The following is a 57,671-nucleotide window of genomic DNA, read 5'->3' on the forward strand; positions in this document are numbered from 1 at the left end:
CTGTGGACGAGTTGACGAAGGTTAAGGGTATCGGCCCTGCGGTGTTGGCGAAGCTGAAGGACCAGGCTTCTGTCGGCGCGCCTGCGGCTAAGGCCCCTGCCAAACCGGCTATACCGGCTGCTAAAAAATAGGGCGGGAAGGAAATAAAAGGGTGTCAGATAAGATTCTGACGCCCTTTTTTCTGGGAATTTAGATTGATGTTTGAGGGATATTTGGGAATTTTCCTGTTTTTTAATATGGGAATTTGAAGTTTCATATTATTTTCATAAGGAAATGATTTATGTTTTCTTTTAGGAGTTATCCTAAATAACTAGGGATATTTACATCTGAGTCAGAATTATCCCATGAGAGAAAGTTGCTAAGCCGATATAAGCAAAACAGGTCCATTGGACTATTTGTTACAGGCATCACAACCATAACAGCTATTCTGAATGGATTGGCGTAAACAAAAATGCCTCCACCCATTATTTTCACTGGTTACGTCTACCTATCTATCAGAATAGTCCGTATTTGGAGATCTTCAACGGAGAAGTGGTAGCCGACGAAAGCTATTTTGATAGACACTGTAAAGGCAAATGCAGTCGCGGATCAGTCGGGAAAGTCGCCGTAATCGTAATCGGGTTTTAAAGCGCGATGGTAAGGTTTTCAGTGTTTCGGTACCGAATATCTAGATAGCTGCTTATTGTTGCCGATTATCCTTTAACAGGTTAAGCCTGACAGCGTTATTTATATCGGCTGCTACCACAGTTATGACATATTGGATGTAAACGGATTTACCCGCTTCCACATCAATCACAGTATACATTTCCACAACGATAAAACCTTATTAACGGAATTTAGAATTTTTAGAAACCAAAATGTAAATTACGTAAGTTTAACGGCATTCCTCAAGATCATTTTGAGCTGTATTTGAAGGTATGTACAAATATCGTATGATGACCGTTTACCGGTTTTATATCAGCTAAATGAGCTTGTTTTTTGCCTCTTCCTTTTTTAACGGCCAGATAGGTTGGGGTGGGATACAAATTTTGTCTTTTTAATTATTGGGTAGGTAAAGACGTCGATATCTGATACATCTTCAACATAGTAGAAGGAGAAATGCCGTCTGAAAGACGGTTTTTGTTTGGGAAACCTTGTGTTTTATCCTGTTGCCCTTATTTTACTGGTAATTTTATTTTGAATTAGATGAAAAGATGAGTAATCAAGATTTTTACGCGACGTTGGGTGTAGCAAGAACAGCTACCGATGAAGAAATTAAAAAAGCCTACCGTAAATTGGCAATGAAGTATCATCCTGACCGTAATCCTGATAATAAAGAAGCGGAAGAGAAGTTTAAAGAAGTACAAAAGGCATATGAAACTTTGTCCGATAAAGAAAAGCGTGCTATGTATGACCAATATGGCCATGCGGCATTTGAAGGAGGAGGTCAAGGAGGATTTGGAGGGTTTGGCGGATTTGGTGGTGCTCAAGGTTTTGACTTTGGGGATATTTTCAGCCAAATGTTTGGAGGCGGTTCAGGGCGTGCCCAGCCTGATTATCAGGGTGAGGATGTTCAAGTCGGTATCGAAATCACGCTTGAAGAAGCAGCAAAAGGTGTGAAGAAACGCATCAATATTCCGACTTATGAAGCGTGCGATGTCTGCAACGGCAGCGGCGCGAAACCCGGGACATCCCCTGAAACCTGTCCGACTTGTAAAGGCTCGGGTACGGTGCACATCCAGCAGGCGATTTTCCGTATGCAACAGACTTGTCCGACTTGTCATGGTGCAGGTAAGCATATTAAAGACCCTTGTATTAAATGTCATGGGGAAGGACGGAATAAAACCGGCAAGGCTGTAGAAGTCAATATTCCTGCAGGCATAGATGACGGACAACGTATCCGTTTGAGCGGGGAAGGCGAGCCGGGAAGGCATGGTGCGCCTGCAGGCGATTTGTATGTAACGGTGCGTATCAGGGCTCATAAGATTTTCCAACGCGATGGTTTGGATTTGCATTGCGAACTGCCGATCAGTTTTGCCACGGCTGCTCTGGGCGGTGAGTTGGAAGTGCCGACTTTGGACGGCAAGGTTAAGCTTATTGTTCCAAAAGAAACCCAAACTGGCAGAAGGATGCGCGTGAAGGGTAAGGGTGTCAAATCTTTACGCAGCAGCGCGACCGGCGATTTGTACTGCCATATTGTTGTCGAAACGCCTGTCAATTTGACCGACCGTCAAAAAGAGCTTTTGGAAGAATTTGAGCGGATTTCTACCGGCTTGGAAAACCAAACGCCGCGCAAGAAATCGTTTTTAGACAAGCTGCGCGATTTGTTTGATTGATTTTAAGGTTCGGAAACAAGCAGCCGTATCTGGGAACCTCCCTGATACGGCTGTTTTTGTTCGTTTGGAAATAGTTTTTATTTTCAATGGGGTATGGGGCAGGGTGGGATAACTGTTTTTAACCGTTCTTTTTAAAACTTGACATCATGGCGTGATGCCAACAATATGTGAAAGTCTGTTTTTAAAGGAAGAATAATGAATAAATCTTTATCCGGTTCGGTAGAAGAATACCGCGAACTGACGCTCCGAGGCATGATACTCGGTGCATTGATCACTGTAATTTTTACTGCGTCCAACGTTTACCTCGGCTTGAAAGTAGGGCTGACCTTTGCCTCGTCGATTCCCGCAGCAGTGATTTCGATGGCGGTTTTAAAGTTTTTCAAAGGCAGCAATATTTTGGAAAACAACATGGTGCAGACCCAAGCCTCGGCTGCGGGTACGCTTTCGACCATCATTTTTGTCCTGCCCGGTTTGCTGATGGCGGGCTACTGGAGCGGTTTCCCGTTTTGGCAGACGACGCTTTTATGTATTGCCGGCGGGATTTTGGGGGTGATTTTTACCATTCCGCTGCGTTACGCGATGGTGGTGAAAAGTGATTTGCCTTATCCGGAAGGTGTGGCGGCTGCTGAAATTTTGAAAGTGGGCGGTCATGAAGAAGGGGATGACCGTCAGGGCGGCAGCGGCATCAAAGAGCTGGCGGCAGGCGGCGCGTTGGCAGGATTGATGAGCTTTTGCGCCGGAGGTCTGCGCGTGATTGCCGACAGCGCGAGTTATTGGTTTAAAAGCGGTACGGCGATTTTCCAGCTGCCGATGGGCTTTTCACTGGCATTGTTGGGCGCGGGCTATTTGGTCGGACTGACGGGCGGCATCGCTATCCTGTTGGGCATTTCGATTGCTTGGGGCATTGCCGTGCCGTATTTCTCCTCACACATTCCGCAACCTTCCGATATGGAAATGGCGGCGTTTGCGATGAAGCTGTGGAAGGAAAAAGTGCGTTTTATCGGTGCGGGAACCATAGGTATCGCGGCGGTTTGGACGCTTTTGATGCTGCTTAAGCCAATGGTGGAAGGCATGAAGATGTCGTTCAAGAGTTTTGGCGGCGGTGCGCCCGCTACAGAACGCGCTGAACAGGATTTGTCGCCTAAAGCCATGATTTTCTGGGTGTTGTCTATGATGTTTATTCTAGGCGTGTCGTTTTACCACTTTATTGGCGATTCGCACATTACGGGCGGCATGGCATGGCTTTTAGTGGTCGTTTGCACGCTTTTGGCTTCCGTCATCGGCTTTTTGGTCGCCGCCGCCTGCGGTTATATGGCGGGGTTGGTCGGCTCGTCTTCCAGCCCGATTTCCGGCGTAGGCATCGTTTCCATTGTTATCATTTCGCTGGTTTTATTGGTTGTGGGCGAATCAGGCGGTTTGATGGCGGATGAAGCCAACCGTAAATTCTTACTGGCGTTGACGCTTTTCTGCGGTTCGGCAGTAATCTGCGTGGCTTCGATTTCCAATGACAACCTGCAAGACTTGAAAACCGGCTACCTGCTCAAAGCAACGCCTTGGCGGCAGCAAGTCGCCCTGATTATCGGCTGCATCGTCGGTGCGCTGGTTATTTCGCCTGTGTTGGAACTGCTTTACGAAGCCTACGGCTTTACCGGCGCAATGCCGCGCGAAGGCATGGATGCGGCGCAGGCTTTGGCAGCCCCTCAAGCGACTTTGATGACGACCATCGCGTCGGGCATTTTCGCCCACAACCTTGAATGGGTCTACATCTTTACCGGCATCGCGATTGGCGCGGTATTAATCGTCGTCGATTTGGTGTTGAAAAAATCATCAGGCGGTAAACTTGCCCTGCCCGTCCTTGCGGTCGGTATGGGTATTTATCTGCCACCGTCCGTCAATATGCCCATCGTGGCAGGTGCAGTGTTGGCGGCGGTTCTGAAACACATCATCGGCAAAAAAGCGGAAAACCGTGAAGGCCGTCTGAAAAACGCCGAGCGCATCGGAACCTTGTTCTCCGCCGGCCTGATTGTCGGTGAAAGCCTGATTGGTGTGATTATGGCGTTTATTATTGCCTTCTCCGTGACCAACGGCGGCTCGGACGCGCCGCTTGCGTTGAATCTGAAAAACTGGGATGCCGCCGCCTCATGGTTGGGTTTGGCGTTCTTCGTTACTGGGATGTTTTTCTTTGCACAGCGCGTACTGAAGGCGGGTAGGTAGGCTGTTAGAAAAAATGCCGTCTGAAACGTTCAGACGGCATTTTTTATCGGGAAAGCGTAAGGCGGAGCTTTTCGGCTTGTGCCCACGTTTTGCCGGCAAGGTCTTTGGGCGAAAGCAGCGGCGCGGTTTGAAGCGGCCAGTCTATGCCNATTGCCGGGTCGTTCCATATTAAAACCTGTTCGGCTTCCGGCTTGTAATAGTCCGTGCATTTGTAGGTAAGTTCGGCCGTGTCGCTCAAAACGTAAAAACCGTGTGCGAAGCCTTCGGGCATCCAAAGCTGGTATTGGTTTTGTGCCGACAGGGTTGCGCCCGTCCATTTGCCGAAAGTCGGCGAACCTTCTCGCATATCGACGGCCACGTCGAACACTTCTCCGGCAATTGCGCGCACGAGTTTGCCTTGTGTGTTTTCGGTTTGGTAGTGCAGGCCGCGCAATACGCCTTTGCGTGATTGGGAATGGTTTTCCTGAACAAAAGTTCGATCGGCAATATTTTCTTTGAACCACCCATCGCGGAAGGTTTCCATAAAAAAGCCGCGTCCGTCTTTGAATACTTGCGGTTTTAAAAGTTTTACGTCGGGGAGGGCGGTGTCGATGATGTTCATGATTTTCTCTGTATGCCGTCTGAAGAAAGTGGTTCAGACGGCATTTATTTGCCGATCAGGTGCAGCAGGTATTGCCCGTAGGCGGTTTTTTCCAAATGCTTTGCGCGTGTTTCTACATCTTTTTTCGTCAGCCAGCCGTTGCGCCAAGCGATTTCTTCGAGGCAGGCGATGTGCAGGTTTTGGATATTTTGCACGGTTTGGACGAAGGAAGCCGCCTCGTGTAGGCTCTCGTGGGTGCCGGTGTCCAACCATGCGAAACCGCGTCCTAAGATTTGGACGGATAATGAACCGTCTTCCAAATACATTTGGTTGAGGTCGGAAATTTCCAATTCGCCGCGTGCGGACGGTTTGAGCTGTTTGGCGAACTCGACGGCGCGGTTGTCGTAGAAGTACAAGCCGGTTACTGCCCAATCGGATTTGGGCTGTTGCGGTTTCTCTTCGATAGACAGGGCGTTGAAGTTTTCGTCAAATTCAACCACGCCGAAACGTTCGGGGTCTTTGACCTGATAACCGAATACGGTTGCGCCGTGGGTCTTGGCGGCGGCCTGTTTCAATGTTTGCGTAAACGATTGGCCGTAGAAAATATTGTCGCCCAAAACCAAGCAAACATTGTCGTTGCCGATAAATTCTTCGCCGATGATAAATGCCTGTGCCAAGCCGTTCGGGCTGGGTTGAACGGCATAGCTGATAGAAATGCCGAAATCGCTGCCGTCGCCGAGCAGGCGTTTAAAAGAGGCGTTGTCTTCGGGCGCGGTAATCACCAAAATATCGCGGATTCCCGCCAGCATCAAAACCGACAAGGGGTAATAAATCATCGGTTTGTCGTACACGGGCAGCAGTTGTTTGGATACGCCGCGCGTGACGGGGTAGAGGCGCGTGCCGCTGCCGCCTGCCAGTATGATGCCTTTCATCTTTGTTTTCTTCCTTTGCGATGGGTTTTCAGACGGCATTGCGTCGGGATGTCGTCTGAAAACTATTTGTCCGTACCTAAACGTTCCAAACGATAGCTGCCGTTCAATACGTTTTGCCACCAGGTTTTGTTGTCCAGATACCATTGCACGGTTTTGCGGAGGCCGGATTCAAAAGTTTCCAAAGGCAGCCAGCCCAAATCCCGCCTGATTTTCGCCGCATCGACGGCGTAGCGCACATCGTGGCCGGGGCGGTCCGGGACAAAGGTAATCAAATCTTCATAACGTGCCACACCCGCCGGTTTTTCAGGAACAAGCTCTTCCAGCAGGGCGCAGATGGTTTTGACGACTTCAATATTGGCTTTTTCATTGTGGCCGCTGATATTGTAGGTTTCGCCGACAACACCTTTGCTAACAAGCTGATACAGCGCGCGCGCGTGGTCTTCGACAAACAGCCAGTCGCGGATTTGCATCCCGTCGCCGTAAACGGGCAGCGGTTTGCCGTCGAGCGCGTTCAGAATCATCAGCGGAATGAGTTTTTCCGGGAAATGGTAAGGGCCGTAGTTGTTGGAGCAGTTGCTTACAATGGTCGGCAAACCGTAAGTACGCAACCATGCGCGGACGAGATGGTCGCTGGACGCTTTAGAGGCAGAGTAGGGGTTGGACGGCGAGTAGGGCGTGGTTTCGGCAGACAAATCGTCTGTGCCGCTTAAATCGCCATAAACTTCATCGGTAGAAATATGGTGGAAACGGAAGGCTTCGTACTGTTCAGACGGCATTTGCTGCCAATAGGCGCGCGCAGCTTCAAGCAGATTGAATGTGCCGACGATATTGGTTTTGATAAACTCGCCTGCCGAATCGATAGAGCGGTCGACATGGCTTTCCGCTGCCAAGTGCATCACGGCATCAGGCCGGTATTGCGCGAACACGCGGTCGAGTTCGGCGCGGTCGCAAATATCCACTTGCTCAAAAGCGTAGCGGGGATTATCGGCTACCTCGGTCAAAGATTTCAAATTGCCGGCATAAGTCAGCTTATCGACATTGACGACAGCGTCCCGGGTGTTTTGGATAATATGACGGACAACGGCAGAGCCGATAAAGCCCGCGCCGCCGGTAACAAGGATGGTTTTTTTGTTTGCGGTTTGCATTTAATCCCCATATCCGTCGGGATTTTGACTGACCCAACGCCACGAATCTTCCATCATTTGTGCAAGGCTGCGTTTGGTTTCCCAGCCGGTTTGTTGTTTGGTATGGGACGGGTCGGCAAAGGAACACGCCAAGTCGCCGGCGCGGCGGGGTTGGATTCGGTAAGGAATGCGCAAACCGGATGCGGCCTCAAAGGCACGGATGATTTCCAAAACCGAATAGGCGCGCCCCGAACCCAAGTTGAACAAATGTACGCCGGCAACGCCGCCTTTCGCCTTCATTGCCGCGATATGCCCTTCTGCCAAATCCATCACATGAATGTAGTCGCGCATTCCCGTACCGTCGGGGGTCGGATAATCGCCGCCGAATACCGACAGTTGCGGCAGCCTGCCCGAAGCCACTTGGCAGATATAGGGCAAAAGGTTGTTGGGAATACCGTTGGGCTGTTCGCCGATCAAACCGCTTTCGTGCGCGCCGATCGGATTGAAATAGCGCAACAAAATCACGCTCCAACGCGGATCGGCTTTTTGGATGTCGGTTAACATCCGTTCCACCATCGCTTTGGACGCACCGTAAGGATTAGCGGTATCGCCTGGGCGCATATCTTCCGTATAGGGGACTTTTTCCGCATTGCCGTAAACGGTTGCCGACGAGCTGAATACGATTTTGAACACGCCCGCGCGCGCCATTTCTTCCGCCAGCACCAGGCTGCCGTAAACATTGTTGCCGTAATATTTCATCGGCTCGGCAACGCTTTCCCCCACCGCCTTCAAACCGGCAAAATGGATGACGGATTCGATTTCGTGTTCCGAAAAAATCTGCCTCAAAATCTGACGGTCGCGGATGTCGCCCTGATAAAACGGTATGTTTCTGCCGGTAATTTGCCGAAGGCGCGGGAGGACGGCGGCAGACGAGTTGCACAGATTATCCAGAATCACGGCATCGTAACCGGATTGGACGAGCGAGACGGCGGTGTGCGAACCGATAAAGCCGGTGCCGCCGGTAATCAGGACGGTCATAAACATTCCTTTCAGATTGTATCGGGCAAAGTATATCAGTATTATCTTCATCTTTTCCAAACGATTACCCACATTGCGCCGTCGGCTGTTCAGACGGTATCACGGAGGCAATTTATGAACATCACCCGAATCCTCTCCCAAGAACTCTCCGCCACCGCCGCGCAAATCACTGCCGCCGTCGAGCTTTTGGACGACGGCGCGACCGTCCCCTTTATTGCGCGTTACCGTAAAGAAGCCACGGGCGGGCTGGACGACACGCAGTTGCGCCAGCTTGCCGAGCGGCTGCAATACCTGCGCGAATTGGAAGAGCGCAAAGCCGTTGTGTTAAAAAGCATTGAAGAGCAAGGCAAGCTTTCAGACGACCTCAGGGCGCAAATCGAAGCCGCCGACAACAAAACCGCGCTGGAAGACCTGTACCTGCCCTACAAGCCCAAACGCCGCACCAAGGCGCAAATCGCGCGCGAACACGGTTTGCAGCCGCTGGCGGACGTGTTGCTTGCCGAGCAGCCGCAGGACGCGGAAGCCGCCGCACAAGGCTACCTGAACGAAAACGTTCCCGACACCAAGGCCGCGCTGGACGGCGCGCGCGCGATTCTGATGGAGCAGTTTGCCGAAGACGCGGAACTCATCGGTACGCTGCGCGATAAGTTGTGGAACGAAGCCGAAATCCATGCGCAAGTCGTTGAAGGCAAAGAAACCGAAGGCGAAAAATTCAGCGATTATTTCGACCACCGCGAACCCGTGCGCGCCATGCCCAGCCACCGCGCGCTGGCGGTTTTGCGCGGCCGCAACGAAGGCGTGTTGAACATCGCGCTCAAATACCAGCCCGACGACACGCCGATTACCCAGCAAAGCGAATACGAGCAAATCATCGCCCGCCGTTTCAAGGTTTCAGACAACCACAAATGGCTGCGCGACGCCGTGCGCCTGACTTGGCGCGCGAAAATCTTTTTGTCGTTGGAACTCGAAGCCCTAAATCGTCTGAAAGAAGCCGCCGATACCGATGCGATTACCGTGTTCGCCCGCAATCTCAAAGACTTGCTGCTCGCCGCGCCCGCCGGACGGCTGACCACGCTGGGCCTCGACCCCGGCTACCGCAACGGCGTGAAATGCGCTGTGGTGGACGACACGGGCAAGCTGCTGGATACGGTCATTGTCTATTTACACCAAGAAAACAATATGTTGGCAACGCTATCGCAGCTGATTAAGCAGCACGGCGTGAAGCTCATCGCCATCGGCAACGGCACCGCCAGCCGAGAAACCGACAAAATCGCGGGCGAACTGGTGCGTGAAATGTCGAAAATGGGGCTGCACAAAATCGTCGTTTCCGAAGCCGGTGCGTCGATTTATTCCGCGTCCGAACTGGCGGCGCGCGAGTTCCCCGACTTGGACGTTTCCCTGCGCGGCGCGGTGTCCATCGCCCGCAGGCTGCAAGACCCGCTTGCCGAGTTGGTCAAAATTGACCCCAAATCCATCGGCGTGGGCCAGTATCAGCACGACGTGAACCAAAGTCAGCTTGCCAAATCGCTGGACGCGGTGGTCGAAGACTGCGTGAACGCCGTCGGCGTGGACGTGAACACTGCTTCCGCCCCACTCTTGGCGCGGATTTCCGGTTTGAATCAAACTCTTGCCCAAAACATCGTTGCCTACCGCGATGAAAACGGCGCGTTCGACAGCCGAAAAAAATTGTTGAAAGTGCCGCGTTTGGGCGAAAAAACCTTCGAGCAAGCAGCAGGCTTTTTGCGGATTAACGGCGGCAAAGAGCCGCTGGACGCGAGCGCCGTCCACCCCGAAGCCTATCCCGTCGTCGCCAAAATGCTGGCGCAACAAGGCATTACCGCCGCCGAACTCATCGGCAACCGCGAGCGCGTGAAGCAAATCAAAGCATCCGATTTTACCGACGAACGCTTCGGTCTGCCGACCATTTTGGACATCTTGTCCGAGCTGGAAAAACCCGGCCGCGACCCGCGCGGCGAATTTCAGACGGCATCGTTTGCCGAAGGCATCCATGAAATCAGCGACTTGAAGGTTGGCATGATACTCGAGGGCGTGGTCTCCAACGTCGCCAACTTCGGCGCGTTCGTGGACATCGGCGTCCATCAGGACGGCTTGGTGCACATCTCCGCCCTGTCTAATAAGTTCGTCCAAGACCCGCGCGAAGTGGTGAAAGCCGGCGACGTGGTGAAAGTGAAAGTGCTGGAAGTCGATGCCGCACGCAAACGCATCGCGCTGACCATGCGCTTGGATGACGAACCGGGCGGCGCAAAACATAAAATGCCGTCTGAAAACCGCAGCCGCGAACGGACAGCCGGCCGCAAACCCCAACGCAACGACCGCGCCCCGACCAATTCGGCGATGGCGGATGCGTTGGCCAAGTTGAAGCGGTAGGGGTTGCCTGAAGTGTGATTAAAAATATTTGTTAAAACAATATATTAAAATTAACTTGTAAAAAAAATCCTGTTTTTTTATCATATCGGGGCGATATAGCAAAAAAACGGGATTTTTTTATCATTTAACCGAAACCTTAAAATGTACTCAATCGAACAATTCCCTCCCGAAATAGATTTTGAAACGGTCGCCGTCTTGAAAAAACTGGCTTCCGCCCATCGTTATCTGGCCGAATTAAAAGGCATCTGCCGCAGTATCCCCAACCAAGGCATTCTGATTAACACGCTGTCTTTGCAGGAAGCCAAAGACAGTTCCGAAATCGAAAATATCATCACCACCCATGACGAGCTGTTCCGTGCAGGAATATCGGCAAGCCCGTCCAGTCCTGCCATTAAAGAAGTGCAGAATTATGCTTCGGCACTGCATTGCGGCTTCGGCCTTATCCAAAAACACGGAATACTGACCAACAATCATATTTTGACGATACAGGCCGAGTTGGAAAAGAACCGCGCCGGATTCCGCAAACAGTCGGGGACGATGCTGAAAAACGACCGTACTGGCGAAACCGTCTATACGCCGCCGCAACATACGGACGACATCATCCGCCTGATGGGCAGGCTGGAGGCATTTGTCAATGACGGCAGCACGGCAAAACCCATCGATCCGCTGATCCGTATGGCACTGATCCACCATCAGTTTGAAAGTATCCNCCCGTTTTACGACGGCAACGGCAGGACAGGCAGGATTATCAATGTGCTGTATCTGGTTTTAACCGGATTGCTGGATATTCCCGTCTTATACCTCAGCCGCTATCTGGTACGGAATAAAAGCGAATATTACCGCCTGCTGCAACACGTACGCGATACGGGCGAATGGGAAGATTGGCTGCTCTATATGCTGGAAGCCGTGGAACAAACCGCCAAAGACGGCATCGATACCGTGCAGCACATCCATCAGAAGATGTTGGACTACAAACACCGCATCAGGAAAAACTTCAGTTTCTACAGCCNAGACCTGATTAACCACCTGTTCAATCATCCCTACACAAAAATCGATTTCCTGATGAAAACGCTGAACGTTTCCCGCCCCAGTGCCGCCAAATACCTGGATGAACTAACAGAAGGCGGATTCTTGCACAAAGAAAAGATGGGCAGAAGCAACTACTATATCAATATCGCGCTGATGAATATCTTATTGCCGACTAATTGATAATATAGTGGATTAACAAAAATCAGGACAAGGCGAGGCAACGCTGTACTGGTTTAAATTTAATCCACTATATTTGAAATTTATCCAATATCAAATCAATATGATGTTTTACGCCATACCCTCCGGACTGACGGTGCAGACAGGCGTATAGTTTCGGTATGATTAAACCGTTATATAAAGAAGGAGTCCGAACCATGAAGAAATTGATGTTTGCCGCGCTGTTGTCCTGTTTTTCGGTTTCTGCGTTTGCGGCGTGTGCCGACAGCCAGCAGCAGTGCGTGATTTATAAAAACGGCAATGTCTCGGCGGAGGGCGGCTGCGCGGTCAGCAAGTGCCAAAGTGCCGATGCGCAAGTGTTGAAATGGAAGATGAAAAACGGCAAAGGCGTAACCGTTGAAATCGGCAAAGACGGCAAGGTTTCGGTGAACAAAAAACCGGGTGCGAAGGCGGCCAACAGCAATGCGGCAGGTATGGGTTTGACGTGTTATGCCGCCGATGCGGACAAGCGCGAGCAGTTCTGTTCGACCAATTATTGAACAGGTGCGAATGCCCGATGCCGTCTGAACGGAGTTTCAGGCGGCATTTGTTTGTAAAAAATAGTTGTATAGTGGATTAACAAAAACCAGTACGGCGTTGCCTCGCCTCAGCTCAAAGAGAACGATTCTCTAAGGTGCAGAAGCACCAAGTGAATCGGTTCCGTACTATTTGTACTGTCTGCGGCTTCGTCGCCTTGTCCTGATTTTTGTTAATCCACTATAAAAAACGGCGATTCTTTGACAAGCTTTAACTATTCCCCTAATATCTTCGCGCCTGCGTCCCCTTCGGGCGGACATGAAGAAAAACATTTTAGGAGGTCAAACGATATGGAATGGGCGTTTAACAGCTATTACACGCTGATTGCTGCTACCCTGGTCTTGTTGGTGGGTAAATTTTTAGTTAAAAAAATCAAGTTGTTGAGGGATTTTAATATTCCTGAGCCTGTGGCAGGCGGCCTGATTGCCGCGATTATTCTGTTTGCGCTGCACGAAGTGTACGGCGTGAGCTTCAAATTTGAAAAACCGCTGCAAGATGCGTTTATGCTGATTTTCTTCACGTCCATCGGCTTGAGCGCGGATTTTTCCCGTTTGAAGGCGGGCGGTTTGCCGCTGGTGGTTTTTACCGCCGTGGTAGGCGCGTTCATTGTTNTGCAAAACTTTGTCGGGGTCGGACTGGCTACGGCTTTGGGTTTGGATCCGCTGATCGGCCTGATTACCGGCTCGATTACGTTGACGGGCGGACACGGCACGGCGGGTGCCTGGGGGCCGGATTTTGAAACCAAATACGGCTTGGTCGGTGCAACCGGCTTGGGTATGGCTTCTGCAACTTTCGGCCTGGTGTTCGGCGGTCTGATCGGCGGACCGGTTGCCCGCCGCCTGATTAATAAAATGGGCCGCAAACCGGTTGAAAACACAAAACAGGATCAGGACGACAACGCGGACGACGTGTTCGAGCAGGCAAAACGCACCCGCCTGATTACGGCGGAATCTGCCGTTGAAACGCTGGCGATGTTTGCCGCGTGTCTGGCGTTTGCTGAGATTATGGACGGTTTCGACAAAGAATACCTGTTCGACCTGCCCAAATTCGTGTGGTGTCTGTTTGGCGGCGTGGTCATCCGTAACATCCTTACCGCCGCATTCAAGGTCAATATGTTCGACCGCGCCATCGATGTGTTCGGCAATGCTTCGCTTTCGCTTTTCTTGGCAATGGCGTTGCTGAATTTGAAACTGTGGGAGCTGACCGGTTTGGCGGGGCCTGTAACCGTCATCCTTGCCGTACAAACCGTGGTGATGGTTTTGTACGCGACTTTTGTTACCTATGTCTTTATGGGGCGCGACTATGATGCGGCGGTGTTGGCTGCCGGCCATTGCGGTTTCGGCTTGGGTGCAACGCCGACGGCGGTGGCAAATATGCAGTCCATCACGCATACTTTCGGCGCGTCGCATAAGGCGTTTTTGATTGTGCCTATGGTTGGTGCGTTCTTTGTCGATTTGATTAATGCCGCGGTTCTCACCGGCTTTGTGAATTTCTTTAAAGGCTGATTTTTACGCCTTTCCGACAAAGCACCTGCAAGGTTTACCGCCTGCAGGTGCTTTTGCTATGATAGCCGCCATCGGTCTGCACCGTTTGGAAGGAACATCATGTATCGGAAACTCATTGCGCTGCCGTTTGCCCTGCTGCTTGCCGCATGCGGCAGGGAAGAACCGCCCAAGGCGTTGGAATGCGCCAATCCCGCCGTGTTGCAGGATATACGCGGCAGTATTCAGGAAACGCTCACGCAGGAAGCGCGTTCTTTCGCGCGCGAAGACGGCAGGCAGTTTGTCGATGCCGACAAAATTATCGCCGCCGCCTACGGTTTGGCGTTTTCTTTGGAACACGCTTCGGAAACGCAGGAAGGCGGGCGCACGTTCTGTATCGCCGATTTGAACATTACCGTGCCGTCTGAAACGCTTGCCGATGCCGAGGCAAACAGCCCCCTGCTGTATGGGGAAACGTCTTTGGCAGACATCGTGCAGCAGAAGACGGGCGGCAATGTCGAGTTTAAAGACGGCGTATTGACGGCATCCGTCCGCTTCCTGCCCGCCAAAGACGCTCTGACGGCATTTATCGACAACACGGTCGGTATGGCGGCGCAAACGCTGTCTGCCGCGCTGCTGCCTTACGGCGTGAAGAGCATCGTGATGATAGACGGCAAGGCGGTGAAAAAAGAAGACGCGGTCAGGNTTTTGAGCGGCAAAGCCCGTGAAGAAGAACCGTCCAAACCCACGCCCGAAGACATTTTGGAACACAATGCCGCCGGCGGCGATGCGGGCGTACCCCAAGCCGCAGAAGGCGCGCCCGAACCCGAAATCCTGCATCCCGACGACGTCGAGCGTGCCGATACCGTTACCGTATCACAGGGCGAAGTGGAAGAGGCGCGCGTACAAAACCAACGTGCGGAATCCGAAATTACCAAACTTTGGGGCGGACTCGATACCGACGTGCAAAAAGAGTTGGTCGGCGAACAACGCAAGTGGGCGCAGGAAAAAATCAGCAACTGCCGACAAGCCGCCGCGCAGGCAGACGGGAAAGAATACGCCGAATATCTCAAATTGCAGTGCGACACGCGGATGACGCGCGAACGGATACAGTATCTTCGCGGCTATTCCATCGATTAGGGGCAAACCGATGAATACCGTCCCCAAAAGCAGGATTCCCATCAAACCGCTGCCCGAAAAAACCACAGCCGAAGCCAAAGTCGAAAAATGGCGGCAGCTCGGTGCGGAACACGGTTTGTCGGGCGAATGGGCAGTTGCCGCCAGATTGGACCAATTCGAGCGGCTGTTGGGCGACACCGTCCTCGATCCGTTCTACTATTGCCTGACGCGTATGGCGAAGGGCGAAGAAGATTTGAAATATATTTATATCGCCTTCCGCCAGTCTTTCGGCGGCATCTTCAATTCGTTTGAAAACTTCCGCCTGTTGCCCGCGCTGTGGATGAGCAGGGATGCGGAAAATATGTCTGACCGCATGAACGCCTATATTTCCGCAATGGAAGACCGCCGCCGCGAGATATTGTCCATTCGGCAGGGAAAGCCTGAAGAAGAATTTTCCCGCAAGATGGCCAGCTGCCTAACCGACTTGGAAAACTGTTTGGAAAAATACCTCGAACAGTTCGGGCCGGTATCGGAAAGTATCGAAGCCTGTACCGCCAAACTGCAGGAGCAACCGTCGTTCTTCAACAGGCTGATGAAAACCAACGACAAGCTCAACAGGCAGATTGACGTGTTGCAGAAACAGTCGGCAGCCATCCACAACGAAGCTTATATTGAGATGAACACGCTGCTTTACCGCCATCGCGAAGTGGTTTCCGTCCACAACCGCAAGGCGGATTATGCGGAAAAGGGCAAAGAGCGGATTGCGCTGTTCCCGCGCGGCTTGAACGGCATCACCAAGCTGCCTGCTGCCGTTTTGCTGCCCGAGCGTTCCGATTGTTTTGATATGAAGGCAGTTTGGCAAATGTTTAATAGAATACCGAGGTAGGCGTATCGGCTGCCGGATAAAAATGCCGTCTGAAACGGAAGCGTTCAGACGGCATTGTTGCAGTGGAACAAATCAAAATGCACCCCGTCATTCCTGTCTGTACGGGGATAGCGGCAGTGTTTTCCTGCTTCGATTTATAGTGGATTAACAAAAACCAGTACGGCGTTGCCTCGCCTTAGCTCAAAGAGAACGATTCTCTAAGGTGCTCAAGCACCAAGTGAATCGGTTCCGTACTATTTGTACTGTTTGCGGCTTCGTCGCCTTGTCCTGATTTTTGTTAATCCACTATAAATCGAGCCTAAAACAATGCCGTCTGAAACGGAAATCTGTTTCAGACGGCATTTCTACAATCAAACGGCGGGACGTTTATTTGAATTTGTAGGTGTATTGCAGGCCGATGATGTCGGCGTGGTTTTTGAAACGTGCGGAAGACGCGCCTTTGCTGTCCACATCGCTGCCGCTTGCCTTCGCCGTGCGGTAGCTGGTGTCGTTGATGTGGATGTGGGTGTAGGCGGCATCGACGACGTGGTTTTTGCCGATATTGTATTTCATACCGGCGGAGAACCAGATGCGGTTGCCGTCGGGCAGGCTGTTCATGCGGTAGTCGGCGTTGCGGACGGGCGATTTGTCAAAAGCGATGCCGGAGCGCAGTTGCAGCGGTTCGCTGATTTGATAAGAACCGCCGAAGCCGACTTTGTAGGTGTTGCGCCAGTTGGGGGTGATGGTGGTGCGGTCAGATTTGCCTTTGACGACGGTTTTTTCTTTTTCAAAAACCAGTTCCGCCTTATTGAAGCGGCTGTGGCGCGTCCAGGTTACGTCGCTGAACAGGTCGGCTTTGTCGGACACTTTGTACATTCCGTGTACGGACAAAGACTCAGGCGTTACGATTTTGACGCGGGCTTTTTCGCTTGGCGTGTAGCCGAGCGGTGTGAGCATATTGTCATTCCACTGTTGTTTCGCCGCCGCGCCGTCTGCCGCCCATTCGGCATCGCCTTTGAGCGTGTGTGAAACTTTGGAACGGTAGTTCACGCCCACGCGCGCGCGGTCGTTGATGTCCCACATCCACGCCAGTTGGTAGCCGACGCCCCAATCGCTGCCTTTGACATCGGCGTGTCCGTCGGCCTTGATTTGAGCGGCTTTAGTTGGATTGGGGGGTGTTTCTTTTAGTGCTCTCGCTTTTTCCATAATCCCCCCGTCGGCATATTTACGCAGTTCGGCGGAAGTATGTTGGGCGATGATGCCTGCGCCGAAGGAATGGTGGTCGTTGAGTTTCCATGCGGCGACAGGTTCGACGGCGATGCTGGTCAGACCGAGTTTGTTGATGTTGTGGCGCAACACGGAATCTTTTTCGTATTCGGTGGCAGAGCCGAAGGGGACGTACACGCCCAAACCCAAAGTTACGTCGTCATTGACTTTGTATGCGCCGTAGATGTGGGGCGCAACCGTGGTTTTGGTGATTTTGCCGCTTTTCGAACCTTGGACGGGAATGCCGGTAAAGTCGGTGGCGGAATCCGCCTCATAATGAATGCTGGGCAACACGATATTGGCGTTGACGGAAATCTGGCTGCTGTCGAGTTTGGTCAGGCCGGCGGGGTTGTAGAAGATGGTCGATGCGTCGGCGGCTTCTGCGGCGGCGGCATTTGCCGTGCTTTGCGCGTTGACCGACTGTGTGCCGAAGTGGTAGCCGGATGCGTGGACAGATGCGGCGGCAAAGGCAGTGCCGAGCAGCAGGACGGTTTTTTTCAGTGTGAAAGGGGTCATTTCGGTTTCCGTAAAAAGGCAGACAAATAAACAAGGCAGTTGACTGCCTTGTTTCGCTTTAGTATAGACACTCAATTTTATACCACGTTGCCGAATTTGCACAATTCTTTCGGCTTCGCCGAAGCGTGCCGATTAGGTTGGTTTGCTGCGGAGGGCAAATAAGATGCCGTCTGAAACCCGGCGGCATCGGTTTCAGACGGCATGGTGTACGGCTCGGATTATCGGGTGCGCAATGTTTCGGCGGCGAGTCGGGTTCGGTCGGTTTGCGTTGTCCGTATGGAATTTCCCTCGGCTCGGAATCTTATGGTTTGATTTTAAAAATGGTTTAAATAGGCGGACTGATGTTTTACCTGTATCGGTGTCGGTGGGGTGCGGCATGATGTTCAAGCTGAATTTATTTTTGTTCGGCGGCCTGCACGGTCGGGTAAAATAAAGTTTTGAACAGCTTGACGGATGAAAAGATGTGGCGGCTTTTGAGTGCTTTGCCGATAGGCGTGGTATTGGCGGATTTGGTGTACGGTTTTGTATTGAATGTGTTGCAGGGTTTGGATTTGCAGCGTGCCGTGCCGGATTCTGAAGGCGTATTGGCCGTTACCCCCGATATTGCGTTCAACAGTTTGCAGATTGTTGCAAACGGAGGTATGTCGGCGGTAGTCGGCTTCGGGTTGGTGGTTTTGTTTTTGCTCAACCGTTCGGTGTTGCGGCGGCAGGTTTTGGAAATCGGAATATTCCGGACGTTGGGTTTGGTGGCGGTTTTGGCGTTTAGCGTGCCTTCGGTGTGGGAGTGGGCAAACGCGCTGTTGTCGCTGATGCGTGGCGTTGATGTGGTCAATACGGGTAATGCGCGTTATGTCCTGACGGCTTTGTGTATGCCGTGGCTGGCGGTGTTGTGCGTGGTCAGGCTGTTTGGCTGGTATAGGCTGCAGACGGTTTCGGTCAGGGCTGCAAAGACCGGCAACGTTGAAAAATAGAACGCATATTGTGAAATGCCGTCTGAAGCAACGGGGTTCAGACGGCATTTTTTAACGGCTGTGCCGGGTTTCGATACCGGTTTTGATTTCGCCGTAAATCCGGCTGCCGCCTTGTCCGGAAAAGGTGGTGCAGGCGGCAAGGGGCAACAGGGTGCAGATGAGGAGGAGTATTTTCATTTGGGGTCGCAACGGAAGTGGTAGGCGCAGATATCAAAACCGTTTTTGAAATACAGGCGGTGCGCGTCGGCACGGTCGTGGTTGACGTGGACGTTAAGGTGGATTTTGGTAACCCCTGTTTCTGCACCGATTTTCCGGACTTCTTCCAGCAGGTGCGAAGCATAACCTTTGCGGCGGCTTTGCGGCAGGGTAACGATGTCGTCGATATGGATATGTCGGCCGCTGGCGAGGTTGCAGGCTTCGTGGAAACCGCAGACGGCGACGGCATTGTATTTACCTTCTTCAAAAATACCCAGCAGGCGGTAGCCTTGGGGGCGTTGGATTTTGTTGATCTGTTCGGTAAAGCGGTTGATGTCGGTCAGGGCGGAACGCAAAACGCTCAAGGCTGCAAAGGCGGTGGCGGTGTCGTCCGCGCCGATTTCGCGCAAAATGTAGGATGCGCCCGAGGCGGTCTGTTCCTGTGCTTTCTCGGCGGCGTGTTTTTCTTCGATTGCCTGTGCCAGCAGGACACGTTCGTCGGCAGGGTCGTTTTGTCCGCCCTGTTCGCGTTCTTCAAGCAGGGCTTTGCAGTCGATGACGCGCAGGTCGTTGTCGGCGGCAAAGTCCATCAGGAAGCGGAACATCTGCGGATTGTCGGTTTCCAGTTTTTTATCGACGGCGACGCAGCGGATGTTGTCCACCAGCATGGGGCGCACCCATTTCGAGTAGGAAAGCCTGTTGTCTTTGGTAAACGAGGACAGGATGCCGCACAGGCGTTCCGCCCAGTCGCTGGGACGGAAAATCTTGCCGGAACTCGTTGTGCCGTGGATGACGACTTCGTAAGGGTTGCAGACTAACATGGCGGCTTCCTGAAAAGAAATGTCTGGCGCGATTATACCTTATGCTTATGCGGGCGTGTTTGGATATGCCGTCTGAAAAGTACAGGATTCGTGCGGTAAAACTTTGCGGCGGCAAATGTGCGATAATACGCGGCGTATTGCCGCTTTTTGAAACACTCGGGCGGTGTGGATGCATAACCGGATGCCTGCTTGGCGCGGGTCTTTTACGGAGGAGGGGTGAAATGCCTAATCCGCTATATAAACAGCATGTTATTTCTATTTCTGATTTGACGCGGGAACAGCTCGAGCTGCTGCTTCAGACGGCATTGAAACTGAAGTCGGAGCCGCGCGGCGACCTGCTGGAAGGGAAACTTATCGGTTCGTGCTTCTTTGAACCGTCCACGCGCACGAGGCTGTCGTTTGAAACGGCGGTGCAGCGGCTGGGCGGCAAAGTTATCGGTTTCTCGGACGGCGCGAATACCAGTGCCAAAAAAGGCGAAACGCTTGCCGATACCGCCCGCATCATTTCCGGCTACACCGACGCAATCATCCAACGCCACCCCAAAGACGGCGCGGCGCGCGTGGCAGCGGAGTTTTCGCGCGTCCCCGTTATCAACGCCGGCGACGGCACGAACCAGCACCCCAGTCAGACGCTGCTCGACCTGGTTACCATTTATGAAACGCAGGGACGTTTGGACAAGCTAAAAATCGCCATGGCAGGCGACTTGAAATACGGGCGCACCGTGCATTCGCTTTGTCAGGCGTTGAAACGCTGGAATTGTGAATTTGCCTTTGTTTCGCCGCCCAGCCTCGCGATGCCCGACTACATTACCGAAGAGTTGGAAGAAGCTGGCTGCCGATACCGTATCCTCGGCAGTTTGGAAGAGGCGACGGAATGGGCAGACATCCTGTATATGACCCGTGTTCAGCGCGAGCGTTTCGACGAACAGGAATTTGCCAAAATCCAAGGCAAATTCAACCTCGAAGCGTCTATGCTCGCCCACGCCAAACCGAACCTGCGCGTGCTGCACCCTTTGCCGCGCGTGGATGAAATCCATCCCGATGTCGATGCTACGCCGCATGCCTATTATTTCGAGCAGGCAACCAACGGCGTTTATGCGCGTATGGCGATATTGTCGCTGGTGTTGAACGAAGAAGTGTGAGGAACCGATATGGAAACCCCGAAACTCAGTGTCGAAGCCATTGAAAAAGGTACGGTTATCGACCATATTCCCGCCGGCAGGGGGCTGACCATCCTGCGCCAGTTCAAACTTTTGCACTACGGCAACGCGGTAACCGTGGGCTTCAACCTGCCCAGCAAAACCCAAGGCAGCAAAGACATCATCAAAATCAACGGAGTATGGTTGGACGACAGTGCCGCCGACCGCCTTGCCCTGTTCGCCCCCGAAGCGGTGGTCAATACTATCGACAATTTCAAGGTCGTGCAGAAGCGGCATTTGAACCTGCCCGATGAAATCGCCGAAGTGTTCCGCTGCCCGAACCCCAATTGCGCCAGCCACGGCGAGCCGGTCAAAAGCCGGTTTTATGTTAAAAAACACAACGGGCAGACGCGGCTGAAATGCCACTACTGCGAAAAAACCTACAGCCGGGATTCGGTGGCGGAAGCCTGACGGATTCCCGCAGCCCGGCGGCGGAATTTTGCCTGCCGCCATTTTGCCAACTTGAAATGGAATAATGATGCACGCTTCTATCCAAAGCCGCTTTGCACCGATACTTTACGTTTTGATTTTCTTTGCCGGTTTTTTGACTGCGCAAATCTGGTTCAATCAGAAAGCCTATACTGAAGAGCTGCCCCCACTTCTGTCCGCATTGTCCGCCGTCGCGCTGGTGTGGCTGGCGTGGGCTGCCGTATCCGCCCGTTCAAAGGTTAAGGCGGAAAAGTTCTACCGCGAAAAAATGATACAGAACGAAAGCATCCATCCGGTTCTCCACGCTTCTTTGCAACACTTGGAACACAAGCCGCAAATGCTCGCCCTGCTGGTCAAAAACCACGGCAAAGGCATGGCGGAACAGGTCAGGTTCAAGGCGGAAGTGCTGCCCGACGACGAAGACGCGCGCACGATTGCCGCCGAGTTGGCAAAAATGGATATGTTCGCATTGGGGACGGACGCGGTTGCTTCGGGTGAAACCTATGGACGCGTGTTCGCCGATATTTTCGAGTTGTCGGCGGCTTTGGAAGGGCGCGCGTTCAAAGGGATACTGAAACTGACGGCGGAATATAAAAACATCTTCGGCGATGCCTGCCGTTCGGAAACGGCGTTGGATTTGGACGCGCTCAATCAGGCGTTGCAGGAGATTTCAAAAACATCGGAAAAGCCTAAGCGGATATTTTATTGAAGATGGAAAAATGCCGTCTGAAACGGAAGGTGTTTCAGACGGCATTTTTGTCGGATGATGAATTATTCGGAGCGGTCGAAGCCAAACTTCACGCGGCTGCGGTTCGAATCCGGCATATTGTCCAAATCCTGTCCCGGATTGGCGGCGGTGTCGCCTATGGAAATATCGGAGATGTTTTCCAGAATGATGGCGGACGACAGGTGTTCGGAGGTGCGGTAAACCATTGCCAGGGCCACTTCTTCCGCAGGAGTGGAAATCAGCTCGACCGTGTCTTTACTCTTGGGTGCTTGTGCCAAGTTGTTGGAGAGGTCGACTTTCATAACCTTATTGCGTTTGTACAGGCTCAATACCGTGCCTTTGTCCAAACCATCTGCTTCGCCTTTGTCTATCGTAATGGTTTGGAACTGACCGGCAACCCCCGTGCCTTCAAATACGGAAACGATTTTTGCCTGAACCGGACGGGACGGTTCATGCGGTATCATGTTGAAGCGGTCGGTGTCTTCCGGCATTTTCATCAGGTAGTCGCCCTGCTGTATTTCGGAAATGGCGGTTTCGACCACCAGCGGCTGTATCGAATGGGTGCGCAGCGGGGTAATCAGAGGATGGGCGCGGGTATAGTATTCGTTGTCTTTCAACTGCTCTGCCGCCTGTTCGGAGCGTTGCTCGAGTGCCGAATCGGTATAGGGGAGAGCGCGCACGATGCCGCTGAATGCGACTTCTTGTCCGAGGAATTTACCCGTATCCGGATCAGTGATATTTTTATTGATACGGTAGGTCAGGTAGCGGCCCGGTTCTTGCAGCCCTTTAGTGTAAACACGGTCTCCTTTGGTATACAGCATCCTGCTGTCGGGTCCCGCCACCAGGCGCGGCGCGGCAGCGGTTTCTTTGAGGGAAACGATTTGCGGGTGCTGCATAAAGACGCGGTAGAAGTTGACATCGATAGCGGGAATACCGTATCCGGACACTTCTTTATTCGGACTCATTTTGACAACCGGGATGTTGTCTGTTTGTTCCAGGCTGAGGCGCGGTTCGCCGTTAACGTAGCGCAACACCAAAACTTGACCCGGATAAATCAGGTTGGGATTGTGGATTTGGCTGCGGTTTGCACCCCACAGGCGGCCCCATTGCCACGGGCTGTACAGGTATTTGCCCGAAATGCCCCACAGGGTGTCGCCCTGTTTGACTGTGTACCGTTGCGGCGCATTCGGACGTACCTTCAGATTTGCCGCCAAAGTTTGTGTCGAGAATACCATGCCTGCCATGCAGAGCAGGGTTATAATACGATGTTGCATAACCGTTCCCCTTATAACTGAATTTCGGTTTGTTTGTTTGATTGGGTTGGAAAAAGCGGCGACGGTCTTTTCGGGACGTGCCGCATTACAATAAATTATTCGTATTTTAACATCGAATTAACCATACCATCACGGTAATTGTGAAAAACAGGCAGCGTATCTGCCGACGGAAAGAGAAAATTATGGCTTTACTGAATATCCTCCAATATCCCGACGAGCGTCTGCACACGGTGGCAAAGCCTGTCGAACAAGTTGACGAGCGCATCCAAAAGCTGGTTGCCGATATGTTTGAAACGATGTACGAGGCGCGCGGCATCGGGCTGGCGGCGACGCAGGTCGATGTGCACGAGCGCGTGGTCGTGATGGATTTGTCCGAAGACCGCAGCGAACCGCGCGTGTTCATCAACCCCGTTATTGTCGAAAAAGACGGCGAAACCACTTACGAAGAGGGCTGCCTGTCGGTACCGGGCATTTACGACACCGTAACCCGAGCCGAACGCGTCAAGGTCGAGGCTTTGAACGAAAAAGGCGAAAAGTTCACGTTGGAAGCGGACGGCTTGCTGGCGATTTGCGTGCAGCACGAGTTGGACCACCTGATGGGCATTGTGTTTGTCGAACGCCTGTCGCAGCTCAAGCAGAGCCGGATTAAGACCAAGTTGAAAAAACGTCAGAAACATACGATTTGACCCTTTTGCCATGCCGTCTGAACGCTGCGGCGTTTTCAGACGGCATCGCGACACACCCCGCGCACATTAGGACACGATATGAAAGTCATCTTCGCCGGAACGCCCGATTTTGCCGCCGCCGCTTTAAAAGCCGTTGCCGCTGCCGGTTTTGAAATCCCGCTGGTGTTGACCCAGCCCGACCGCCCTAAAGGACGCGGTATGCAACTGACCGCCCCGCCCGTCAAACAAGCCGCGCTGGAACTCGGTTTGCGCGTGGCACAGCCCGAAAAACTGCGCAACAACGCCGAAGCCCTGCAAATGCTCAAAGAGGTCGAGGCAGACGTAATGGTGGTGGCCGCCTACGGGTTGATTCTGCCGCAAGACGTGTTGGATGCGCCGAAACACGGCTGCCTCAACATCCACGCTTCGCTGCTGCCCCGTTGGCGCGGAGCGGCACCGATTCAACGTGCGATTGANGCCGGCGATGCCGAAACCGGCGTGTGCATTATGCAGATGGACATCGGTTTGGACACCGGCGATGTGGTCAGCGAACACCGCTACGCCATCCAACCTACCGATACCGCCAACGAAGTCCACGACGCGCTGATGGAAATCGGTGCGGCGGCGGTTGTTGCCGATTTGCAACAGCTTCAAAGCAAAGGCCGTCTGAACGCGGTCAAACAGCCCGAAGAAGGTGTTACTTACGCCCAAAAATTGAGCAAAGAAGAAGCGCGTATCGATTGGAGCGAAAGCGCGGCGGTTATCGAACGCAAAATCCGCGCCTTCAACCCCGTGCCTGCCGCGTGGGTTGAGTATCAGGGCAAGCCGATGAAAATCCGGCGCGCCGAAGTGGTGGCGCAACAAGGCACGGCAGGCGAAGTGTTGTCCTGTTTGGCGGACGGTTTGGTCGTTGCCTGCGGCGAAAACGCGCTGAAGATTACCGAATTGCAGCCTGCCGGCGGCAGGCGTATGAATATCGCGGCGTTTGCAGCAGGACGGCATATCGAAGCAGGAACGAAGCTGTAAATCCCTTCAGACGGCATTCCGATCCGCAAACGGGAATGCCGTCTGAAACCATCAGTTGAAGAAAGCGAATCACATAATATGAGTATGGCACTTGCCCAAAAACTTGCCGCCGACAGCATTGCGGCGGTTGCCGAAGGGCGCAACCTTCAGGACGTGTTGGCGCACATCCGCGCGGCGCATCCCGAGCTTACGGCGCAGGAAAACGGCGCGTTGCAGGATATCGCCTACGGCTGCCAGCGTTATTTGGGCAGTTTGAAACATATGCTCGCGCAGATGCTGAAAAAACCGATTGGCAATCCGCAGCTCGAAAGCCTGCTTTTGGCGGCGTTGTACCAACTGCATTACACGCGCAACGCGCCGCACGCCGTGGTCAATGAGGCGGTGGAAAGCATAGCCAAAATCGGGCGCGGGCAGTACCGTTCGTTTGCCAACGCGGTTTTGCGCCGCTTTTTGCGCGAACGCGACAAGCTTGTGGCTTCCTGTAAAGAAGACGATGTGGCGAAACACAACCTGCCGCTGTGGTGGGTTGCCTACCTGAAAAACCATTATCCGAAACACTGGCACAACATCACTGCCGCGCTGCAATCCCATCCGCCGATGACTTTGCGCGTCAACCGCCGACACGGCAATGCCGAAAGCTATTTGGAAAAACTGGTGGCGGAAGGTATCGCGGCTAAGGCGTTGGACGAATATGCGGTTACGTTGGAAGAAGCCGTGCCGGTAAACCGCCTGCCCGGCTTTTCAGACGGCATTGTTTCGGTACAGGACTTCGGCGCGCAGCAGGCGGCGTATCTCCTTAACCCGAAAGACGGCGAACGGATTTTGGACGCGTGCGCCGCGCCGGGCGGCAAGACGGGGCATATCTTGGAATTGGCGGATTGCCGTGTTACCGCCTTGGACATTGATGCAGGCCGTCTGAAACGGGTGGAAGACAATATCGCGCGTCTGGGCTTTCAGACGGCATCGACGGCGTGTGCCGATGCACAGGACCTGTCGGCATGGTATGATGGGAAACCGTTTGACGCCGTCCTTGCCGACGTGCCGTGCACCGCCTCGGGCGTGGCGCGGCGCAATCCCGACGTGAAATGGCTGCGCCGTCCGACCGACGCGCTCAAAACCGCCCGTCAGCAGAAAGCCCTGCTGGACGCATTGTGGCAGGTGCTGAAAAGGGGGGGAAGGATGTTGATCGCCACCTGTTCCGTGTTCGTCGAGGAAAACGACGGNCAATTGTAAAAATTCCTCAACCGCCATGCCGATGCAGAACTGATCGAATCGCGGGTACTCTTACCGAACAAACACCAAGATGGCTTTTATTACGCGCTTATTCAAAAGCAGTAAATGGCTGATTGTGCCGCTGATGCTCCCCGCCTTTCAGAATGTGGCGGCGGAGGGGATAGATGTGAGCCGTGCCGAAGCGAGGATAACCGACGGCGGGCAGCTCTCAGTCAGCAGCCGCTTCCAAACTGAGCTGCCCGACCAGCTCCAACAGGCGTTGCGCCGGGGCGTGCCGCTCAATTTCACCTTAAGCTGGCAGCTTTCTGCCCCGACAATCGCTTCTTATCGGTTTAAATTGGGGCAACTGATTGGCGATGACGACAATATTGACTACAAACTGAGTTTCCATCCGCTGACCAACCGCTACCGCGTTACCGTCGGCGCGTTTTCGACAGACTACGACACTTTGGGTGCGGCATTGCGTGCGACCGGCGCGGTTGCCAACTGGAAAGTCTTGAACAAAGGCGCGTTGTCCGGTGCGGAAGCAGGGGAAACCAAGGCGGAAATCCGCCTGCTGCTGTCCACTTCAAAACTGCCCAAGCCTTTTCAAATCAACGCATTGACTTCTCAAAACTGGCATTTGGATTCGGGTTGGAAACCTTTAAACATTATCGGGAACAAATAATGCGCCGTTTTCTACTGATAGCAGCCATATGCGCCGTCGTCCTGTTGTACGGACTGACGGCGGCAACCGGCAGCACCAGTTCGCTGGCGGATTATTTCTGGTGGATAGTCGCATTCAGCGCAATGTTGCTGCTGGTACTGTCCGCCGTTTTGGCACGTTATGTCATATTGCTGTTGAAAGACAGGCGCGACGGCGTATTCGGTTCGCAGATTGCCAAACGCCTTTCCGGGATGTTCACGCTGGTCGCCGTATTGCCCGGCGTGTTTCTGTTCGGCGTTTCCGCACAGTTCATCAACGGTACGATTAATTCGTGGTTCGGCAACGACACCCACGAAGCCCTCGAACGCAGTCTCAATTTGAGCAAGTCCGCATTGAATCTGGCGGCAGACAATGCCCTCAGCAATGCCGTCCCCGTCCAGATAGACCTCATCAGCACCGCCTCCCTATCCGGCAATATGGGTAGGGTGCTGGAACATTATGCCGGCGGGTTTACACAGTTGTCCCTTTACAATGCGGCAAGCGGTAAAATTGAAAAAAGCATCAATCCGTATAAGCTTGACCAGCCGTTTCCGGATAAGGAACATTGGGAGAAAATCCAGCAGGCCGGCTCGGTCAGGAGCTTGGAAAGTATAGGCGGCGTATTGTACGCGCAGGGCTGGCTGCTGGTGGGTACATACAACGGACGCGATTACGCGCTGTTTTTTCGTCAGCCCATTCCCAAAGGCGTGGCAGAGGATGCCGTCTTAATCGAAAAGGCAAGGGCGAAATATGCTGAGTTGAGTTACAGCAAAAAGGGTTTACAGACCTTCTTTCTGGCGACGCTGCTTGCCGCCTCGCTGCTGTCGATTTCCCTTGCCCTGGTGATGGCACTGTATTTTGCCCGTCGTTTCGTCGAGCCCATTTTGTCGCTTGCCGAAGGGGCGAAGGCGGTCGCACAGGGCGATTTCAGCCAGATGCGCCCTGTACTGCGCAACGATGAGTTCGGGCGTTTGAGCAAGTTGTTCAACCATATGACCGAGCAGCTTTCCATTGCCAAGAAAGCGGACGAGCGCAACAGGAAGCGCGAAGAAGCCGCCAGGCATTATCTCGAATGCGTGTTGGAGAGCCTGACCACGGGTGTGGTGGTATTTGACGAAACAGGCCGTCTGAAAACCTTCAACAAAGCTGCGGAACATATCTTGGGTATGTCGCTTGTGCCGCTGTGGGGCAGCAACCGGCACGGTTGGCACGGCGTTTCGGTGCAGCATAATCTGCTTGCCGAAGTGTTTGACGCNATCGATGCGACAGCGGGTACGGACAAACCGGTTCAGGTGGGATATGCCGCTCCGGACGATGCCAAAATCCTGCTGGGTAAGGCAACGGTCCTGCCTGAAGACAACGACAACGGTGTGGTCATGGTCATAGACGACATCACCGTATTGATACACGCGCAAAAAGAAGCGGCGTGGGGCGAAGTGGCCAAACGGCTGGCACACGAAATTCGCAATCCGCTCACGCCCATCCAGCTTTCTGCCGAACGGTTGGCGTGGAAATTGGACGGGAAACTGGATGAGCAGGATGCGCAAATCCTGGCACGTTCGACCGAAACCATCGTCAAACAGGTGGCGGCATTGAAGGAAATGGTCGAAGCATTCCGCAATTATGCGCGTTCCCCTTCGCTCAAATTGGAAAAACAGGATTTGAACGTATTGGTCGGCGATGTTTTGGCGTTGTATGAAGCCGGTCCGTGCCGGTTTGCGGCGGAGCTTGTGGGAGAACCGCTGATGGTGGCGGCTGATACGACCGCCATGCGGCAGGTGCTGCACAATATTTTCAAAAATGCCGCCGAAGCGGCAGAGGAAGCCGATATGCCCGAAGTCAGGGTAAAATCGGAGGCGGGGAGGGACGGACAGATTGTCCTGACGGTTTGCGACAACGGCAAGGGATTCGGCAAGGAAATGCTGCACAATGCTTTCGAGCCGTATGTGACGGACAAGCCGGCGGGAACGGGACTGGGTCTGCCCGTAGTGAAAAAAATCATTGAAGAACACGGCGGCCGCATCAGTTTGAGCAATCAGGATGCGGGTGGGGCGTGTGTCAGAATAATCTTGCCAAAAACGGTATAAATTTATGCGTAGCAGCGATATTTTAATTGTAGATGACGAAATCGGCATCCGTGACCTGCTGTCAGAAATCCTGCAGGACGAAGGTTATTCGGTCGCATTGGCTGAAAATGCCGAAGAGGCGCGCAAGCTGCGCCATCAGGTACGCCCAGCGATGGTGTTGCTGGATATTTGGATGCCGGATTGCGACGGCATTACCCTTTTGAAGGAATGGTCGAAAAACGGGCAGCTTAATATGCCGGTCGTCATGATGAGCGGGCATGCCAGCATCGACACAGCAGTGGAAGCCACCAAAATCGGTGCGCTCGACTTTTTGGAAAAACCGATTTCCCTGCAAAAGCTGCTGTCCACGGTCGAAAACGCGTTGAAGTACGGTGCGGCGCAAACCGAAACGGGGCCTGTATTCGACAAGCTGGGCAACAGTGCGGCGATTCAGGAAATGAACCGTGAGGTAGGTGTGGCGGTGAAACGTGCCTCTCCCGTACTTTTGACGGGCGAGGCGGGTTCGCCGTTTGAAACGGTGGCACGCTATTTCCATAAAAACGGTACGCCGTGGGTGAGTCCGGCAAGGGTCGAATATCTGATTGATATGCCGACGGAATTGTTGCAGAAAGCTGAAGGCGGTGTTTTATATGTGGGCGATATTGCCCAGTACAGCCGCAACATCCAAGCCGGTATTACCTTTATTGTCGGCAAGGCGGAACACAGCCGCGTCAGGGTGATTGCTTCGTGCAGCCACGCGGCAGGTTCAGACGGCATTTCATGTGAAGAAAAATTGGCCGGGCTTTTTTCGGAATCGGTCGTCCGTATTCCGCCCCTGCGTATGCAGCATGAAGACATTCCCTTCCTGATACAGGGGATTGCCTGCAATGTGGCGGAAAGCCAAAAGATTGCGCCCGCCTCATTCAGTGAAGATGCGCTTGCCGCATTGACCCGTTATGAATGGCCGGGAAATTTCGACCAGTTGAGCAGTGTCGTTGCAACGCTGTTGCTGGAGGCGGACGGGCAGGAAATCGGTGCGTCGGCGGTTTCTTCCCTTTTGGGGCAGAATGTGCCTGCCGAGGGGGCGGAAAATATGGTGGGCGGGTTCAATTTCAACCTGCCGCTGCGCGAATTGAGGGAAGAATTGGAGCGGCGTTATTTCGAGTACCACATTGCCCAAGAAGGTCAGAATATGAGCAAAGTGGCGCAGAAGGTCGGGTTGGAACGTACCCACCTCTACCGCAAGCTCAAGCAGCTCGGCATCGGCATTTCCCGCCGTGCGGGTGAAAAAGCCGAAGAGTAGGTGCAAACCGCCGGTTTTCAGATTGCAGGGCTTCCGTTTTCAGACGGCATTTGGAGCAAATGCCGTCTGAAATCATAAGGGGACGGATTTTATGACAGAGAACGAACGTTTCGCATGGTTGCAGCTGGCTTTTACGCCCTATATCGGTGCGGAAAGTTTCTTGCTGCTGCTGCACCATTTCGGCAGTGCGCAAAATGCCCTGTCCGCACCGGCGGAACAGGTGGCGGCACTGATACGGCACAAACAGGCACTTGAGGCTTGGCGCGGCGGCGACAAACGTACTGCGGCACGGCAGGCCGCCGAAGCGGCATTGGAATGGGAAATGAGGGACGGATGCCGTCTGATGCTGCTGCGGGATGATGATTTTCCTGAAATGCTGACTCAGGGTATAACCGCGCCGCCGGTTTTGTTTTTGCGCGGCAACGTGCAACTGCTGCATAAACCTTCCGCCGCCATTGTTGGCAGCCGTCATGCCACGCCGCAGGCCATGCGGATTGCCAAAGATTTCGGCAAGTCGTTGGGCGGGCAAAATATCCCCGTTGTGTCAGGTATGGCTTCCGGNATCGATACTGCCGCCCATCAGGGCGCACTGGAAGCAGAAGGCGGCACCATCGCCGTGTGGGGGACGGGTATAGACCGCATTTACCCGCCGTCCAATAAAAACCTTGCCTATGAAATCGCCGAAAAAGGATTGATTGTCAGCGAGTTCCCCATCGGTACGCGGCCGTATGCCGGCAATTTTCCGCGCCGCAACCGCCTGATTGCCGCCCTGTCGCAAGTAACGCTGGTGGTTGAAGCCGCGTTGGAATCCGGTTCGCTGATTACTGCCAGATTGGCGGCGGAGATGGGGCGCGAAGTGATGGCGGTACCCGGCTCGATAGACAATCCACACAGTAAAGGCTGCCACAAATTAATTAAAGACGGCGCAAAATTGGTGGAATGCCTGGACGACATCCTTCATGAGTGTCCGCGGCTCTTGCAAAATGAGGGTGCTTCATCATATTCTATAAATAAGGGAATACCTGAAAAGCGCATCACTGCCGTTCAGACGGCATCCGACCAGCCGTTTTCGTCTGAAGGCAAAATGCCGTCTGAAAAGACGGAGAAACGACCCGTCGGCGGCGGTATCTTGGACAGGATGGGTTTTGACCCGGTTCATCCGGATGTGCTTGCCGAGCAGTTGGATATGCCTGCCGCAGACTTATACGCCGAACTGTTGGAATTGGAACTGGACGGCAGCATTGCCGCCATGCCCGGCGGAAGATACCAGCGTATCCGAACCTGAACGCATAATTTAAGGAACATGAATGACCGAAGTCATTGCCTATCTCATTGAACATTTCCAAGATTTCGATACCTGCCCGCCGCCCGAAGACTTGGGTATGCTGCTCGAAGAAGCGGGTTTCGATACCATGGAAATCGGCAACACCTTGATGATGATGGAAGTACTGCTCAACAGCTCGGAATTTTCAGTCGAACCTGCCGACAGCAGCGCATTACGCGTGTACAGCAAAGATGAAACCGACAACCTGCCGCAGGAAGTGATGGGGCTGATGCAGTATCTGATTGAAGAAAAAGCCGTAAGCTGCGAACAGCGGGAAATCATCATTCACGCGCTCATGCACATCCCCGGCGACGAAATTACCGTAGATACCGCCAAAGTGCTGACCCTGCTGCTTTTATGGGCAAACAAGAGCGAGCTGCCCGTGTTGGTCGGCGACGAGCTGATGAGCGCACTCTTGCTCGATAACAAACCTACTATGAACTGAAACAGGTTCAGACGGCATTATCCTGATAATATGCCGTCTGAAATACCGGAACCGAGACATTTATTACCAGAGGAAACACATGGCGAAAAACCTATTAATCGTCGAATCCCCATCCAAAGCCAAAACCCTGAAAAAATATTTGGGCGGCGATTTTGAAATCCTCGCGTCCTACGGACATGTCCGCGACCTTGTTCCCAAAAGCGGCGCGGTCAATCCGGATCAGGATTTCGCCATGAAATACGAGCTGATAAAACGCAACGCCAAACACGTCGATGCCATCGTCGCCGGAGCCAAAGAAGCCGAAAACATCTACCTCGCAACCGACCCGGATAGGGAAGGCGAAGCCATTTCCTGGCATCTTTTGGAAATCCTCAAATCCAAACGCGGCCTGAAAAACATCAAGCCGCAGCGTGTCGTGTTCCACGAAATCACCAAAAACGCCGTGCTCGATGCCGTCGCCCATCCGCGCGAAATCGAAATGGATTTGGTCGATGCGCAACAAGCCCGTCGCGCTTTGGATTATTTGGTCGGCTTTAACCTTTCGCCATTGTTATGGAAAAAAATCCGTCGCGGTTTGAGCGCAGGTCGTGTGCAAAGTCCCGCCCTGCGCCTGATTTGCGAGCGCGAAAACGAAATCCGCGCGTTTGAAGCGCAGGAATATTGGACGGTGCATCTCGACAGCCACAAAGGCCGCAGCAAGTTCACCGCCAAACTCGCCCAATACAACGGCGCGAAACTCGAACAATTCGACCTGCCGAACGAGACCGCGCAAGCCGACGTGTTGAAAGAACTCGAAGGCAAAGAGGCCGTCGTTACCGCCATCGAAAAGAAAAAGCGCAGCCGCAATCCCGCCGCGCCGTTTACCACTTCTACCATGCAGCAGGATGCCGTGCGCAAACTCGGTTTTACCACCGACCGCACCATGCGTACCGCCCAGCAGCTTTATGAAGGTATAGACGTAGGGCAGGGTGCCATCGGTCTGATTACCTATATGCGTACTGACAGCGTGAATTTGGCCGATGAAGCGTTAACCGAAATCCGCCATTACATCGAAAACAAAATCGGCAAAGAATATCTGCCGAGTGCCGCCAAACAATACAAAACCAAATCCAAAAACGCCCAAGAAGCGCACGAAGCCATCCGCCCGACTTCCGTGTACCGCACGCCCGAAAGCGTCAAACCCTTCTTGAGCGCAGACCAGTTCAAACTCTATCAGATGATTTGGCAGCGCACCGTCGCCTGTCAGATGACGCCCGCCAAATTCGACCAAACCACCGTCGATATTACCGTCGGCAAAGGCGTATTCCGCGTAACCGGACAAGTGCAAACCTTCGCAGGCTTTTTGAGCGTGTATGAAGAAAGCAGCGACGACGAAGAGAGTGAAGACAGCAAAAAACTGCCCGAAATGAGCGAAGGCGACAAATTGCCCGTGGATAAACTTTACGGCGAACAACACTTTACCACTCCGCCGCCGCGCTACAACGAAGCGACGCTGGTTAAAGCCCTCGAAGAATACGGCATCGGCCGCCCCTCAACCTATGCCAGCATTATTTCCACGCTCAAAGACCGCGAATACGTTACCCTGGAGCAGAAACGCTTCATGCCCACCGACACAGGCGACATCGTCAACAAATTCCTGACCGAACACTTCGCCCAATACGTCGATTACCACTTCACCGCCAAACTCGAAGACCAGCTTGACGAAATTGCCAACGGCAAACGCCAATGGATTCCCGTGATGGACAAATTCTGGAAGCCGTTTATCAAGCAAGTAGAAGAAAAAGAGGGCATCGAACGCGCCAAATTTACCACGCAGGAACTTGATGAAACCTGCCCGAAATGCGGTGAACACAAACTGCAAATCAAGTTCGGCAAAATGGGCCGCTTCGTCGCCTGCGCCGGTTATCCCGAGTGCAGCTACACCCGCAACGTTAACGAAACCGCCGAAGAAGCCGCCGAACGTATTGCCAAAGCGGAAGCAGAGCAAGCCGAACTCGACGGACGCGAATGCCCTAAATGCGGCGGTCGTCTGGTGTACAAATATAGCCGCACGGGCAGCAAATTCATCGGCTGCGCCAACTATCCGAAATGCAAACACGTCGAGCCGCTGGAAAAACCGAAAGATACCGGCGTCCAGTGTCCGCAATGCAAAAAAGGCAACCTCGTTGAGCGTAAATCCCGCTACGGCAAACTGTTTTACAGCTGCAGCACCTATCCCGACTGTAACTACGCCACTTGGAATCCGCCCGTTGCCGAAGAATGCCCGAACTGCCATTGGCCGGTCTTGACCATCAAAACCACCAAACGCTGGGGCGTCGAAAAAGTCTGCCCGCAAAAAGAATGCGGCTGGAAAGAACAGATTGAACCACCTGCACCGAAAGAGTGAGATTAGGTTGGTTTGAAAGAGAAAAGGTCGTCTGAAAAATTTTCAGACGACCTTTGCTTTTCTGTGATTAGTTTATTTGAATCCGCGTGTTGTTTTAAAGTCCGATAAAATCCGGTTCATTTCAGGCGCAAACAAGGCGATGTAATCGTAAGATAGACCGCGACTGGCACTGGGATGGGGAAAGCAGACGACTTCGCAATCTTCAAACGATTGGAATTTGACATTGAAACGTGTACCGTCAAATTCTTTTTGCACCGTCTCCAGCGGTTTGGTCTGCTTACCGACCAACTGCTCGAAGCGTGGCAGTACATTTTGGTTGTTCAGAAAATCCGCCAACCTGCTGCCCATGAAGAGGATGACTTTCGGACGCAGTTTTTCGATGTGGTAGAGAAAATTATCGATGTGCTCGGGTTGTGTGAACTTGTCGGGATTATCGATAGTGTTGCCCTGTGTAGCAGCCCAGTTGGTTTGAACCAGGGATTTTTCAAATGCACCGCCCAATCCATTTTCGTCTAAGGGGTGTCCCCACATTTCAAACCAATTTTTTATCGTATTGTCGTAACGCCACTTTTTTGCCTGTTCTCCGAAATAGAGGGATTTGTTTGCAAATGTATGGTCGATTTTGTTTTCAGGGAGTTTGTATTCACCTGCTACATAAGCAGCCTCATCGGCTTTACTCCAACCCCATTCATACCCACAAATCATTAAACCATGTTTGTCGTTGTAGCCTTTGAACAGACTGTTGCCTAAGTTCAAATCTGACATTATTGTTCCTTACCATAAATGTAAAATCAGTTGGCCGAATACCACTAAAATAGGTTCTTCGCCCATGTCGTAAGTGTTGTTGAAACGCGCGCCGGATTTAGGTTTGATTTTATTGCCGTCAACTACCCAAGTATTGTTTAAACGCGCACCAGATTTAGGTTTTAATTCCTTTCCATCAAAAATCCAAGTATTGTCTAAACGCGCACCAGATTTAGGTTTTAATTCCTTTCCATCGAAAATCCAAGTATTGTCTAAACGCGCACCGGATTTGGGTTTTAATGTACTGCCGTCGCAAACCCAATCACGTGGTAAAGAAATTGTATTCATGTTGAAACTCCTGTTTAAGTTGCTTTTGGTTCAAGGGAATTAAATAGATTTTTCTTTGGCACTTTTTACAAACAAATTAACTGCCTGCACAATTTCATTTGCCATTTCATCTACCATTTGCTGCATGCTTTGCGGATGGTTAAAATGCACAAAATCGCCCGTCAATTCGGCCGTATCGTCCAAATTCCAAAAATCCAAGCGGTAGCGCGAAGGATATTTCCAACCAAACCAATGCTGGTTTGCCCCTTGAAAATATTGTTCTCTAACGACGGCAATCAAATTATTTTCAGACGGATAAACCATATCCGGTTGACGTTTAAAACCAAAATAAACGTCATTTTCCAGTTCCACTTTAAAATCTACCTGCTCTCCATGCTGTGTATGGTAAATCGGGAATTGGATGCCGAAATAACGATGACGATTGCGTGAGCGGGCATAATATTCGCGCACATCATTGGTAAAATCATGCTGTTCGATTTGCATGTTAGGCAGTTTTTCACGCAGACGTTTTTGCAATTCATGCCAAAACATCGTTTGTATTTGGTATTTGTCCAGCTTCTGACCTTCTACATACAAATCGCATTGCTGCAACAATAACTGCACTGACTCTTTGCTGATGGATTTACTATTGGTGTTGTATAAATCGCTTTTTAAAATTGCTACGACCGCAAACAGCTCTTCTGAGAAATCGGCATAAAACTGGGCAATTAATTCATTCCTGTTACTGTACGCTGTTTTCAAACGTACCGTAAAATCATTCATTTTTCTGATTAAATTGGTTACGCCCTCAAACACTGCTTGGGTATTTTCATCATTGCTGTGCATTTGAATATAGGCAAGTTGGAACAGCAAATCTTTCAACTCATCTGTATCGTCATTACCGTTTTCCATGCGGGAAATGGTAATTTTGCCGTCTTGCACGATTTCTTTCAGTTTATCTAAAAATCCGTGATAAATTTCCTGTTTTTTCTCAAACACTTTCAAGCTTTTATCACGTTGTTCCTCTTGGGCGGTCTGACCTTGAAGCAGAAAAACAGTAACAATTGCAGTTAAAATTGCTCCAATGGCACTGTTATTGATGTTTTCAACGATTTTAGGTAGAGTGTTTTCGTAAATCATTGAAAAAACAAAAAGACTTAAAGTTATTGAAAGGCAGGTTCCCAAAAAGGAAAGCAGCTTTTTAGACATAAGATAAAGTTCCCTTGTTGTTAGATGGTATTAAATGGCATATTCTATTTGTCATGTGTTTGCCGAGCCAGTCAGAAAAAGTTTAAAATCTATCTCTATAATTCAACCATCTATACAGAAAGTTTAGCCTATGGAAACCCACGAAAAAATCCGCCTGATGCGCGAATTGAATAAATGGTCCCAGGAGGATATGGCGGAAAAGCTGGCGATGTCGGCAGGCGGGTATGCCAAAATCGAACGGGGCGAAACGCAGTTAAATATCCCGCGTTTGGAGCAGTTGGCTCAGATTTTCAAAATCGATATGTGGGACTTGCTCAAATCGGGCGGTGGTGGGATGGTGTTTCAGATTAATGAAGGTGATAGTGGTGGCGATATTGCGTTGTATGCGTCGGGTGATGTTTCGATGAAAATAGAATTTTTAAAAATGGAGTTGAAACACTGCAAAGAAATGTTGGAACAAAAAGACAAAGAAATCGAGCTGCTCCGCAAGCTGACCGAAACCGTTTAAACAGATATGCCGTCTGAAAAAAGTTTTCAGACGGCATATTCTTTGACAGGTCTTGTATAATACCGTTTGAACTTACAGGTTTTTGATTATGGCGGCAGGCAAACATACCAAACACAGCAACCGGGTACGCATTATCGGCGGGCAATGCCGGGGCAGGAAATTAAGTTTCACATCCGCCGACGGACTGCGTCCGACACCCGACAGCGTGCGTGAAAAGCTGTTTAACTGGCTGGGACAGGATTTGACGGGTAAAACGGTTTTGGATCTCTTCGGAGGCAGCGGCGCACTCGGTATGGAGGCGGCATCGCGTAATGCAAAACGGGTCGTGATTGCAGACAACAACCGTCAAACGGTACAAACCCTTGAGAAAAACAGTCACGAACTGGGTTTGGGTCAGGTGCAAATCGTCTGTTCAGACGGCATTGCCTATTTGAAGACCGCATCCGAACAGTTTGATGTCGTCTTTCTCGACCCGCCGTTTGCGTGGCAAAGTTGGGAAAGCCTTTTCAATGCATTGGGCACACGCCTGAATGACGGTGCATATGTCTATATCGAGGCAGGCAGGCAGCCGGACAAACCTGCTTGGCTGACGGGATATAGGGAGGGGAAGTCAGGGCAGGGTACATTTGAATTAAGGGTTTTCCAAGTAGCTGAATAATATGTGCTTGATTATCATTTTTGGTTTGTAAACATTCGTTTGCGTCAGCATGGTTTAAAAAAGCTTTGTGCTATAATCCGCGCCCGAACGGTTTTGATAATTTAGTGGAAAAGGAAAAGAAATGTCGCTCTTTATTACCGATGAGTGCATCAACTGCGACGTGTGCGAACCAGAATGCCCGAATGATGCAATCTCTCAAGGTGAGGAAATTTACGAAATCAACCCCAGCCTCTGCACGCAGTGCGTCGGACACTACGATGAGCCGCAGTGCCAGCAGGTTTGCCCGGTGGACTGCATCCTGATTGACGAAGAACATCCCGAAACCCATGATGAACTGATGGCGAAATACGAGAAGATAATTCAGTTTAAATAAATTAATTACTTTTAAAAACATAATATTATTTTTGTTTTAAGATAAAGTGAAAAAAAAACTTGACGGGGAAACGAGCCACTAATAAACTAGCGCTCTCTTTTGGAGGGATTCCCGAGCGGTCAAAGGGGGCAGACTGTAAATCTGTTGCGAAAGCTTCGAAGGTTCGAATCCTTCTCCCTCCACCAAAATTCTTACTTGGGGCAGTAGCGAGTAATGCGGGTGTAGCTCAATGGTAGAGCAGAAGCCTTCCAAGCTTACGGTGAGGGTTCGATTCCCTTCACCCGCTCCAAACAATTAGGCCCATGTAGCTCAGGGGTAGAGCACTCCCTTGGTAAGGGAGAGGTCGGCAGTTCAAATCTGCCCATGGGCACCATCTTACTCGATTATTCATTTCTTTAAGGCTTAGATATAGGATATTGCCATGGCTAAGGAAAAATTCGAACGTAGCAAACCGCACGTAAACGTTGGCACCATCGGTCACGTTGACCATGGTAAAACCACTCTGACTGCTGCTTTGACTACTATTTTGGCTAAAAAATTCGGTGGTTCTGCAAAAGCTTACGACCAAATCGATAACGCTCCCGAAGAAAAAGCCCGCGGTATTACCATTAATACTTCACACGTAGAATACGAAACCGAAACCCGCCACTATGCGCACGTAGACTGCCCGGGCCACGCCGACTACGTTAAAAACATGATTACCGGCGCAGCCCAAATGGACGGCGCAATCCTGGTATGTTCCGCAGCTGACGGTCCTATGCCGCAAACTCGCGAACACATCCTGTTGGCCCGCCAAGTAGGCGTACCTTACATCATCGTGTTCATGAACAAATGCGACATGGTTGACGATGCCGAGCTGTTGGAACTGGTTGAAATGGAAATCCGTGACTTGTTGTCAAGCTACGACTTCCCAGGCGACGACTGCCCGATCGTACAAGGCTCTGCACTGAAAGCCTTGGAAGGCGACGCCGCTTACGAAGAAAAAATCTTCGAATTGGCTGCTGCATTGGACAGCTACATCCCGACTCCTGAGCGTGCCGTGGACAAACCGTTCCTGTTGCCTATCGAAGACGTATTCTCTATCTCTGGTCGCGGTACCGTAGTAACCGGTCGTGTAGAGCGCGGTATCATCCACGTTGGTGACGAGATCGAAATCGTAGGTCTGAAAGAAACCCAAAAAACCACTTGTACCGGCGTTGAAATGTTCCGCAAACNGCTGGCCGAAGGTCAAGCCGGTGACAACGTAGGCGTATTGCTGCGTGGTACCAAACGTGAAGCCGTAGCGCGTGGTCAAGTATTGGCCAAACCCGGCACCATCACTCCTCACACCAAATTCAAAGCAGAGGTATACGTACTGAGCAAAGAAGAGGGTGGTCGTCACACTCCGTTCTTCGCTAACTACCGTCCACAATTCTACTTCCGTACTACCGACGTAACTGGCGCGGTTACTTTGGAAGAAGGTGTAGAAATGGTAATGCCGGGTGAGAACGTAACCATTACTGTAGAACTGATTGCGCCTATCGCTATGGAAGAAGGCCTGCGCTTTGCGATTCGCGAAGGTGGCCGTACCGTAGGTGCCGGCGTGGTTTCTTCTGTAATCGCTTAAGTTTAGAGGCCAATAGCTCAATTGGTAGAGTATCGGTCTCCAAAACCGAGGGTTGGGGGTTCGAGACCCTCTTGGCCTGCCAAATAAAAAAATTAACCGGCCTTGCGCTGGTTAATTTTTTTGTATTTATAATTCGGTAAATTCTCTTGCCATTTGTATGGATCAAGAAAAGTCAGATACTGTAGTGGGTAAATAATATGACAGAACATACGTCTGAGAAAAAGACTGCCAAGGTAGGTCAGTTGGTCGAGGGGAATAAGGAGCCTTCATCTAATATTGGTAGGGAAGGGCTCTTCGCATATTTCTCAAACTCTTGGTTAGAGTTTAAAAAAGTAGTTTGGCCCAAGCGAGAAGATGCCGTCAAAATGACTATGTTTGTTATAGTATTTGTAGCTGTGCTTTCTATATTTATCTATGTGGCAGATACGGCAATCTCATGGTTATTTTTTGATGTGTTGCTGAGAAGGGAAGGTTGAGATGGCAAAAAAATGGTATGTTGTACAAGCGTATTCAGGATTTGAGAAGAATGTCCAACGAACATTGGAAGAGAGAATTGCCCGTGAGAAGATGGGAGATTATTTCGGACAAATTCTGGTGCCTGTAGAGAAAGTTGTTGATATTCGCAATGGTCGTAAGACTATTAGTGAAAGAAAGTCATATCCGGGGTATGTGTTGGTGGAAATGGAAATGACGGATGATTCTTGGTATCTTGTAAAGAGTACGCCTCGTGTTTCCGGATTTATCGGAGGAACGGCTAATAAACCCATGCCTATTAGCCAAAGAGAAGCTGAAATTATTTTGCAACAGGTTCAAACTGGTGCTGAGAAACCCAAACCAAAAATCGAATTTGAAGTTGGTCAGCAGATACGTGTGAATGAGGGGCCGTTTGCCGATTTTAATGGTGTTGTTGATGAAGTTAATTATGAGCGGAACAAGTTGCGTGTATCTGTTCAGATATTTGGTCGTGAAACACCTGTCGAGCTGGAGTTTGGGCAAGTTGAGAAGATTAACTAATTTTATACTTGAAAAATAAGTATTAAAACGATAAAATTAAAAATTAATTTGGGGAGCGGAAATGGTTCCGCGTCTTACCCGTTTTTAGGAGTCCTGTTAAGTGGCAAAGAAAATTATCGGCTATATTAAACTGCAAATTCCTGCAGGCAAAGCCAATCCATCCCCCCCAGTTGGTCCTGCTTTGGGTCAACGTGGTTTGAATATCATGGAATTCTGTAAAGCATTTAATGCTGCAACCCAAGGTATGGAACCTGGTTTGCCAATTCCAGTCGTTATTACTGCATTTGCAGATAAATCATTCACTTTTGTGATGAAAACCCCGCCGGCTTCTATCTTGTTGAAAAAAGCTGCTGGTCTGCAAAAAGGTAGTTCTAATCCTCTGACTAACAAAGTGGGTAAATTGACCCGAGCTCAGTTGGAAGAAATTGCTAAAACTAAAGAGCCTGATTTGACTGCTGCTGATCTGGATGCCGCTGTTCGTACTATCGCTGGCTCTGCTCGCTCAATGGGCTTGGATGTGGAGGGTGTTGTATAATGGCTAAAGTATCTAAACGCTTGAAAGCTCTGCGCTCTTCTGTTGAAGCTAACAAACTGTACGCAATCGACGAAGCAATTGCTCTGGTTAAAAAAGCTGCTACTGCTAAATTTGACGAGTCTGTTGACGTATCTTTCAACCTGGGTGTTGATCCTCGTAAATCTGACCAAGTTATTCGTGGTTCAGTCGTTCTGCCTAAAGGTACCGGTAAAACAACTCGCGTAGCTGTGTTTACTCAAGGTGCAAATGCAGATGCTGCTAAAGAAGCCGGTGCAGATATTGTCGGTTTTGAAGATCTGGCAGCTGAAATCAAAGCTGGTAACCTGAACTTTGACGTTGTTATTGCTTCTCCTGATGCAATGCGTATCGTTGGTCAATTGGGTACCATCTTGGGTCCTCGTGGTCTGATGCCAAACCCTAAATTAGGTACTGTTACTCCTAACGTTGCTGAAGCAGTTAAAAATGCAAAAGCAGGTCAAGTACAATACCGTACAGATAAAGCCGGTATCGTCCACGCAACTATCGGTCGTGCTTCTTTCGCTGAAGCTGACTTGAAAGAAAACTTCAATGCGTTGTTGGATGCTATCGTTAAAGCTAAACCTGCTGCTGCTAAAGGTCAGTACCTGAAAAAAGTTGCTGTATCCAGCACTATGGGTTTGGGTGTTCGCATTGATACTGCAAGCGTGAACAACTAAGAAATTTTCAGGTGATCCGGTTTTCTGGATTGCCTGAATTTGGGCTACTTAAAATTAAGTAGATGTCCAAGACCGTAGGGATCGTAAGATTTAATCGTAACTGCCCTACGCAGACGGTAGTCCTGAAACACATTGCAAGATTGCTTGTAAGATGTCTTTTTAGGTTACCGCGCTGGTGGGATATCATTTCGGTATCCTGTTTATAAACAGTGGGAGGTAGACCTTGAGTCTCAATATTGAAACCAAGAAAGTGGCCGTAGAGGAAATTAGCGCAGCAATTGCTAACGCTCAAACTCTCGTAGTCGCTGAATATCGCGGTATCAGTGTTTCCAGCATGACTGAGCTTCGTGCGAATGCACGTAAAGAAGGCGTTTACTTGCGCGTTCTGAAAAATACTCTGGCTCGTCGCGCAGTAGAGGGTACTTCATTCGCAGGTTTGGCCGATCAAATGGTTGGTCCGTTGGTTTACGCTGCTTCTGAAGATGCTGTTGCTGCTGCTAAAGTGCTGCACCAATTCGCGAAAAAAGATGACAAAATTGTCGTTAAAGCCGGTTCTTACAATGGCGAAGTGATGAATCCTGCTCAGGTTGCTGAGTTGGCTTCTATTCCAAGTCGCGAAGAACTGTTGTCCAAACTGTTGTTCGTTATGCAAGCTCCTGTATCAGGCTTTGCACGTGGTTTGGCTGCTTTGGCAGAGAAAAAAGCTGGCGAAGAAGCCGCTTAATCAATTTTGTTTCATTTAATCAATTATTTTTTAATACAATATTTGGAGTAAAATAGCATGGCTATTACTAAAGAAGACATTTTGGAAGCCGTTGGTTCTTTGACCGTAATGGAATTGAACGACCTGGTTAAAGCTTTTGAAGAGAAATTTGGCGTTTCTGCTGCTGCCGTTGCAGTTGCAGGTCCTGCGGGTGCTGGTGCAGCTGCTGCTGAAGAAAAAACTGAATTTGACGTAGTATTGGCTTCTGCTGGTGATCAAAAAGTTGGCGTGATTAAAGTTGTCCGCGCTATCACTGGCTTGGGTCTGAAAGAAGCTAAAGACATCGTTGACGGTGCACCTAAAACTCTGAAAGAGGGTGTTTCTAAAGCTGAAGCTGAAGACATCCAAAAACAACTGGAAGAAGCCGGCGCTAAAGTCGAAATCAAATAATTTGATGCTTCCTGTGAAGGCTGGCAGTTTTCTGCCAGCCTTATTTTGCTTCTTAAAATAAGCATCAGGCATTGTTTACATTTATTTGCATAGTCTTGATAAAACCATTGCAAATAAATGTAAATATCAGGTTGATGCATGCCGTTGTTTTAGACGGCCTATTATTTAAAATTGCTTTTCGGAGTGTATATGAGCTATTCGTTTACCGAGAAAAAACGTATCCGTAAGAGTTTTGCAAAGCGAGAGAATGTCTTGGATGTTCCTTTCTTGCTGGCAACCCAAATTGATTCTTATGCGAAATTTTTGCAGCTGGAAAATGCTTTTGACCAACGCACTGATGATGGTCTGCAAGCAGCATTTAATTCTATTTTCCCTATTGTGAGCCATAACGGTTATGCGCGATTGGAGTTTGTGCATTACACATTGGGCGAGCCTTTGTTCGATATCCCTGAATGTCAATTGCGCGGTATTACTTACGCTGCTCCATTGCGTGCCCGTATCCGTTTGGTGATTTTGGATAAAGAAGCATCTAAGCCGACTGTAAAAGAAGTTCGTGAAAACGAAGTGTATATGGGCGAAATTCCATTGATGACGCCAAGTGGCTCTTTTGTCATCAATGGTACTGAGCGTGTGATTGTTTCCCAGCTGCACCGTTCTCCCGGCGTGTTCTTTGAGCATGACCGTGGTAAAACACATTCTTCCGGTAAGTTGTTGTTCTCTGCTCGTATTATTCCTTACCGTGGTTCATGGTTGGATTTCGAATTTGATCCAAAAGATTTGCTGTATTTCCGTATCGACCGTCGCCGTAAAATGCCGGTTACGATTTTGTTGAAAGCTTTGGGCTATAACAATGAACAAATCTTGGATATTTTCTATGACAAAGAAACTTTCTATTTGTCTTCAAACGGTGTTCAAACTGATCTGGTTGCAGGCCGTCTGAAAGGTGAAACAGCCAAAGTTGATATCTTGGATAAAGAAGGCAATGTACTGGTCGCCAAAGGTAAACGCATTACTGCGAAAAATATCCGTGATATTACCAATGCAGGTTTGACTCGTCTGGATGTAGAGCCAGAAAGCCTGATAGGCAAAGCATTGGCTGCTGATCTGATTGATCCGGAAACCGGCGAAGTATTGGCTTCTGCTAACGATGAAATTACAGAAGAACTGTTGGCCAAACTTGATATCCATGGTGTAAAAGAAATTACGACCCTTTATATCAATGAATTGGATCAAGGCGGTTACATCTCCAGCACTCTGCGTACAGACGAAACTGCTGATCAGCAAGCTGCACGCGTAGCGATTTACCGCATGATGCGTCCTGGCGAACCGCCTACCGAAGAAGCTGTTGAGCAGCTCTTCAACCGCTTGTTTTTCAGTGAAGACAGTTATGACTTGTCTCGCGTAGGTCGTATGAAATTCAATACGCGCACATACGAGCAAAAATTGTCTGAAGCACAACAAAACTCTTGGTATGGCCGTTTGCTGAACAAAACTTTGGCCGGTGCTGCTGAAAAAGGTGGTTACGTTCTGAGCGTTGAAGACATCGTTGCTTCCATTGCTACATTGGTTGAACTGCGTAACGGTCATGGCGAAGTAGACGATATCGACCACTTGGGTAATCGTCGTGTTCGTTCTGTGGGTGAGTTGACTGAAAACCAATTCCGTAGCGGTTTGGCTCGTGTAGAACGTGCAGTTAAAGAGCGTTTGAATCAAGCAGAATCTGAGAACTTGATGCCGCATGACTTAATCAATGCGAAACCTGTTTCTGCCGCGATTAAAGAATTCTTCGGCTCTAGCCAATTGAGCCAATTTATGGATCAGACCAACCCATTGTCTGAAGTAACTCATAAACGCCGTGTATCTGCATTGGGCCCAGGCGGTTTGACTCGCGAACGTGCAGGCTTTGAGGTGCGAGACGTACATCCGACCCACTATGGTCGCGTATGTCCGATTGAAACGCCTGAAGGTCCGAACATCGGTTTGATTAACTCATTGTCCGTTTATGCGCGTACCAATGATTATGGCTTCTTGGAAACGCCTTACCGCCGTGTTGTCGACGGCAAAGTAACTGAAGAAATCGACTACTTGTCTGCTATCGAAGAAGGCCGCTATGTGATTGCACAGGCGAATGCCGATTTGGACAAAGACGGTAATCTGATTGGTGACTTGGTTACTTGTCGCGAAAAAGGCGAAACCATTATGGCAACGCCTGACCGCGTTCAATATATGGACGTGGCAACCGGTCAAGTAGTATCCGTTGCAGCATCTCTGATTCCATTCTTGGAACATGATGACGCGAACCGTGCATTGATGGGTGCCAACATGCAACGTCAGGCTGTACCTTGCCTGCGCCCTGAAAAACCAATGGTTGGTACCGGTATCGAGCGTTCTGTTGCGGTTGACTCTGCAACTGCAATCGTTGCCCGCCGCGGCGGTGTGGTTGAGTATGTAGATGCCAACCGCGTCGTAGTTCGTGTTCATGATGATGAAGCGACTGCCGGTGAAGTGGGTGTCGATATTTACAATTTGGTTAAATTCACCCGTTCCAACCAATCTACCAACATCAACCAACGCCCGGCCGTAAAAGCAGGCGATGTGTTGCAACGTGGTGACTTGGTAGCCGACGGTGCATCTACTGACTTGGGCGAGTTGGCTTTGGGTCAAAACATGACCATCGCCTTCATGCCATGGAACGGTTACAACTATGAAGACTCGATTCTGATTTCAGAAAAAGTGGCTGCGGACGATCGTTACACTTCGATTCACATTGAAGAGCTGAACGTTGTTGCACGTGACACCAAACTGGGTGCGGAAGACATTACCCGCGATATTCCGAACTTGTCCGAACGTATGCAAAACCGTTTGGATGAATCCGGTATCGTATATATCGGTGCAGAAGTAGAAGCCGGTGACGTCTTGGTAGGTAAAGTAACACCTAAAGGCGAAACCCAACTGACTCCTGAAGAAAAACTGCTGCGTGCCATCTTCGGTGAAAAAGCATCTGACGTAAAAGATACTTCATTGCGTATGCCTACCGGCATGAGCGGTACCGTTATCGACGTTCAAGTCTTTACTCGTGAAGGCATTCAACGCGACAAACGTGCTCAATCCATTATTGATTCTGAATTGAAACGTTACCGTCAAGATTTGGGCGATCAATTGCGTATTTTCGATAATGACGCATTCGACCGTATCGAACGTATGATTGTAGGTCAAAAAGCCAATGGTGGTCCGATGAAGCTGGCTAAAGGTAGAGAAATTACTACCGAATATTTGGCAAGCCTGTCCAGCAAACATGATTGGTTTGACATCCGGCTGGCTGACGAAGACTTGGCCAAACAGTTGGAACTGATTAAATTGAGCCTGCAACAAAAACGCGAAGAAGCGGATGAGTTGTATGAGATCAAGAAGAAAAAACTGACTCAAGGCGACGAGCTGCAACCGGGCGTACAAAAAATGGTGAAAGTATTTATCGCCATCAAACGCCGTCTGCAAGCCGGTGACAAAATGGCGGGTCGCCACGGTAACAAAGGTGTGGTATCACGCATTCTGCCAGTGGAAGACATGCCGTACATGGCTGATGGCCGTCCGGTAGACATCGTACTGAACCCATTGGGCGTACCTTCCCGTATGAACATCGGTCAGATTTTGGAAGTTCACTTGGGTTGGGCGGCAAAAGGTATCGGCGAACGCATCGACCGTATGCTGAAAGAGCAACGCAAAGCCAGCGAGCTGCGTGAATTCTTGAACAAACTCTACAACGGTAGCGGTAAGAAAGAAGATTTGGATGCCCTGACTGATGAAGAAATCATCGAATTGGCTTCTAACCTGCGTAAAGGTGCATCTTTCGCCTCTCCAGTATTCGACGGTGCGAAAGAGTCTGAAATCCGCGAAATGTTGAACTTGGCTTACCCAAGCGAAGATCCTGAGGTTGAGAAACTGGGCTTCAACGACAGCAAAACCCAAATCACGCTGTATGACGGCCGTTCGGGCGAAGCATTTGACCGCAAGGTAACAGTCGGTGTGATGCACTATCTGAAACTGCACCACTTGGTTGACGAAAAAATGCACGCCCGTTCTACCGGTCCATACAGTCTGGTTACCCAGCAGCCTCTGGGCGGTAAAGCCCAGTTCGGTGGCCAACGTTTCGGCGAGATGGAGGTTTGGGCACTGGAAGCATATGGCGCAGCCTACACGCTGCAAGAGATGTTGACTGTGAAGTCTGACGACGTGAACGGCCGTACCAAAATGTACGAAAACATCGTCAAAGGTGAACACAAAATCGATGCCGGTATGCCTGAATCCTTCAACGTATTGGTTAAAGAGATTCGCTCACTGGGCTTGGATATCGATTTGGAACGCTACTGATACGGGTTTCAGACGGCATAAGGGGAGCTGTTCTGCAGGTTGTGGGGCAGCCGACAATGTTTAAAAACGAAATGCCGTCTGAAAACACTGTACCTCTATCCATATCGAAAATCCGCTACGCGGTAAAAATACTTCCTTTAAGGAGCAGAAATGAATTTGTTGAACTTATTTAATCCGTTGCAAACTGCCGGCATGGAAGAAGAGTTTGATGCCATCAAAATCGGTATTGCCTCTCCCGAAACCATCCGCTCATGGTCTTATGGCGAAGTTAAAAAACCTGAAACCATCAACTACCGTACGTTCAAACCTGAGCGCGACGGTTTGTTCTGCGCCAAAATCTTTGGCCCGGTCAAAGACTACGAATGTTTGTGCGGTAAATACAAACGCTTGAAATTTAAAGGCGTAACCTGTGAAAAATGTGGCGTAGAAGTGACCCTGTCCAAAGTGCGCCGCGAACGCATGGGCCACATTGAATTGGCTGCACCTGTTGCCCACATTTGGTTCTTGAAATCTCTGCCTTCCCGCTTGGGTATGGTACTGGACATGACTTTGCGCGATATCGAACGCGTATTGTACTTTGAAGCATTTGTGGTAACCGATCCCGGTATGACTCCGCTGCAACGTCGTCAATTGCTGACTGAAGACGATTACTACAACAAACTGGACGAATACGGCGACGACTTCGATGCCAAAATGGGTGCAGAAGGTATTCGTGAATTGTTGCGCACCTTGGATATTACTGGCGAGATCGAAATCTTACGTCAAGAGCTGGAATCTACCGGTTCTGACACCAAAATCAAAAAAATCGCGAAACGTTTGAAAGTATTGGAAGCCTTCCACCGTTCCGGTATGAAACTGGAATGGATGATTATGGACGTGCTGCCGGTATTGCCGCCTGATTTGCGTCCGTTGGTTCCATTGGATGGCGGTCGTTTTGCCACTTCCGATTTGAACGATTTGTACCGCCGCGTTATTAACCGTAACAACCGTCTGAAACGTCTGTTGGAACTGCATGCGCCTGACATCATCGTTCGTAACGAAAAACGTATGTTGCAAGAAGCAGTTGACTCGCTGTTGGATAACGGTCGTCGCGGTAAAGCCATGACTGGCGCCAACAAACGTCCGCTGAAATCATTGGCTGACATGATTAAAGGTAAAGGCGGCCGCTTCCGTCAAAACCTGCTGGGTAAACGTGTGGACTACTCTGGTCGTTCCGTGATTACTGTAGGCCCATACCTGCGTCTGCACCAATGTGGTCTGCCGAAAAAAATGGCGTTGGAACTGTTCAAACCATTTATTTTCCACAAATTGGAAAAACAAGGTTTGGCTTCTACCGTTAAAGCAGCGAAAAAATTGGTAGAACAAGAAGTACCGGAAGTATGGGACATCTTGGAAGAAGTAATCCGCGAACATCCGATTATGCTGAACCGTGCGCCGACCCTGCACCGTTTGGGTATTCAAGCGTTTGAACCTATCCTGATTGAAGGTAAAGCGATTCAGTTGCACCCATTGGTGTGTGCCGCATTTAACGCCGACTTTGACGGTGACCAAATGGCGGTACACGTTCCATTGAGCTTGGAAGCGCAAATGGAAGCGCGCACCCTGATGCTGGCTTCAAACAACGTATTGTCTCCAGCCAACGGCGAACCAATCATCGTACCTTCTCAAGATATCGTATTGGGTCTGTACTACATGACCCGCGACCGTATCAATGCCAAAGGCGAAGGCAGCCTGTTTGCCGATGTGAAAGAAGTGCATCGTGCATACCATACCAAACAGGTTGAACTGGGTACTAAAATTACCGTACGTCTGCGCGAATGGGTGAAAAACGAAGCCGGTGAATTCGAGCCTGTCGTTAACCGTTACGAAACAACCGTAGGCCGTGCATTGTTGAGCGAAATCTTGCCTAAAGGCCTGCCGTTCGAGTACATCAACAAAGCGCTGAAGAAAAAAGAAATTTCTAAACTGATTAACGCATCATTCCGTCTGTGCGGCTTGCGTGACACAGTTATTTTCGCCGACCACCTGATGTATACCGGTTTCGGTTTTGCGGCTAAAGGCGGTATTTCCATTGCGGTTGACGATATGGAAATTCCGAAAGAAAAAGCAGCCTTGCTGGCCGAGGCTAATGCCGAAGTTAAAGAAATCGAAGACCAATACCGTCAAGGTTTGGTCACCAACGGCGAACGTTACAACAAAGTGGTCGATATTTGGGGTCGTGCCGGCGATAAAATCGCTAAAGCGATGATGGACAACCTGTCCAAACAGAAAGTTATCGACCGTGCCGGCAACGAAGTCGATCAAGAGTCATTCAACTCCATCTATATGATGGCTGACTCCGGTGCCCGTGGTTCTGCGGCTCAGATTAAACAGTTGTCCGGTATGCGCGGTTTGATGGCGAAGCCTGACGGCTCGATTATTGAAACGCCGATTACCTCAAACTTCCGCGAAGGTCTGACCGTATTGCAATACTTTATTGCAACCCACGGTGCGCGTAAGGGTTTGGCGGATACCGCGTTGAAAACCGCGAACTCCGGTTACCTGACCCGCCGTTTGGTAGACGTAACCCAAGACTTAGTGGTTGTTGAAGACGATTGCGGTACTTCAGACGGCTTTGTCATGAAGGCAGTCGTACAAGGCGGTGATGTGATTGAAGCATTGCGCGATCGTATTTTGGGCCGTGTTACCGCGTCTGACGTTGTCGATCCGTCAAGTGGCGAAACATTGGTTGAAGCCGGTACGTTGTTGACTGAAAAACTGGTGGATTTGATTGACCAATCCGGTGTCGATGAAGTCAAAGTCCGTACCCCGATTACTTGTAAAACCCGCCATGGCTTGTGCGCGCACTGTTACGGCCGCGACTTGGCGCGCGGCAAACTGGTCAATGCCGGCGAGGCAGTCGGCGTGATTGCCGCCCAATCAATCGGCGAACCGGGTACCCAGCTGACTATGCGTACGTTCCACATCGGTGGTGCGGCATCCCGTGCGGCGGCAGCCAGCCAGGTGGAAGCCAAATCCAACGGTACGGCACGATTCAGCAGCCAAATGCGTTATGTTGCCAACAACAAAGGCGAATTGGTTGTCATCGGCCGTTCTTGCGAAGTCGTGATTCACGACGATATCGGTCGTGAACGCGAACGCCACAAAGTACCTTACGGTGCCATCCTGCTGGTACAAGACGGTATGGCCATTAAAGCCGGTCAAACCTTGGCAACTTGGGATCCGCATACCCGTCCGATGATTACCGAACACGCAGGTATGGTGAAATTCGAGAATGTGGAAGAGGGCGTTACCGTTGCCAAACAAACCGATGATGTAACCGGTTTGTCCACTTTGGTAGTGATCGACGGCAAACGCCGCTCCAGCAGTGCATCCAAACTGCTGCGTCCGACTGTAAAATTGTTGGATGAAAACGGCGTGGAAATCTGTATTCCCGGTACGTCCACTCCGGTTTCGATGGCATTCCCCGTTGGTGCGGTGATTACCGTACGCGAAGGTCAGGAAATCGGTAAAGGCGACGTATTGGCGCGTATCCCGCAAGCCTCTTCCAAAACCCGCGACATTACCGGTGGTCTGCCGCGCGTTGCCGAGCTGTTTGAAGCACGTGTACCGAAAGATGCAGGTATGTTGGCGGAAATTACCGGTACCGTTTCCTTCGGCAAAGAGACCAAAGGCAAGCAACGTCTGATTATTACCGACGTGGACGGTGTAGCATACGAAACCCTGATTTCCAAAGAGAAACAGATTTTGGTACACGACGGTCAAGTGGTAAACCGTGGCGAAACCATTGTGGACGGCGCGGTCGATCCGCATGATATTCTGCGTTTGCAAGGTATCGAAGCACTGGCGCGTTATATCGTTCAAGAAGTGCAAGAGGTTTACCGTCTGCAAGGTGTGAAGATTTCCGATAAACACATCGAAGTCATCATCCGCCAAATGCTGCGTCGAGTGAACATCGTTGATTCCGGTGATACAGAGTTCATTACCGGCGAACAAGTTGAGCGTGGCGATGTGATGCTTGCCAATGAAAAAGCCATGGCTGAAGACAAAGAGCCGGCACGTTACGAAAACGTGTTGCTGGGTATTACCAAAGCTTCCTTGTCTACAGACAGCTTTATTTCTGCGGCATCATTCCAAGAAACAACCCGCGTCTTGACAGAGGCCGCTATTATGGGCAAACAAGACGAGCTGCGCGGTTTGAAAGAGAACGTGATTGTCGGTCGTTTGATTCCTGCCGGTACCGGTTTGACTTACCACCGCAGCCGTCATCAACAATGGCAAGAGGTAGAGCAGGAGACTGCTGAAACCCAAGTAACGGATGAATAATCTTTGGTGCGTTTATTCAATACAAAACCGCAAGCTTTAGGCTTGCGGTTTTTCTTTCAGACGGCATTTAAATTATTAGTGATTTCCTTTCTGGTAATAGTTGTTTATGAGTATATGGGACCTAAATGTTTATCTGAAAAAAGAAAAATGATGAATCTTCCTGATCTTGCGCTTGACTGTATGCTTGCAATAAAAATATAATTCCACTCTTGCCGACATGGTGTCGGCAAGTATTTAACTCAACAGGACGAGAAAATATGCCAACTATCAACCAATTGGTACGCAAAGGCCGTCAAAAGCCTGTGTACGTAAACAAAGTGCCTGCACTGGAAGCTTGCCCGCAAAAACGTGGCGTGTGCACCCGTGTATACACAACTACCCCTAAAAAACCTAACTCTGCATTGCGTAAAGTATGTAAAGTTCGCCTGACCAACGGTTTTGAAGTCATTTCATACATCGGCGGTGAAGGCCACAACTTGCAAGAGCACAGCGTTGTATTGATCCGCGGTGGTCGTGTAAAAGACTTGCCCGGTGTACGTTACCACACTGTACGCGGTTCTTTGGATACTGCAGGTGTTAAAGACCGTAAACAAGCCCGTTCTAAATACGGTGCTAAGCGTCCTAAATAATTATCGGGACTCAAATAGGCACGTCGGCCGCCTAAGCTGAACAACGGCCGAGTAAGTGAATACTCAATTGGGTATTCATGGGAATAGACCCAACTGAATAGATTAAAGGAAATTAAAATGCCAAGACGTAGAGAAGTCCCTAAGCGCGACGTACTGCCAGATCCTAAATTCGGCAGCGTTGAGCTGACTAAATTCATGAACGTATTGATGATTGACGGTAAAAAATCTGTTGCAGAACGTATTGTTTACGGTGCGCTGGAACAAATTGAGAAAAAAACCGGCAAAGTAGCAATCGAAGTATTTAACGAAGCCATTGCAAACGCCAAACCTATCGTGGAAGTGAAAAGCCGCCGTGTAGGTGGTGCAAACTACCAAGTTCCTGTTGAAGTTCGTCCTTCACGTCGTCTGGCTTTGGCAATGCGCTGGGTTCGTGACGCGGCCCGTAAACGTGGTGAGAAATCTATGGACCTGCGTTTGGCAGGCGAATTGATTGATGCGGCTGAAGGTCGTGGCGGTGCGTTGAAAAAACGTGAAGAAGTACACCGCATGGCTGAAGCCAACAAAGCATTCTCTCACTTCCGTTTCTAATTTTGAAAGGCTAATAAAATGGCTCGTAAGACCCCGATCAGCCTGTACCGTAACATCGGTATTTCCGCCCATATTGACGCGGGTAAAACCACTACTACAGAACGTATTTTGTTCTATACTGGTTTGACCCACAAGCTGGGCGAAGTGCATGATGGCGCGGCTACTACCGACTACATGGAACAAGAGCAAGAGCGTGGTATTACCATTACCTCCGCTGCTGTTACTTCCTATTGGTCCGGTATGGCGAAACAATTCCCAGAACACCGCTTCAACATCATCGATACCCCAGGACACGTTGACTTTACCGTAGAGGTAGAGCGTTCTATGCGTGTATTGGATGGTGCGGTAATGGTTTACTGCGCGGTGGGTGGTGTTCAACCTCAATCCGAAACCGTATGGCGTCAAGCTAACAAATACCAAGTACCTCGCTTGGCATTTGTAAACAAAATGGACCGTCAAGGTGCCAACTTCTTCCGCGTTGTTGAGCAAATGAAAACCCGTTTGCGTGCAAACCCAGTGCCTATTGTTATTCCGGTGGGTGCAGAAGACAGTTTCACCGGTGTTGTTGACCTGCTGAAAATGAAATCCATCATTTGGAATGAGGCCGATAAAGGTACGACCTTTACTTATGGCGACATTCCCGCCGAATTGGTTGAAACTGCCGAGGAATGGCGTCAAAACATGATTGAAGCCGCAGCAGAAGCCAGCGAAGAATTGATGGACAAATACTTGGGTGGCGATGAGCTGACCGAGGAAGAAATCGTAGGTGCATTACGTCAACGTACTTTGGCAGGTGAAATCCAACCTATGTTGTGCGGTTCTGCATTTAAAAACAAAGGTGTTCAACGTATGTTGGATGCAGTTGTAGAATTGCTGCCTGCTCCTACCGATATTCCTCCGGTTCAAGGTGTTAATCCTAACACTGAAGAAGCCGACAGCCGTCAAGCCAGCGATGAAGAGAAATTCTCTGCATTGGCGTTCAAAATGTTGAACGACAAATACGTTGGTCAATTGACCTTTATTCGCGTTTACTCTGGCGTTGTGAAATCCGGTGATACCGTATTGAACTCAGTAAAAGGTACTCGTGAACGTATCGGCCGTTTGGTACAAATGACTGCTGCAGACCGTACTGAAATCGAAGAAGTACGCGCTGGCGACATTGCCGCTGCTATCGGTCTGAAAGACGTTACTACCGGTGAAACCCTGTGTGCAGAAAATGCACCGATTATCTTGGAGCGCATGGAATTCCCTGAGCCGGTAATCCATATTGCCGTTGAGCCGAAAACCAAAGCTGACCAAGAGAAAATGGGTATTGCCCTGAACCGTCTGGCTAAAGAAGACCCTTCTTTCCGTGTCCGTACAGACGAAGAGTCCGGTCAAACCATTATTTCCGGTATGGGTGAGCTGCACTTGGAAATTATTGTAGACCGTATGAAACGTGAATTCGGTGTGGAAGCGAATATCGGTGCGCCTCAAGTGGCTTACCGCGAAACCATCCGCAAAGAAGTCGAAGCTGAATACAAACACGCTAAACAATCTGGTGGTAAAGGTCAATACGGTCACGTTGTGATTAAAATGGAACCTATGGAACCAGGTGGTGCGGGTTACGAATTTATCGATGAAATTAAAGGTGGTGTGATTCCTCGCGAATTTATTCCGTCTGTCGATAAAGGTATTCGCGATACTTTGCCTAACGGTATCGTTGCCGGTTACCCAGTTGTTGACGTTCGTGTACGTTTGATTTTCGGTTCTTCGCATGATGTTGACTCTTCACAACTGGCCTTCGAATTGGCAGCTTCTCAAGCCTTTAAAGAAGGTATGCGTAAAGCCAATCCAGCTCTGTTGGAACCAATCATGGCAGTTGAGGTGGAAACCCCTGAAGAATACATGGGTGACGTAATGGGCGACTTGAATCGTCGTCGTGGCGTTGTATTGGGTATGGATGATGACGGTATCGGTGGTAAGAAAGTTCGCGCCGAAGTACCTCTGGCAGAAATGTTCGGTTACTCAACCGACCTGCGTTCTGCAACCCAAGGTCGCGCTACTTACTCTATGGAGTTCAAGAAATATTCTGAAGCTCCTGCGCACGTAGCTGCTGATGTAACTGAAGCCCGCAAAGGCTAATCAGAAAAGGCCGTCTGAAACTGAAAATAAATTTTTAGACGGCCATTGTTCTTTAATCGATCTTTATATGTAAAGGAATTAGCTCATGGCTAAGGAAAAATTTGAACGTAGCAAACCGCACGTAAACGTTGGCACCATCGGTCACGTTGACCATGGTAAAACCACTCTGACTGCTGCTTTGACTACTATTTTGGCTAAAAAATTCGGTGGTTCTGCAAAAGCTTACGACCAAATCGATAACGCTCCCGAAGAAAAAGCCCGCGGTATTACCATTAATACTTCACACGTAGAATACGAAACCGAAACCCGCCACTATGCGCACGTAGACTGCCCGGGCCACGCCGACTACGTTAAAAACATGATTACCGGCGCAGCCCAAATGGACGGCGCAATCCTGGTATGTTCCGCAGCTGACGGTCCTATGCCGCAAACTCGCGAACACATCCTGTTGGCCCGCCAAGTAGGCGTACCTTACATCATCGTGTTCATGAACAAATGCGACATGGTTGACGATGCCGAGCTGTTGGAACTGGTTGAAATGGAAATCCGTGACTTGTTGTCAAGCTACGACTTCCCAGGCGACGACTGCCCGATCGTACAAGGCTCTGCACTGAAAGCCTTGGAAGGCGACGCCGCTTACGAAGAAAAAATCTTCGAATTGGCTGCTGCATTGGACAGCTACATCCCGACTCCTGAGCGTGCCGTGGACAAACCGTTCCTGTTGCCTATCGAAGACGTATTCTCTATCTCTGGTCGCGGTACCGTAGTAACCGGTCGTGTAGAGCGCGGTATCATCCACGTTGGTGACGAGATCGAAATCGTAGGTCTGAAAGAAACCCAAAAAACCACTTGTACCGGCGTTGAAATGTTCCGCAAACTGCTGGACGAAGGTCAAGCAGGTGACAACGTAGGCGTATTGCTGCGTGGTACCAAACGTGAAGACGTAGAGCGTGGTCAAGTATTGGCCAAACCCGGCACCATCACTCCTCACACCAAATTCAAAGCAGAGGTATACGTACTGAGCAAAGAAGAGGGTGGTCGTCACACTCCGTTCTTCGCTAACTACCGTCCACAATTCTACTTCCGTACTACCGACGTAACTGGCGCGGTTACTTTGGAAGAAGGTGTAGAAATGGTAATGCCGGGTGAGAACGTAACCATTACTGTAGAACTGATTGCGCCTATCGCTATGGAAGAAGGNCTGCGCTTTGCGATTCGCGAAGGTGGCCGTACCGTAGGTGCCGGCGTGGTTTCTTCTGTAATCGCTTAATTGAAGGATATTGATAAATGGCAAACCAAAAAATCCGTATCCGCCTGAAAGCTTATGATTACAGCCTGATCGACCGTTCTGCCCAAGAGATTGTTGAAACTGCAAAACGTACTGGCGCCGTTGTAAAAGGCCCGATTCCGTTGCCGACTAAAATCGAGCGCTTCAACATTCTGCGTTCTCCACACGTGAATAAAACTTCTCGTGAACAATTGGAAATCCGCACCCACTTGCGCCTGATGGACATTGTGGATTGGACTGATAAAACTACTGAAGCACTAATGAAGCTGGACTTACCTGCAGGTGTTGATGTAGAAATCAAAGTCCAATAATTCGGACTATTGAAAATCCCCAAGCAATCAATGCTTGGGGATTTTTTATGTTATGCCGTCTGAAAATATGCGGCGGCAAACAGATTCAAGATAAAACAACAAAATCAAAAAACAGTGCGGTCGGTGAAATCGGCTTATTTTGTGCCTCAAGAATCTTCAGACGGCATTTTTTAGTGAACAAAACAGGATATTTTTTATCCATAGCCTTCCGAAGGCTTGCCCCCCGAAGAAAGGTAGAATCGGGCTTGGTTTGGGCAGAAGCATCCATCTGATTCTAAGGATGGATGATGTTTTATTCTCAAGTAAATAAAGGAAAGATGATGAGCCTACTTAATGTCTTTAAAGATATTTTAAACAACAAGAATTGAATTCGGAAGAACGGCATGATTTGGAGCGGGCGGTTAAGATCTTGCAGGACACGCACGTCAATATTTTGATTACCGGAGCCACCGGTTGCGGCAAATCATCCACCATCAATGCCTTGTTCAGCATAGATCAGGCAACGGGAAAGAGTGATGGGGCGGTAAAGGAAGTCGCAAAAGTAGGCGTGGGTGTAGATCCTGAAACTATGGATATTGCCAAATATGAATTGGAAAATATGACGATTTGGGATAGTCCGGGCTTGGGCGACGGAGAGAAGGCAGACCAACGGCACCGGCGCAATATCATCAATAAGCTGCTGGAGAAAGACAGTAACGGCAAAGCCGTCATCGACTTGGTTTTGGTGCTGCTTGACGGCGGTTCCAGGGACTTGGGGACATCGTACGAACTGATTAACAATGTAATCATCAATACATTGAAGAAGAGCGGGGAAGGCCGTACAGACCGGTTGCTGGTTGCGATTAA

Annotated in this window: 49 protein-coding genes, 4 tRNA genes and 3 pseudogenes (1 of these 56 running past the window's edge); 44 read left to right on the forward strand and 12 right to left on the reverse strand. The window is 50.4% G+C overall.

Going from position 1 to position 57,671, the window contains the following annotated elements; translation table 11 throughout:
* From ACRPFF_RS00005 to ACRPFF_RS00015, 3 genes and pseudogenes are all read left to right on the forward strand, one after another.
* A pseudogene (locus ACRPFF_RS00005) lies at positions 1–131 on the forward strand (helix-hairpin-helix domain-containing protein); the annotation flags it as partial.
* 1,062 nt (positions 132–1,193) lie between these two features.
* Positions 1,194–2,315: a molecular chaperone DnaJ gene (gene dnaJ / locus ACRPFF_RS00010; RefSeq protein WP_411713171.1), complete on the forward strand. Its 1,122-nt coding sequence runs from the start codon at positions 1,194–1,196 to the stop codon at positions 2,313–2,315.
* Positions 2,316–2,510: 195 nt separating this feature from the next.
* Positions 2,511–4,529 carry an OPT family oligopeptide transporter gene (locus ACRPFF_RS00015; RefSeq protein ID WP_411713172.1) on the forward strand — a complete coding sequence of 673 codons (2,019 nt, stop codon included), beginning with the start codon at positions 2,511–2,513 and terminating at the stop codon, positions 4,527–4,529.
* A 43-nt stretch (positions 4,530–4,572) separates the two neighbouring features.
* Here the strand turns inward: ACRPFF_RS00015 and rfbC are convergent, their stop codons facing one another.
* The 4 genes from rfbC to galE all read right to left on the reverse strand — a co-directional run bounded on the left by rfbC (position 4,573) and on the right by galE (position 8,203).
* Complete coding sequence (rfbC, locus tag ACRPFF_RS00020; RefSeq protein ID WP_432673469.1) at positions 4,573–5,130, reverse strand: dTDP-4-dehydrorhamnose 3,5-epimerase; 558 nt, start codon at positions 5,128–5,130, stop codon at positions 4,573–4,575.
* A 44-nt stretch (positions 5,131–5,174) separates the two neighbouring features.
* Positions 5,175–6,041: a glucose-1-phosphate thymidylyltransferase RfbA gene (gene rfbA / locus ACRPFF_RS00025; protein ID WP_411713174.1), complete on the reverse strand. Its 867-nt coding sequence runs from the start codon at positions 6,039–6,041 to the stop codon at positions 5,175–5,177.
* A gap of 62 nt (positions 6,042–6,103) precedes the next feature.
* The gene (gene rfbB / locus ACRPFF_RS00030) at positions 6,104–7,186 is read right to left on the reverse strand and encodes a dTDP-glucose 4,6-dehydratase (protein WP_411713175.1); all 1,083 of its coding nucleotides are present in this window, start codon (positions 7,184–7,186) and stop codon (positions 6,104–6,106) included.
* Positions 7,187–8,203 carry a UDP-glucose 4-epimerase GalE gene (gene galE / locus ACRPFF_RS00035; protein ID WP_411713176.1) on the reverse strand — a complete coding sequence of 339 codons (1,017 nt, stop codon included), beginning with the start codon at positions 8,201–8,203 and terminating at the stop codon, positions 7,187–7,189. It abuts the gene before it with no gap.
* A 114-nt stretch (positions 8,204–8,317) separates the two neighbouring features.
* Between galE and ACRPFF_RS00040 the strand changes: the two genes are divergently transcribed.
* The 6 genes from ACRPFF_RS00040 to ACRPFF_RS00065 all read left to right on the forward strand — a co-directional run bounded on the left by ACRPFF_RS00040 (position 8,318) and on the right by ACRPFF_RS00065 (position 15,859).
* A complete protein-coding gene (locus ACRPFF_RS00040; RefSeq protein WP_432673470.1) occupies positions 8,318–10,591 on the forward strand; it encodes a Tex family protein in 2,274 nt (757 codons plus the stop codon).
* Between the two features lie 141 nt (positions 10,592–10,732).
* Positions 10,733–11,800 (forward strand): Fic family protein, encoded by a 1,068-nt coding sequence (locus ACRPFF_RS00045; protein WP_432673471.1) that lies wholly within the window; start codon positions 10,733–10,735, stop codon positions 11,798–11,800.
* Between the two features lie 194 nt (positions 11,801–11,994).
* Complete coding sequence (locus tag ACRPFF_RS00050) at positions 11,995–12,336, forward strand: hypothetical protein (RefSeq protein ID WP_411713179.1); 342 nt, start codon at positions 11,995–11,997, stop codon at positions 12,334–12,336.
* A 327-nt stretch (positions 12,337–12,663) separates the two neighbouring features.
* The gene (gene gltS, locus ACRPFF_RS00055) at positions 12,664–13,878 is read left to right on the forward strand and encodes a sodium/glutamate symporter (RefSeq protein ID WP_432673472.1); all 1,215 of its coding nucleotides are present in this window, start codon (positions 12,664–12,666) and stop codon (positions 13,876–13,878) included.
* Between the two features lie 99 nt (positions 13,879–13,977).
* Positions 13,978–14,994, forward strand: a complete 1,017-nt coding sequence (locus ACRPFF_RS00060) for a lysozyme inhibitor LprI family protein (protein WP_432673473.1) — start codon at positions 13,978–13,980, stop codon at positions 14,992–14,994.
* A 10-nt stretch (positions 14,995–15,004) separates the two neighbouring features.
* On the forward strand, positions 15,005–15,859 hold the full coding sequence (locus ACRPFF_RS00065; RefSeq protein ID WP_432673513.1) for a hypothetical protein: 855 nt from the start codon (positions 15,005–15,007) through the stop codon (positions 15,857–15,859).
* Between the two features lie 366 nt (positions 15,860–16,225).
* Here ACRPFF_RS00065 and ACRPFF_RS00070 read toward each other — a convergent pair whose 3' ends face one another.
* Positions 16,226–17,620, reverse strand: a complete 1,395-nt coding sequence (locus ACRPFF_RS00070) for an OmpP1/FadL family transporter (RefSeq protein ID WP_432673474.1) — start codon at positions 17,618–17,620, stop codon at positions 16,226–16,228.
* 77 nt (positions 17,621–17,697) lie between these two features.
* Entirely contained in the window at positions 17,698–17,823 is a 126-nt protein-coding gene (locus tag ACRPFF_RS00075) for a hypothetical protein (RefSeq protein WP_255489363.1), read from the reverse strand.
* Positions 17,824–18,081: 258 nt separating this feature from the next.
* Between ACRPFF_RS00075 and ACRPFF_RS00080 the strand changes: the two genes are divergently transcribed.
* A complete protein-coding gene (locus tag ACRPFF_RS00080) occupies positions 18,082–18,591 on the forward strand; it encodes a hypothetical protein (protein ID WP_432673508.1) in 510 nt (169 codons plus the stop codon).
* Between the two features lie 51 nt (positions 18,592–18,642).
* Here ACRPFF_RS00080 and ACRPFF_RS00085 read toward each other — a convergent pair whose 3' ends face one another.
* Complete coding sequence (locus ACRPFF_RS00085) at positions 18,643–18,768, reverse strand: hypothetical protein (protein WP_432673475.1); 126 nt, start codon at positions 18,766–18,768, stop codon at positions 18,643–18,645.
* The gene (locus ACRPFF_RS00090) at positions 18,765–19,607 is read right to left on the reverse strand and encodes a GNAT family N-acetyltransferase (protein ID WP_432673476.1); all 843 of its coding nucleotides are present in this window, start codon (positions 19,605–19,607) and stop codon (positions 18,765–18,767) included. Before ACRPFF_RS00090 ends, ACRPFF_RS00085 begins: the two co-directional genes overlap by 4 nt.
* Before the next feature lie 221 nt (positions 19,608–19,828).
* Between ACRPFF_RS00090 and pyrB the strand changes: the two genes are divergently transcribed.
* The 3 genes from pyrB to ACRPFF_RS00105 all read left to right on the forward strand — a co-directional run bounded on the left by pyrB (position 19,829) and on the right by ACRPFF_RS00105 (position 21,944).
* The gene (pyrB, locus tag ACRPFF_RS00095) at positions 19,829–20,749 is read left to right on the forward strand and encodes an aspartate carbamoyltransferase (protein ID WP_432673477.1); all 921 of its coding nucleotides are present in this window, start codon (positions 19,829–19,831) and stop codon (positions 20,747–20,749) included.
* 9 nt (positions 20,750–20,758) lie between these two features.
* Entirely contained in the window at positions 20,759–21,217 is a 459-nt protein-coding gene (gene pyrI, locus ACRPFF_RS00100; RefSeq protein ID WP_411713139.1) for an aspartate carbamoyltransferase regulatory subunit, read from the forward strand.
* A 67-nt stretch (positions 21,218–21,284) separates the two neighbouring features.
* The gene (locus ACRPFF_RS00105; protein ID WP_432673509.1) at positions 21,285–21,944 is read left to right on the forward strand and encodes a hypothetical protein; all 660 of its coding nucleotides are present in this window, start codon (positions 21,285–21,287) and stop codon (positions 21,942–21,944) included.
* A gap of 62 nt (positions 21,945–22,006) precedes the next feature.
* On the opposite strand, the gene ACRPFF_RS00110 is transcribed toward ACRPFF_RS00105, so the two are convergent.
* The gene (locus tag ACRPFF_RS00110) at positions 22,007–23,236 is read right to left on the reverse strand and encodes a LysM peptidoglycan-binding domain-containing protein (protein WP_314169563.1); all 1,230 of its coding nucleotides are present in this window, start codon (positions 23,234–23,236) and stop codon (positions 22,007–22,009) included.
* A 182-nt stretch (positions 23,237–23,418) separates the two neighbouring features.
* On the opposite strand from ACRPFF_RS00110, the gene def reads away from it, so the two are divergent.
* The 9 genes and pseudogenes from def to topA all read left to right on the forward strand — a co-directional run bounded on the left by def (position 23,419) and on the right by topA (position 34,369).
* Positions 23,419–23,922 (forward strand): peptide deformylase, encoded by a 504-nt coding sequence (def, locus tag ACRPFF_RS00115; RefSeq protein ID WP_240031161.1) that lies wholly within the window; start codon positions 23,419–23,421, stop codon positions 23,920–23,922.
* A 78-nt stretch (positions 23,923–24,000) separates the two neighbouring features.
* Positions 24,001–24,927: a methionyl-tRNA formyltransferase gene (fmt, locus tag ACRPFF_RS00120; protein WP_432673478.1), complete on the forward strand. Its 927-nt coding sequence runs from the start codon at positions 24,001–24,003 to the stop codon at positions 24,925–24,927.
* A 78-nt stretch (positions 24,928–25,005) separates the two neighbouring features.
* Positions 25,006–26,265: pseudogene (rsmB, locus tag ACRPFF_RS00125) on the forward strand (16S rRNA (cytosine(967)-C(5))-methyltransferase RsmB).
* Positions 26,231–26,827, forward strand: a complete 597-nt coding sequence (locus ACRPFF_RS00130) for a DUF4390 domain-containing protein (protein ID WP_002221831.1) — start codon at positions 26,231–26,233, stop codon at positions 26,825–26,827. Before rsmB ends, ACRPFF_RS00130 begins: the two are co-directional and overlap by 35 nt.
* Positions 26,827–28,932: an ATP-binding protein gene (locus ACRPFF_RS00135; RefSeq protein ID WP_432673479.1), complete on the forward strand. Its 2,106-nt coding sequence runs from the start codon at positions 26,827–26,829 to the stop codon at positions 28,930–28,932. The genes ACRPFF_RS00130 and ACRPFF_RS00135 overlap by 1 nt, the downstream gene beginning before the upstream one ends.
* Before the next feature lie 4 nt (positions 28,933–28,936).
* Positions 28,937–30,214 (forward strand): sigma-54-dependent transcriptional regulator, encoded by a 1,278-nt coding sequence (locus tag ACRPFF_RS00140; RefSeq protein WP_432673480.1) that lies wholly within the window; start codon positions 28,937–28,939, stop codon positions 30,212–30,214.
* 91 nt (positions 30,215–30,305) lie between these two features.
* Positions 30,306–31,499 carry a DNA-processing protein DprA gene (gene dprA, locus ACRPFF_RS00145; protein ID WP_411713143.1) on the forward strand — a complete coding sequence of 398 codons (1,194 nt, stop codon included), beginning with the start codon at positions 30,306–30,308 and terminating at the stop codon, positions 31,497–31,499.
* A gap of 22 nt (positions 31,500–31,521) precedes the next feature.
* Positions 31,522–31,983, forward strand: coding sequence for a DUF494 domain-containing protein (locus tag ACRPFF_RS00150; protein ID WP_107960873.1), 462 nt, complete (start codon positions 31,522–31,524; stop codon positions 31,981–31,983).
* Between the two features lie 79 nt (positions 31,984–32,062).
* Positions 32,063–34,369 carry a type I DNA topoisomerase gene (gene topA / locus ACRPFF_RS00155; RefSeq protein ID WP_432673481.1) on the forward strand — a complete coding sequence of 769 codons (2,307 nt, stop codon included), beginning with the start codon at positions 32,063–32,065 and terminating at the stop codon, positions 34,367–34,369.
* Positions 34,370–34,441: 72 nt separating this feature from the next.
* Here the strand turns inward: topA and ACRPFF_RS00160 are convergent, their stop codons facing one another.
* The 3 genes from ACRPFF_RS00160 to ACRPFF_RS00170 are packed head-to-tail and all read right to left on the reverse strand — an operon-like array spanning position 34,442 to position 36,649.
* Positions 34,442–35,137 (reverse strand): hypothetical protein, encoded by a 696-nt coding sequence (locus tag ACRPFF_RS00160; protein WP_411713148.1) that lies wholly within the window; start codon positions 35,135–35,137, stop codon positions 34,442–34,444.
* Positions 35,138–35,143: 6 nt separating this feature from the next.
* Positions 35,144–35,461 (reverse strand): hypothetical protein, encoded by a 318-nt coding sequence (locus ACRPFF_RS00165; RefSeq protein WP_411713145.1) that lies wholly within the window; start codon positions 35,459–35,461, stop codon positions 35,144–35,146.
* 39 nt (positions 35,462–35,500) lie between these two features.
* Positions 35,501–36,649 carry a hypothetical protein gene (locus tag ACRPFF_RS00170; protein ID WP_234403242.1) on the reverse strand — a complete coding sequence of 383 codons (1,149 nt, stop codon included), beginning with the start codon at positions 36,647–36,649 and terminating at the stop codon, positions 35,501–35,503.
* Between the two features lie 130 nt (positions 36,650–36,779).
* On the opposite strand from ACRPFF_RS00170, the gene ACRPFF_RS00175 reads away from it, so the two are divergent.
* The 22 genes and pseudogenes from ACRPFF_RS00175 to ACRPFF_RS00280 all read left to right on the forward strand — a co-directional run.
* Complete coding sequence (locus ACRPFF_RS00175; RefSeq protein WP_002233408.1) at positions 36,780–37,157, forward strand: helix-turn-helix domain-containing protein; 378 nt, start codon at positions 36,780–36,782, stop codon at positions 37,155–37,157.
* 88 nt (positions 37,158–37,245) lie between these two features.
* On the forward strand, positions 37,246–37,815 hold the full coding sequence (gene rsmD, locus ACRPFF_RS00180; RefSeq protein ID WP_432673482.1) for a 16S rRNA (guanine(966)-N(2))-methyltransferase RsmD: 570 nt from the start codon (positions 37,246–37,248) through the stop codon (positions 37,813–37,815).
* A gap of 121 nt (positions 37,816–37,936) precedes the next feature.
* On the forward strand, positions 37,937–38,188 hold the full coding sequence (locus ACRPFF_RS00185) for a YfhL family 4Fe-4S dicluster ferredoxin (RefSeq protein WP_003677924.1): 252 nt from the start codon (positions 37,937–37,939) through the stop codon (positions 38,186–38,188).
* Between the two features lie 101 nt (positions 38,189–38,289).
* Positions 38,290–38,373, forward strand: a tRNA-Tyr gene (locus tag ACRPFF_RS00190).
* Between the two features lie 30 nt (positions 38,374–38,403).
* A tRNA-Gly gene (locus ACRPFF_RS00195) sits at positions 38,404–38,477 on the forward strand.
* A 9-nt stretch (positions 38,478–38,486) separates the two neighbouring features.
* Positions 38,487–38,561: transfer RNA gene (locus ACRPFF_RS00200), tRNA-Thr, on the forward strand.
* A 48-nt stretch (positions 38,562–38,609) separates the two neighbouring features.
* Positions 38,610–39,794 carry an elongation factor Tu gene (tuf, locus tag ACRPFF_RS00205; protein ID WP_432673483.1) on the forward strand — a complete coding sequence of 395 codons (1,185 nt, stop codon included), beginning with the start codon at positions 38,610–38,612 and terminating at the stop codon, positions 39,792–39,794.
* A 6-nt stretch (positions 39,795–39,800) separates the two neighbouring features.
* Positions 39,801–39,876: transfer RNA gene (locus tag ACRPFF_RS00210), tRNA-Trp, on the forward strand.
* Between the two features lie 115 nt (positions 39,877–39,991).
* Positions 39,992–40,270 (forward strand): preprotein translocase subunit SecE, encoded by a 279-nt coding sequence (gene secE, locus ACRPFF_RS00215; protein ID WP_250314512.1) that lies wholly within the window; start codon positions 39,992–39,994, stop codon positions 40,268–40,270.
* Between the two features lies 1 nt (position 40,271).
* On the forward strand, positions 40,272–40,808 hold the full coding sequence (gene nusG / locus ACRPFF_RS00220; protein WP_308032220.1) for a transcription termination/antitermination protein NusG: 537 nt from the start codon (positions 40,272–40,274) through the stop codon (positions 40,806–40,808).
* 100 nt (positions 40,809–40,908) lie between these two features.
* Positions 40,909–41,343, forward strand: coding sequence for a 50S ribosomal protein L11 (gene rplK / locus ACRPFF_RS00225; RefSeq protein WP_002220151.1), 435 nt, complete (start codon positions 40,909–40,911; stop codon positions 41,341–41,343).
* Positions 41,343–42,038, forward strand: coding sequence for a 50S ribosomal protein L1 (gene rplA / locus ACRPFF_RS00230; protein WP_432673484.1), 696 nt, complete (start codon positions 41,343–41,345; stop codon positions 42,036–42,038). Before rplK ends, rplA begins: the two co-directional genes overlap by 1 nt.
* 223 nt (positions 42,039–42,261) lie before the next feature.
* A complete protein-coding gene (rplJ, locus tag ACRPFF_RS00235; protein ID WP_250314510.1) occupies positions 42,262–42,762 on the forward strand; it encodes a 50S ribosomal protein L10 in 501 nt (166 codons plus the stop codon).
* A 57-nt stretch (positions 42,763–42,819) separates the two neighbouring features.
* The gene (gene rplL / locus ACRPFF_RS00240) at positions 42,820–43,191 is read left to right on the forward strand and encodes a 50S ribosomal protein L7/L12 (RefSeq protein WP_003677916.1); all 372 of its coding nucleotides are present in this window, start codon (positions 42,820–42,822) and stop codon (positions 43,189–43,191) included.
* 189 nt (positions 43,192–43,380) lie between these two features.
* Positions 43,381–47,559 carry a DNA-directed RNA polymerase subunit beta gene (gene rpoB, locus ACRPFF_RS00245; protein WP_411713169.1) on the forward strand — a complete coding sequence of 1,393 codons (4,179 nt, stop codon included), beginning with the start codon at positions 43,381–43,383 and terminating at the stop codon, positions 47,557–47,559.
* Between the two features lie 150 nt (positions 47,560–47,709).
* Positions 47,710–51,885, forward strand: coding sequence for a DNA-directed RNA polymerase subunit beta' (gene rpoC / locus ACRPFF_RS00250; RefSeq protein WP_432673485.1), 4,176 nt, complete (start codon positions 47,710–47,712; stop codon positions 51,883–51,885).
* Positions 51,886–52,142: 257 nt separating this feature from the next.
* Positions 52,143–52,514, forward strand: a complete 372-nt coding sequence (gene rpsL, locus ACRPFF_RS00255) for a 30S ribosomal protein S12 (protein ID WP_002218431.1) — start codon at positions 52,143–52,145, stop codon at positions 52,512–52,514.
* A gap of 117 nt (positions 52,515–52,631) precedes the next feature.
* A complete protein-coding gene (rpsG, locus tag ACRPFF_RS00260) occupies positions 52,632–53,102 on the forward strand; it encodes a 30S ribosomal protein S7 (RefSeq protein WP_002240962.1) in 471 nt (156 codons plus the stop codon).
* Between the two features lie 18 nt (positions 53,103–53,120).
* Complete coding sequence (fusA, locus tag ACRPFF_RS00265; RefSeq protein WP_432673486.1) at positions 53,121–55,226, forward strand: elongation factor G; 2,106 nt, start codon at positions 53,121–53,123, stop codon at positions 55,224–55,226.
* A gap of 85 nt (positions 55,227–55,311) precedes the next feature.
* The gene (gene tuf / locus ACRPFF_RS00270; RefSeq protein WP_096108457.1) at positions 55,312–56,496 is read left to right on the forward strand and encodes an elongation factor Tu; all 1,185 of its coding nucleotides are present in this window, start codon (positions 55,312–55,314) and stop codon (positions 56,494–56,496) included.
* Between the two features lie 17 nt (positions 56,497–56,513).
* A complete protein-coding gene (rpsJ, locus tag ACRPFF_RS00275) occupies positions 56,514–56,825 on the forward strand; it encodes a 30S ribosomal protein S10 (protein WP_003675871.1) in 312 nt (103 codons plus the stop codon).
* Positions 56,826–57,112: 287 nt separating this feature from the next.
* Positions 57,113–57,671 (forward strand): annotated as a pseudogene (locus ACRPFF_RS00280) (GTPase family protein); it runs 481 nt beyond the window's last position.

It is taken from the genome of Neisseria sp. SLRRB23 (genome assembly GCF_050896295.1).
Classification (GTDB): domain Bacteria; phylum Pseudomonadota; class Gammaproteobacteria; order Burkholderiales; family Neisseriaceae; genus Neisseria.

What these genes read in the sequence shown, in the direction of transcription:
- ACRPFF_RS00040 (WP_432673470.1), top strand. Translation starts at nt 8,318, where the DNA reads ATGAACATCACCCGAATCCTCTCCCAAGAACTCTCCGCCACCGCCGCG.
- ACRPFF_RS00075 (WP_255489363.1), bottom strand. Translation starts at nt 17,823, where the DNA reads ATGCCGTCTGAAACCGATGCCGCCGGGTTTCAGACGGCATCTTATTTG.
- ACRPFF_RS00080 (WP_432673508.1), top strand. Translation starts at nt 18,082, where the DNA reads ATGTGGCGGCTTTTGAGTGCTTTGCCGATAGGCGTGGTATTGGCGGAT.
- rfbA (WP_411713174.1), bottom strand. Translation starts at nt 6,041, where the DNA reads ATGAAAGGCATCATACTGGCAGGCGGCAGCGGCACGCGCCTCTACCCC.
- rpoC (WP_432673485.1), top strand. Translation starts at nt 47,710, where the DNA reads ATGAATTTGTTGAACTTATTTAATCCGTTGCAAACTGCCGGCATGGAA.
- ACRPFF_RS00015 (WP_411713172.1), top strand. Translation starts at nt 2,511, where the DNA reads ATGAATAAATCTTTATCCGGTTCGGTAGAAGAATACCGCGAACTGACG.
- rpsL (WP_002218431.1), top strand. Translation starts at nt 52,143, where the DNA reads ATGCCAACTATCAACCAATTGGTACGCAAAGGCCGTCAAAAGCCTGTG.
- fusA (WP_432673486.1), top strand. Translation starts at nt 53,121, where the DNA reads ATGGCTCGTAAGACCCCGATCAGCCTGTACCGTAACATCGGTATTTCC.
- ACRPFF_RS00150 (WP_107960873.1), top strand. Translation starts at nt 31,522, where the DNA reads ATGACCGAAGTCATTGCCTATCTCATTGAACATTTCCAAGATTTCGAT.
- galE (WP_411713176.1), bottom strand. Translation starts at nt 8,203, where the DNA reads ATGACCGTCCTGATTACCGGCGGCACCGGCTTTATCGGTTCGCACACC.
- rpsJ (WP_003675871.1), top strand. Translation starts at nt 56,514, where the DNA reads ATGGCAAACCAAAAAATCCGTATCCGCCTGAAAGCTTATGATTACAGC.
- def (WP_240031161.1), top strand. Translation starts at nt 23,419, where the DNA reads ATGGCTTTACTGAATATCCTCCAATATCCCGACGAGCGTCTGCACACG.
- ACRPFF_RS00170 (WP_234403242.1), bottom strand. Translation starts at nt 36,649, where the DNA reads ATGTCTAAAAAGCTGCTTTCCTTTTTGGGAACCTGCCTTTCAATAACT.
- ACRPFF_RS00090 (WP_432673476.1), bottom strand. Translation starts at nt 19,607, where the DNA reads ATGTTAGTCTGCAACCCTTACGAAGTCGTCATCCACGGCACAACGAGT.
- ACRPFF_RS00070 (WP_432673474.1), bottom strand. Translation starts at nt 17,620, where the DNA reads ATGACCCCTTTCACACTGAAAAAAACCGTCCTGCTGCTCGGCACTGCC.
- ACRPFF_RS00165 (WP_411713145.1), bottom strand. Translation starts at nt 35,461, where the DNA reads ATGAATACAATTTCTTTACCACGTGATTGGGTTTGCGACGGCAGTACA.
- dnaJ (WP_411713171.1), top strand. Translation starts at nt 1,194, where the DNA reads ATGAGTAATCAAGATTTTTACGCGACGTTGGGTGTAGCAAGAACAGCT.
- topA (WP_432673481.1), top strand. Translation starts at nt 32,063, where the DNA reads ATGGCGAAAAACCTATTAATCGTCGAATCCCCATCCAAAGCCAAAACC.
- ACRPFF_RS00110 (WP_314169563.1), bottom strand. Translation starts at nt 23,236, where the DNA reads ATGCAACATCGTATTATAACCCTGCTCTGCATGGCAGGCATGGTATTC.
- rplL (WP_003677916.1), top strand. Translation starts at nt 42,820, where the DNA reads ATGGCTATTACTAAAGAAGACATTTTGGAAGCCGTTGGTTCTTTGACC.
- pyrB (WP_432673477.1), top strand. Translation starts at nt 19,829, where the DNA reads ATGCCTAATCCGCTATATAAACAGCATGTTATTTCTATTTCTGATTTG.
- rpsG (WP_002240962.1), top strand. Translation starts at nt 52,632, where the DNA reads ATGCCAAGACGTAGAGAAGTCCCTAAGCGCGACGTACTGCCAGATCCT.
- pyrI (WP_411713139.1), top strand. Translation starts at nt 20,759, where the DNA reads ATGGAAACCCCGAAACTCAGTGTCGAAGCCATTGAAAAAGGTACGGTT.
- ACRPFF_RS00130 (WP_002221831.1), top strand. Translation starts at nt 26,231, where the DNA reads ATGGCTTTTATTACGCGCTTATTCAAAAGCAGTAAATGGCTGATTGTG.
- ACRPFF_RS00105 (WP_432673509.1), top strand. Translation starts at nt 21,285, where the DNA reads ATGCACGCTTCTATCCAAAGCCGCTTTGCACCGATACTTTACGTTTTG.
- ACRPFF_RS00065 (WP_432673513.1), top strand. Translation starts at nt 15,005, where the DNA reads ATGAATACCGTCCCCAAAAGCAGGATTCCCATCAAACCGCTGCCCGAA.
- rplA (WP_432673484.1), top strand. Translation starts at nt 41,343, where the DNA reads ATGGCTAAAGTATCTAAACGCTTGAAAGCTCTGCGCTCTTCTGTTGAA.
- nusG (WP_308032220.1), top strand. Translation starts at nt 40,272, where the DNA reads ATGGCAAAAAAATGGTATGTTGTACAAGCGTATTCAGGATTTGAGAAG.
- ACRPFF_RS00175 (WP_002233408.1), top strand. Translation starts at nt 36,780, where the DNA reads ATGGAAACCCACGAAAAAATCCGCCTGATGCGCGAATTGAATAAATGG.
- ACRPFF_RS00050 (WP_411713179.1), top strand. Translation starts at nt 11,995, where the DNA reads ATGAAGAAATTGATGTTTGCCGCGCTGTTGTCCTGTTTTTCGGTTTCT.
- secE (WP_250314512.1), top strand. Translation starts at nt 39,992, where the DNA reads ATGACAGAACATACGTCTGAGAAAAAGACTGCCAAGGTAGGTCAGTTG.
- ACRPFF_RS00185 (WP_003677924.1), top strand. Translation starts at nt 37,937, where the DNA reads ATGTCGCTCTTTATTACCGATGAGTGCATCAACTGCGACGTGTGCGAA.
- ACRPFF_RS00085 (WP_432673475.1), bottom strand. Translation starts at nt 18,768, where the DNA reads ATGAAAATACTCCTCCTCATCTGCACCCTGTTGCCCCTTGCCGCCTGC.
- rpoB (WP_411713169.1), top strand. Translation starts at nt 43,381, where the DNA reads ATGAGCTATTCGTTTACCGAGAAAAAACGTATCCGTAAGAGTTTTGCA.
- rfbB (WP_411713175.1), bottom strand. Translation starts at nt 7,186, where the DNA reads ATGCAAACCGCAAACAAAAAAACCATCCTTGTTACCGGCGGCGCGGGC.
- rsmD (WP_432673482.1), top strand. Translation starts at nt 37,246, where the DNA reads ATGGCGGCAGGCAAACATACCAAACACAGCAACCGGGTACGCATTATC.
- ACRPFF_RS00140 (WP_432673480.1), top strand. Translation starts at nt 28,937, where the DNA reads ATGCGTAGCAGCGATATTTTAATTGTAGATGACGAAATCGGCATCCGT.